The sequence below is a fragment of the Alkalibacillus filiformis genome, assembly GCF_030814115.1.
In the GTDB taxonomy this organism is placed as follows: Bacteria; Bacillota; Bacilli; order Bacillales; family Alkalibacillaceae; genus Alkalibacillus; species Alkalibacillus filiformis.
Genome location: NZ_JAUSUP010000013.1, coordinates 1 through 53,144 on the forward strand (window position 1 = coordinate 1; position 53,144 = coordinate 53,144).

Genomic DNA, 53,144 nt, shown 5'->3' on the forward strand with positions numbered 1-53,144 from the left:
CGTGGACACCCTTGCCTTTGACTATGTGCTTACCGCTACTAGGTCGCACTCGGGACTTTCACCCGTTAGAGCTCACCCATGCCGGGCAAACAGAATAGGCTTGTTCCAAAATGGAACAAGCCTATTTAATATTAAAATAACTCACTAAAGCTTCTGTAATTCTTCTTGAAGCCTCTCCATCACCGTATGGGTTTGATGCTTTAGCCATTTTCGCATGTGCCTCATCATCTGATAATAACTCATCTGCCAATTTGAAAATGTGATCTTCATTTGTACCTGCAAGCTTCAATGTACCAGCGGCAACTCCTTCTGGGCGCTCCGTCGTATCGCGTAGTACTAATACTGGCACACCCAATGAAGGTGCTTCTTCTTGAACCCCACCAGAATCCGTTAAAATTAAATGCGATCGTGCGGCGAAGTTATGGAAATCAATAACGCCCAGCGGCTCAATTAAATTAATGCGATCATCATCACCTAAAATTGAATTCGCTGTCTCTTGGACGACAGGGTTTAAATGTACAGGATAAACGACGTGGATGTCATCATGATTATCCACTAACCGCTTGATTGCACGGAACATTTGCTCCATGTTTTGGCCTAAATTTTCACGACGGTGGGCTGTCACTAAGACTAATCGCTTGTCACCAATCTCTTGCATAATAGGGCTTGTGTAATTGTCATCAACGGTCGTCTTAAGTGCATCAATTGCAGTATTACCCGTCACTTTGATCGTCGACTCATCTTTGTTTTCGTCTAATAAGTTTTGCTTTGCTTGATCAGTCGGAGAGAAGTGCAAGTCAGCCATCACACCTGTTAGTTGGCGGTTAAGCTCTTCAGGGAACGGTGAATGCTTATTCCACGTACGCAACCCTGCTTCAACGTGCCCTACCGCGACTTGGTTGTAAAACGCTGCGAGCGATGCGGCGAATGTCGTTGTTGTATCGCCGTGGACGAGGACGATGTCAGGCTTAGTCTCTTTAATGACTTCATCTAAGCCTTCTAATGCGCGGTTTGTCACTTGAGCTAATGTCTGCTTAGCCTTCATAATATTCAAGTCATAATCAGGTGTAATTTCAAATATATCTAACACTTGGTCCAGCATTTCACGGTGCTGTGCTGTAACCGTTACAATAGTTTCGAATTGTTCACTTTTTTTATTCAGTTCTAACACGAGAGGTGCCATTTTAATCGCTTCAGGCCTTGTCCCAAAGACGCTCATAACTTTGATTTTTTGCTTCATTGTAACACTCCATCAACTTCGTATTGTCACCTCTCATTTTACACCAATCATTTGTGAAAATATACTTCAGGCAAATTTAGATTCTCACGTTGATTCAACTGTTCATTATCTTGTATATAGTAATTCATAATTTTCTCTTTCATTTCTGGAGAAAGCTCGTATCTTTTGTAATGGATTTTATAGCTTAGCTCATTTTGCAATAACGATCTAGGCGAAAGCGTGATTTTTTTACGTTTTCTGTTAAAGAGTTTCTTCACGATCTTCTTCGAGTAATTTCTTTTTAACTTAATCTTCACTTCAGGAATGAAGCCTTTGGGACTTTTGTTCGTCTTAAACCATTTGTTTAAACGCCTTGCTAACTTAGCTTGTAGCCTACCATAGCTTCGATTTAATTGGACATGTTCATATTTAGGTATATGATTAAACCCTAGAAAGTTTAATAACTTTAATAAGTAATCTTCTTTCTGTTCCTTAAAGTTCTCATATACCCAAACAAAATATTGGTCTCCATACAATGACTCAATGTGATCAATGTATTGATTGTATAAATAGTTATCAAACACTTCATGATCGACTAATTCTTGTATATAAGTCTCTTCTTTCTTATCGCCTCCTTGGTGAAGAAATTCAATGTATAATGAGGTCATTAAGTCGACTTGATTCCTTAGACCGAGTATGACATGAACGTCGTACTCCTCTTTTGGAAATATGTTTCTAAGGTCACTTAAAATTTGATATGAACTTTTCATCTTCTTCTGAGAGAAAGGACTTCCACTGAAACCTTCATAAGAAATGAGTAAAGGTTGATCACCTTTACGTTTCTTTTCTAATGATTGTCGAATCTCTTCAAAATCTTCACCTTTAAGCTTTTTGTTTTTTATTCGGTACAGTAACTTCTTGGAGTTTGATTTTCGAACTAATGATATTCCTTTAAGTTTAGGGAAGACTTGCCATTGTAGAAAAGTTGTTGCTGTCTTATGAACCCCTATATGCAAATATACTTTCTTCTTCATATATTCCACCTCAAACTAGAATTAAATATAGCCTTTAGTTTCTAAATAACCGATAATTTTGTTTACACTTTCTTCTACTGTCATAACATAAGGCTTAATAATAGTCATTACAAAATCCTCCTGTTATTAAAACTGAATATTCAAACATTTACTTCGAAGATATAGAATATATGAAATAATGTCAAATAATAACTGGACAAACCTAAAAAAGCCCAAAGGCGAAAATACCTTTAGGCTTAAAACTATTAATCTTTAATTATCTTAAATAAGCTTCTTCAGCTAACATTAATCCTATAGAATCGTTTTGTTCCCAAATAGCGTCATAGTTACTTAACGGTACTGGACGATCTCCTATATAAGGTGAAAGTTCTGGTGTATAACCAGGGTAACCTAATGAATCTAGCACCCAATCTTTATACCCTCCTCCACTTGGATTAAACGGAGTATATAATGGATAACCAGTCTTATCACTAATCATATTAGCAATACGTAATGAATCATCTTGTAGTTGACCGCTTGTATAATAGTCCCAATACAGAATCTCACCAGAAGAGTGGTAAGCTACTGCTGTTTGAAAATCATGACTAATTGTGAAATCAAACATAGCTTGTGTTTCTGGTTCTGATAATGGACGTGGGCCTTTATATCGTTCTGGACCTGGCGTCGGTTCAACATATCTAATCGTATCCCAATCTGCAGGGTACTGCCTGTTTAAGTCAACCCCTCTTATATTGGCCTTCCAACCGTCAAAGTTAGTACTACCACCATTTAAAGCAATCACATAATCTGTGTTTTCTACTGCTTTTGGCCCTTCTTGAACAAGTACTACACCATCTGGATTAACCATTGGAACATAGTAAATTGAAGCTTGTTCTAATATCTCTCTAGCATCATACCCATCTACCGTTTCTTCTTTAACATACGCCTGACTGTAGGTATCGATCTGATGCATAACTAGATTAGTAGAAATCCACTCACGCGCATGGTGAGATGAGTTTATGGTAATCTTAGTATCTCCATTACCAACTTTAACTGCGTGGATATCTCGACCTTCAACAGATTGTCCAATGACTTCTACCTCTATTAAACCTGGGTATTGTCTAGCAAGTTGGTGTATATCTTTCACCATTTGATCATAAGTATAGGTTGTTTTTGCATTCACAATTGGTTCTGCATTAACGCCATCTAAACTTACGTCATCTTTATAAATATACCCTGTATGACGTTGACCTTCTACTACAACTTCTGCTTCATACCAATTTTCTGTAAATGACTTAAAGATTAAATCTGACCCGAAATTATAACCTTTCAATTGTCTTGAGTTTTTAGATGGATCACTATAAACATACGTTTTATCATAAATAGCAATCCCATCAAGGTTTTCTTGACTGGCGTCAACCGCTATTACATCATCCTTATGAATATAACCGGTTTGTGCATTACCACCTAAAATCACTGTTGCTTCATACCAGTCTTGAATGTATGTTCTATACTGTAACAGCCTACCTTCTGAATAACTCTTTAGTGTCCCAGAGTTTTTACTTGGCGTACCGTATACCTTTGTATTTGGACTGTATGCATAACCTTGCAAACTTTCTTGTTCTTCTACTGGTTCTTCTACATCATCTTTATGAATATAACCTGTATGCGCTTCTCCATTTAAAAAGACAGTCGCTTTATACCAATCATGAATGAAAGTTTCATATTTTAATATATGTCCCTGATTATAAGCTTTTAACGTGTCACTGCTTTTATTAGGACTATCATATACATGGGTGCGAACTTTTAGTGCTACACCTGATAGAGATTCAGGGTTGTCCACAGGCTCTTCAACATCTGAATGATTGATATAACCCGTATGACCTTCTCCATTCAAGAACACCGTTGCCTTATACCAACCATCTATAAATGACTCATAAAGTAAAGTTGCACCTGGTGAATAATCTTTTAAAACATTTGATGATACATTTGGACTAGAATAAACATTCGTTCGATCTTTCAAAGCTATACCAGAAAGATCAACAGGATTATCTACTGGTTCTTGAACATCACTTTTTGATAAGTAACCTGACTTTCGTTCACCATCTAAAATTACTTCTGCTCTATACCAGTCTTCTAGATAAGATTCATATTTTAAAACAGAGCCTACTGCATAGCTTTTTAAAACACCTGATTGGTTATTAGGACTATTGTATACGTTTGTTCGATCAGTTAAAGCAACCCCCGATAGATTCGTAGAGTCTTCAGTCGGTTCTTCAACATGACCTTTGTTTATATAACCTACATGTTGCTCACCATTTATATATACTACTGCCCTATACCAATCTGACAAATAAGTCTCATAGTAAAGTAAATGACCACGGTCATACGTCTTCAAGACACCAGCATTCAAAGTCGGACTAGCGTAAACGTGTGTTTCCTCATTTAAAGCATACCCAGATGAATTCTCTTGTTCATCAACTGGCTCTTCGACATCATTTACATGAATATAACCTGTTTGACGTTCACCATCAACGATAACCGATGCTTCATACCAATTTGCACTTAATGAAGTATAATATAATAATCTACCTTCTGAATAACTCTTCCATGTACCTGACTGTTTAGTGGGGCTCTTATACACACTGGTGTTGTCAATTGAATAACCTGATAGATTGGTTCTTTCTTCATTAATTAAATCTACATCATCCGTATGTATGAAACCTGCTTTTCTTTCTCCATCCACTATAACTTCTGCATCGTACCATTCTTCATCATCTGATTCTGTAAATATTAAGGTTGAACCTTCTGAGTATGTTTTTAATGCTGAAGATTCCTTAGTTTTTTCCTCATAAACTGCTGTATCCCCATTTATGACAATACCTTTTTCTGTTTGAGTACCTGCATATACTGTGCTTCCAACAAACAATAACAAGAAAGAAAATAATGCTAAAGATCCTACAAATGCTCCTATAGAACTTTTGACCCTAAAATTCAAAACATTATCCCCCCTAAATAACTTTTTACAGGACCATTATAACAGAAATATTGCGAAAATATTACAGAATATGGCTAAATACTTATAATTTTCCCAAAGGAATTACTGTTTAATTTTTTTAAGAGCATTAAATACCTCTTTTAATTCAGATCTACTTAACACCACAATGATTAAAGCAAAGACGGTATTTAATAACCATGATGACTCGAATAAGTTGATAAAGCTTACCCCTAACAATACTATTGTCACTAACATGAGGTTTCGAATCGGGAACTTAAACCACAACATTCTGGAGAACAATGACCTCACCCATAAATATAAAACAAAGCTTAATCCAGTAGCGATTGCTGCACCTAAGCTACCATAGATTGGGACTAACAAAACATTACCAATGACATTAAAAACTACTGCTATGGTAGAAGATATTAAGTTAAAAATTGTTCTCCGAGAGAAGGCAATTCCTTTTCCTGTTGTCTGCATAATGATCTCACTAATAGGAACGATGACCAGAAAGGGAATTATGATTGATGCCGCTAAGTAACTTTCATCAAAGATTAGTAAAATGACATCTTTAAACAACACGATTAGAGCAAAGACTAACAGAGACATCGAGATAACAATGCTGTTAATCCTGACAAATTTTTTATTGGCCACCCCTTCTTCATACCAACGATAAGCAGTCGGTGACCAGAATGATCCAAAGGACACATTAAAGATCCCCATAACTCCTGCAATTTTCATCGCAATCGCATAGATTCCTATTTCATCAAAGCTCGCCCAAGCTCTTAAAGAAAACTTATCAATTGTCGTTAATAAGAAAGTGAGTAAAACAGCTGGCATAATTGGTAAACCGAACTTCAGTAACTGTTTGTTTAAGTTAAAGTCAATACGAAAAGCACTAAACCAATACTTACAATTTATGATCGTTAAAATAACCGTTGTTAAAGTAAAAGAAATAAACTGTGCTATGACAATACTTTTAAAGCTTGTATCAATCCAATATAAAATGGAAACTAAGACGACTAGATTAATCAACTTTTCAGCTATTAACGCCACTGAATAATAAATTGGCTGTTCTAACTGTCTTAATAACAAAATGTTAAATTGATGACTAATAAAGACAGGAAGTAGTAAGGCAAGGATGACCATGACAAGTAACTCAATATCACCAAATAACAAAACAGACAATGGTGCGTAAAACAGTAAAATGATCGACCCTAATATTAATGAAAAAGATAGAGGAATAACAGAACTATTGAGTAGTAAATGTGTAACGTGACTTCGCCATAACGTAAACTCTCGCTCAAACGCCCCATCCATCCCTAACTTGCAAAATAATATAAGCATCGATAAGACGGTTGTAAACATCGTCGCTTTACCGAATTCATCCGGTGAAACGAACCATGTCGTGATAGGTACAATAAAGAAACTTATAACTGCTGATACAATTGGCCCTATTGAAAATAATGAAAACCGTTTTAGTAAACCACTCGCATGATCCGCCATGACAATGCTCCTTTTAATTTAATAGGCCATGCCACTAAACTTGTCGATAAAACGTTGATAAGCTTTTATAATATCTTCTATGTTACTTTCACCCAATGTAACTTCAGACTCTAACCTAACGATTGAGTAATTGTAGAAATAAACATCTCTGCACGTAGGATCAAACTTCAACCCACAAGATTGAAACAGCTTAATTAACGAAGAATCAAATTGCCCGTTTAAGTAACATTCAATCAGTCTAAAGTCATCTCGTATAAATGCCTCGACAAACATGATGTTTAACACATCATAGTAAAAGATTTTGTTGGAACAATCTTCCCAATCAATCAAGTATAGTTCGTCGCCTTTTAATAACATATTCTCGAAATGTAGATCAGAGTGCATAGGTACAACAGGGACTAACTCTTCTTGGTTAACGACAGTTTTTAAGCTTGATAACAGACCATTTATAGAAGAGTTATTCGAAAAACGATCAAAATAATAATCTAAATTAATATAGTAAAACTTCTCATGTTGACTCGATAAGTATTGATCATATTGTTCAATCACCTGTTCTACAACTTGAATTTGTTGGTCAAAAGATCTTTCAATTATTGGTTGTGTATTAATTAATTGCTCCATAACCGTTCTCTGTTTTTGATCAATGTTCAGAATCGTCGTATTAAAATAAGGACTGAAGAAGTTGATTGTCTCTTCAAAAGCTTCAAAACGGGAACAGTCTTTAAAGTAAGTTTTAGTCAACTGATTTTTAAAACTGAACACTTTAATATCTCCACTTCGGTTTAATAATAACAGTCCACCTTTATATTTGTGATTTGACCCGTTATTCGTCCAGTTCAAAACCCTCTCAATAGACCTTTTCACATTTACTTTTACCGTATTGCTGTAGTCACTTTTAATTAATTGACTTACAAACTGTTCAGCTTCTGAGTCTTCTTTATAAACAATTCTCTTGCTGTGTAAATGCGTTTTATATACTCCATTTTCTAAGTCAGGCTGCACCATGTTAAAGGCTTCTTTTAGCTTTCGATATTGTTTAACGTAATGTAACACTTTCACACACCCTATCTGTCTGTCACACATATTTATAAAAAAAGTGATGACACTACACAGTATCACCACTCTTGTTGTATGTTTAAACTTTTGCGTTCACTCTTTTTAACACTTCATCTTTAAGTGCTACAAGCCGTTCTTCTGCCTGCTCTTTCGTCTCACCCTTAACACCGAAGTAAAATTTAAGCTTCGGCTCAGTTCCAGACGGTCTTAAACAAGTCCAACAGTCATGGTCGAATTTGAACTTCACGCAATGTAATAACCAAGACGTTCATATAAAGAATCAAGAGCATCAAACAACGTTTTACCTTGAGACTTCCAGTATGCAGCCATTTCACTCGCTAACACCGTTGCTTGAACGGCATCTTTATCACGAGCAAAATCTTTCACTAAATAACCGTAGCTCTCTTCATACCCAAAAACAAATTCATACTCTCCAGACTGATTGAACTCTTCAATCTTCTCAGCAATAAACTTGAACCCTGTTAGTGTATCAAGTGTCGAAATGCCATGATGTTCTGCGACAGCTTGTCCTAATTGTGACGTTACAATCGTCTTAATCATCAAACCGTTTTCCGGTACTTCAGCTTTGTTAGCTAAAATATAATCCAATAACAGCGCCCCTAATTGATTCCCTGTTAACACTTGATATTGATCCTCTCGATTTAAGGCCGCTACCCCTAAACGGTCAGCATCAGGGTCAGTTGCGACTAATAGATCAGCCCCAACATCACGCCCTTTGTGAATCGCATATTCAAATGCTTGATGCTCTTCTGGATTTGGAGAAGAAACGGTTGAGAATTCAGGGTCTTCTACAACTTGTTCAGAAACCGCATGAACTTGGTTGAACCCTGCTTGTTTCAACCCTTCAGTCACAGGCATATTCGCTGTTCCATGTAACGGTGTAAATACAATACTTAAATCATCAGCATGACGCTTTAACAAGTCATGATTCATCGTCACAGATTTTAGCGCAGTTAAATACGCCTCATCGACTTCACAATCGACCCACTTCAACAAGCCCTTCTGATTAAGTTCTTCTTCACTTAGTACATCTATTTTCAACTCTTCTTCAACACAATTAACCTTCTCAATCATTTGATCGGCTTGTTTTGGTGGCAACTGTCCACCTACTTCATTGTAAACTTTATAAACATTGTATTCAGGTGGATTATGACTTGCTGTGATCATTACTCCAGCAGCCGTTTCTAATTGACGCACAGCAAAAGACAATTCAGGTGTTGGACGTAGTGAAGTGAACACATAAGTTGGAATACCATGGACACCTAACACTTTCGCCGTCTCAAGTGCGAACTCTTTTGATTGATAACGTGAATCATAGGCAACGACTACACCACGCTCAGCGTTCCCTTGCTCTTCTATGTATAACGCTAGCCCCTTTGCTGCTTTACGTACTGTATAGATATTCATTCGATTGGTTCCAGGTCCTAATTCTCCGCGCATCCCACCTGTTCCAAACTCTAACGTCTGATGAAAAGCATCTTCTAGTTCAGATTCATTCATTTGGAATAGCTTAATTTTTAATGATTCATCAAGTTGTTTAAACTCTCGCCACTTTTTGTACCGCTCTTGCCAACTCATACCATCACTCTCCTCTAGTTATTAAACGATAAAACACAAGATATATCAACATACCAAAACTAGCACCAACCGTATCTAAAACAACATCGCTCACTTCTCCGGATCTTCCTGGTATGTATAATTGATGCACTTCATCTGAAATGGCGTATAATAGACAAACTAAAATCGACACCCAAACACTTCTCTTTAACTTTACACCACTGATTCTTAAAGCATTTATCACAAGAACACCTAAAATAAAGTATACAAAAAAATGCGCCCCTTTTCGAATGACAATGTGTACCCATTCAGTATCAGCGTCAATAAAAGGCACAATCGAAAGCACGATTTCGACGACACTACCACTTAACTCACTTGATTCTTCTCCCGGCTGGTGAGAGAAATAAAAAATAAGCCCCATCCACATAAGGACAGCCAGCCAAGACACAATCTTCTTCATAACCCATCTCCTTAAGCCCTACGATCAATCAAAAAACATTATGTAAAACAAAAATAACCTATCATCATATAGTACAACAACTTCCATTATTTTGGAATCTATTAAACTAAAATCATAATGAAAATTAAGTGGAGAGATCAAATACCGCATTAAATTTTAAACTCCACCGCACAAAGGCGGTGGAGTTTCGTCTGAGTGTCTTTTTATTTTATTTTTTGGGGAAAGTGGGCTCCATTAATTCCCACTGTGTTTATTGAGAGTTATTTTCCGTTCAATTTTTAGTTACCTTGCCTTTTTTGGCGAAAATCTTCTTTAAGGACTTGTATAAACTTAAACATACTTAGAGGAATCTTGCCACCACTTAGCTTAAAGATCCTCCAATGAAGTCCGAGCATCTGTTCAAGATCTTCTTTCCGATTCTCCTTGGCGAATCTATAGTAAGCATGAATGAACTCAGATTTCATTTTTTCAATCTCTTCTGCTTTGTCTTTTACAGTTTCCAAAAAGCTACCTTCTCACCTCCACTATAATTTGTTGAAAAAAGCTGCGATTACAATTAGTTCCTAATAACCACCACCTTGTTCCTACAAAGTACATCTTTATTTTACAAAGTTTTCAGAATAAGTAAAGTACTTTTTTGAAAATAATTATGAACAATTTGTGAACAATCGCGCAAGAAAGTAACCATTGACCCATCATTATTTAATTTTTAGGTAAAAACGGCAGCCACAAGCTTGTTTATAGATATTATGAACAAGTTAAAGCTTGATCGTTGTAAACGCTAAACTAAAGTAGACAGTTTTTGCTTAATAAAAGTTTACACTTTTCAATCAAAAATAACTCTCTGTAGTATGATAGAATGATCAACTGTCAGCGTCAGCAGTAGGATAAAAGATGGAATAGTGAGACAAATGTTTATGGAAATCTATCAAATTAAGAAACAACGATTTAAAATTAGGAGGATTGTAAGGAAGTTAGGTGTTTCATGAACAAAAATTCAATAACAGTTTCAATTTGGCTATAATATATTTAATGCTCTTATTAAGTATTCTTTCGATGGATTAAAGTTAAAGGTGGCCTTTCGGCCACCTCTAATCTCTACTAAACACATCTCTTGTATAAACTTTGTCACGAACATCTTGTAGTTCTTCTGATAGTCTATTGGCTACAATTACATCAGATGAAGCTTTGAACTGATCAAAGTCGTTAATAACTTTCAAGCCTTCAAACTCATCGTCTGTTAGTGATGGTTCATAAACAACTATTTCAACACCATTCGAGCGTAAGCGTTCAATAACACCTTGGATGGCTGGTTGTCTGAAGTTATCAGAATCTGTTTTCATCGTTAAACGATAGATTCCAACTTTCTCAGGGTTTCTTGCTAAAATTCTATCTGCATTGTGAGTTTTTCTTGTTTCATTAGCGTCGACAATTGCTGTAATGATGTTATTAGGTACATCTTCAAAGTTCGCTAATAACTGCTTGGTATCCTTCGGTAAGCAGTAACCGCCATAGCCAAATGAAGGGTTGTTGTAATAATCTCCAATTCGTGGGTCTAGACTTACCCCTTCAATAATTTGTTGTGTATCTAAGCCATTAATCTCGGTATAGCTGTCTAGCTCATTAAAGAAAGATACGCGCATTGCTAGATAAGTATTAGCAAATAGTTTAATAGCTTCTGCTTCTGTTGAGTTTGTAAATAGCGTTGGGATATCTTCCTTGATGGCACCTTCAGCTAATAGATTAGCAAACGTCTCGGCACGTTCTGATTGCTCTCCAACGATAATACGAGAAGGGTGTAAATTATCGTATAACGCCTTGCCTTCTCTTAAAAACTCAGGTGAGAAGATAATATTCTCAGTATTATACTTCTTCCTTAACTCTTCTGTATAACCAACAGGGATTGTTGACTTGATCACCATGATAGCATCTGGATTAATATCTAAAACATTCTCAATCACCGTTTCAACTGAGCTTGTATCAAAATAATTCTGTTCTGGAACATAGTTTGTTGGTGTTGAGATAACAACATACTCAGCATCTTTAAATGCTTGTTCTTTATCTGTTGTTGCTGTTAGGTTTAAGTCTTTAGTCGCTAAGAACTCCTCAATCTCAGGATCAACAATTGGAGATTGTTTATTTTTAATTAGATCTACTTTCTCTTCCATTATATCTAATGCAATGACTTCATTATACTGGGCTAGTAGGACTGCGTTTGATAGACCTACATAGCCTGTGCCGGCGATTGTGATTTTCATATAAAAGTCTCCTTTATGAAAGTTTGCTATTTAACAACTTATCTTTTCACTAAAAACCATTCATTCAATAACTCTTTCTTATTATAAGTAAACCTCTCGCCATCTGACTCTCGTAACACTTGTCCACCTGCTGCTTCGACAATCGCTTGGCCTGCACCTGTGTCCCATTCCATAGTTGGGGCGTAGCGTGGGTAATAGTCTGCTTCACCTTCAGCGACTAAGCAAAACTTTAAGCTACTGCCGGATGATACAGTTTGAACATCACCTTTTAACCCTTCAATAAAAGCCTCAGTTTCTTCAGACATGTGCGAGCGACTTGCAACAACGTGAATCGTGTCGCGCTCTTGATCCATAGGCAATTCCACTGCTGCATCAAGCCAATAATCTGCAGTCACTTTTGATGCTTGTTCAACTTTATAAGCACCCTCACTTTCTGAACCAATATACATAATGTCTAAAGCTGGTGCGTAAATCACACCTAATGTTGAAACATTTCCTTCAACAAGAGCAATGTTAACGGTAAATTCACCATTTTTCTTAATAAATTCTTTCGTACCATCAACCGGGTCAACTAACCAAAACTCACTCCATTTCTTACGTTCTTCATAAGGAATATCGCGACCTTCTTCGCTTAAAATCGGGATGTCTGGAAAAGCTGATTTCAGTCCTTGAGAAATCACGTGATGTGCTCGTTCATCCGCAATTGTTAGTGGGGAATCGTCTTCTTTAAATGCCACGTCGAAATCTTGTTCATAAACAGACATGATTTCTTTCCCTGCTTCTAAACAAATGTCATATAATGTCTTAATTTGATCACTCATATATATTCTCCTTTCTTATTAAAACCAAACAAAGTTCACAATGGTTACTGTCGTAATCATTACAAGTAATGCGAGTGGTGTACCGACTTTAATGTAATCTTTAAAGTGATAGCCACCGGGGCCGTAAACAATCAAATTCGTTTGATAACCAATTGGGGTAATAAAACTGGCTGAAGCTGCGATGGCAATGATTACAGCAAACCCCATGTAATCCACTCCTAATGTTGATGCCATTTCAAGTCCAATTGGAAGCATTAACACAGCAGCGGCACTATTAGTAATCAACTCTGTAAAGATATTCGTTAATATATACACGGCAGCTAACAACACCAATATACCCAATGGTTCACCTATTACTAGTAATCCATTAGCTAACCACGATGCCAAGCCAGTCTGTGTCATCGCTTCTCCAACCCCAAATGCACTAGCTATTAAAAGTAACACATTAAATTGGATATAACCCTTTGCTTCTTCTGGTGTTACTAATTTAGTAATCACGTAAATAAAGACGGTTAATAACATGGCTTTAAACATGGTTAAGAACCCAAGTGTTACTGACATGATCATCAATAGTAAAACCGCAATCGACAACCATCCTTTACGTGGATTGCCATTTAAATCTTTCGGTGTCTCTAATGAAGACACAATATAAAAATTATTGGAGTTGCTGTAGCGCTTCACAAAATCTGAACCGGCGAGTAAGAGTAATACATCACCAGGCTTTAAAATGATATCACCGATTTTACTTTGAATCCGTTCATTGTTACGGTGCACGGCTAGCACGCCGGCATCAAACTGTGAACGAAACTGAGATTGTTTTATTGTTTTTGATAATAAAGAAGATTGGTGGGATACAACAGCTTCCACAAGTTGAACACCACCATCTTTTAAATCCTCTAAGTCGAGGTTGGAACCTGTTTGTAGTTCTAGTCCTTTTATTTGTTGTAATTCTGCAATGGTTGACATCAATCCAGTAAAAATTAATCGGTCGCCCTCTTCAATGATGGTTTGCGATTTAACAGGTGAAAGGCGGTCTTCGCCACGAATAATTTCAATCAAGTATAGCCCTTTTAATTCACGTAATCCTGCATCGGCAACCGTTTGGTTAACTCCATGAAATGATGATAACACGACCATTTCTGCTATGTATTCGCGTGTTTCTTCCTTAATACGTTCACTAAATCCTTTATGACCTGGTAACAACTTATTTCCGATCGTAAATAAATAGATAAAACCGATAATCATGATTGGAATACCAACGACAGCAAGCTGGAATATACTAAATCCAGTTAGTTCACGATCCAATAACATTCCATGAATGACAAGATTCGTCGACGTACCCATCAGTGTAATCGTGCCACCTAAGATCGTGACATAGGACAACGGAATTAAAAATTTCGATGGAGCGATTCCGCGCTCCTCACACCAGTTTTTAATCATTGGGGTGAATGTGACAACGATTGGTGTATTGTTTAGAAAGGCAGATGATAAAGATGCTGGAAAAAAGAAACGAAACATCGCGTGTTTAACACTTTGACTTTGATCGAGCCACCTTACCATTAGCTTCTCCAACACACCATATTTTTGAATCGTTCCAGCTACTACAAATAATAATGCAATAGTTAACATACCTTGGTTAGAAAAACCGTTGAAGGCTTCTTGAGGTGTTAACAGGCCAGTTAAAACAAAGACGATTAAGACAGAAAATACAATCATATAGGGGCGCGCCATTTCAAACAGTAAGGCACCAAACATAACTAAAATCATACATAGTACAAAAATCATCTCTATTGTCACTTCATCACCCCATTCCTATTAAAAAGGGCTACTACCATAACATTGATAGTAGCCTTTTTCGTTTATGCTAACTGTTGTTGAATTTGTTTTACGATATAATCTGTTGCTTCATCTAAACTCATTTGACTTGTGTCAACTTCGATATCTGGGTTCTGTGGTGCTTCATATGGGCTTGTGACACCCGTGAAGTTAGGGATTTCTCCATCTCGAGCTTTTTGATATAGCCCTTTAACATCACGTTCTTCACATACTTCAAGTGGTGTACTGACATAAATTTCGATAAATGATTCACCGATAATGTCACGTGCATTTTGGCGATCACCTTCGTATGGTGAAATAAATGACGACAACGTGATCAGACCTGCATCATTCATTAACTTACTTACCTCAGCAATACGACGGATATTTTCGACTCGATCGGCCTCTTTAAACCCTAAGTTTTGGTTCAAGCCATGACGAACATTATCACCGTCTAATAACATCGTATGGTGGCCATGTGCGACAAGACGTTTTTCCACTTCGTTAGCTAAGGTTGATTTACCTGAGCCAGATAAACCTGTAAACCATAGTGTAAGTGGTTGTTGGCCTTTCTGTTGTGAACGGATTGGACGTGTAATATCCGTATCTTGCCACACAACATTCGATGAGCGACGTAGAGCATGATTAACTACACCTGCAGCTGATGTCATGTTTGATACACGATCAATTAAGATAAAACCACCAAGCGCTTCGTTATTTTCGAATTTGTCAAAAACAGCTTTCTCAGATAAGGCAATATCACAGACAACAAGCTCATTTTTATAAACTTTGTCAGCTGGTACGTCATCACCTGTATTAATATCGATTTTATGTTTGATTTTCATGACTGTACCAGGAAGTGTTTTCGTTCCAAGTTTGACTAAATAGTTACGTCCTTCGACTAATTCGTCACCATCCATCCATAATAGTGTTGTCGTAAATTTATCGGCAACATTAAGCTCTTCATTTGTTGTTAAAACGTCACCACGTGATACATCGACTTCTCGATCTAATTGAACCGTGACAGCTTGGCCAATGCCCGCTTCACCAGACTCTTGATCTGAAACTAGTAAACTCTTAACATTTGCTTTCTCTTTACTTGGTAACGTTATAACTTCATCGCCAACATTAATTTGGCCTGATTCAACTTGACCTTGAAAACCACGGAATTGATGGCTTGGACGGCTAACGCGCTGAACAGGTAATGTGAACGCTGCTTCGTCCATTTGATCTGTCACATCAATATCCTCTAAATACTGTAGCAACGGCTTACCATCATACCAAGGTGTGTTTTCGGATAATTTCGTGACGTTATCGCCAGCAGTTGCTGATACTGGAATAACTTGAATGCTCTCTAAATTGAAATTATACGTAAACTGTTCAAATTCTTGTTTAATCTCGTTAAAACGTGCTTCATCATAGTCAACCAAGTCCATCTTGTTCACGGCTAAGACAATATGGTTAATCCCCATAAGTGAACAAATACGTGCGTGACGCTTTGTTTGCGCAATAACACCTTTAGTTGCGTCAACTAAAATTACCGCTAAATCCGCAAAAGACGCACCAACAGCCATATTACGTGTATATTCTTCGTGTCCGGGGGTGTCTGCTACGATAAATGAACGGTTATCTGATGTAAAATAACGATATGCAACATCAATTGTAATCCCTTGTTCACGCTCAGCCATAAGGCCATCTAGTAATAAAGAATAGTCTATTTCACCACCACGACTACCAACTTTACTATCGAGTTCTAATGCTTTTTCTTGGTCCGCAAATAATAGTTTAGCATCATATAGCATATGTCCAATTAATGTTGATTTACCATCATCGACACTACCACATGTGAGGAATTTTAATAGTCCCTTCATTTTAGAAATACCCCTCTCGTTTGCGACGTTCCATGCTGCCTGCAGCCTCTTGGTCAATCACGCGACTTGTACGCTCAGATGAGACAGCGCCAAGTGTTTCTTCAATGATTTCATCTAAGGTATCAGCTTCTGACTCCACACCACCAGTTAATGGATAACAACCCAATGTACGGAAGCGCACTTTCTTATGCTCAACTTTTTCATCTTCACCAATAGACATGCGGTCATCATCGACCATAACGATATTGCCATCGCGTTCAACCACTGGTCGTTCTTTCGCAAAATAAAGCGGGACAATCTCAATATTTTCACGGCGTATGTACTGCCAAATATCTTTTTCTGTCCAGTTAGAAAGCGGGAACACACGCATGCTTTCACCTTTATTAATGTGCGTATTGTATAACTTCCACATTTCAGGCTTTTGATTCTTCGGATCCCACGCATGGTTTTCGTTACGGAATGAAAATACACGTTCCTTTGCACGTGACTTCTCCTCATCACGACGTCCACCACCAAACACTGCATCAAATCCATGTTTATCAAGTGCTTGTTTTAAAGCTTGTGTCTTCATGACGTCTGTATAAGACGCCCCATGATCAAATGGATTGATCCCTTTTTCAACACCTTCTTGATTAATATGTTCAAACATTTCAATACCAAGTTCTTTTGCCTTTCGATCACGGAAATCTATCATTTCTTTAAACTTCCACGTCGTATTTACGTGTAGTAACGGAAATGGTGGTTTTTCCGGATAAAATGCCTTCATTGCTAAATGAAGCATAACTGAACTATCTTTACCGATCGAATAGAGCATGACCGGGTTTTCACATTCTGCTGCTACTTCTCTTATAATATATATTGCTTCAGCCTCAAGTTGATCGAGGTGTGTTAGTTCTTTCATTGATAAGTACCTCCTTTGAAATTTCAAAATTAGTATACATTCAAACTATTAAAAATTTGCGAAAATATTTAATTTTATAGAGTGTCATTAAAACCTGTGGCTAACTAAGTACACTTCTGACCCTCAATAACGAGCAGCAATAAAATTAAAAAACAAACCAAAGATTAGTGCAACAACCTTCCCAAGAAAAACAAAGCTTAGTTGTTTAGTTACATTGGATAACTCCTTTTTCATGTTCATCTTCTTAACTTTAGTAACTAACTTCATGTATCAGTTTTATTTAAAGTAATGATCCTGTCTAGAGCCTATATTTTGATCTTTTTCATATTTATTAATTACAGTTGATAGCCCCAATAAAATCCATAAATGTGTTACAATCCCATTCGTATTCATATTCATAAGAATTTCATCATACCTTCTAAATAGAACAAGCTCATAAGCAACGAAATTCATAAAGAATAAAACTGAGATTAATAAAACTAATGGTAGAACCTTTAATGTATCTTTCTTTATTATCGCCTTAAATTTTATATGCGAAATTATAATATAATGATATAATACTGAACCAATGACTCCTAGTGTTGTTGCTAAATTTAACAATGAGTTATGAGCAGAAGTCCAACCTGTTTGCCCAAAAGTATTATAATAGTAATTCCCTATCCCGGTTCCCCACAACATATAATTATTTTCATTAATATACTCTAATGTTAAATCCCATATCATCACCCTAGGTGTATTTAAACCTTGATCTAAAAAACGAGACATTGTTGTTGAAAACTCAGCTAGATATGAAGCGTTTAAAATAAAAGGAATAATTAGTAAAGCATACACACAAAACAGAATTAACCTTTTTAATGTAATTGGAATTGTAATTAGAAATAGGCACATCCCCACTAAAAGGCTAAGTAGCGCACCTCTAGAACCAGTAACAAGTAACAAGAATATAAACACACCTATTCCAACAACATATACTGTATTAAATTTTTGGTAGTTTAGGTATAATGCTATTAAAATAGCAATTACTAATAAAACAGCTAACTGATTTGAATTAGTAAATATTCCCGAGAACCTTTCATTTTCTAAGGCTATATATATTATGTTCTGCGTTTCTAAAATAATTGTTGTTAGGCTATGGATTAGCATAACAACAAAAATTGTATTTAATACTAAATGTATATCTCTTCTATTTTCAACAATATTACTAATAACTAGAAATATTGCATAAGGAATTATCCCCCCGTAAATAACACCATTAATAGCAACATCTATTCTCTCCGCGTTTATTACTGAGAAAATAGCAAAGATTAGAACTACCCAATTAATATAAATTATTTTTCTATCTACTTTTAATCTCTTATTTACAAGTATCCTAGATATTAATACTATCCAATAAATCAAACTATAGTTTATAATTAAACCCAATAAAGAAAAGTTTAAAAAAACAATATCTCTCATAATATACCACTGCAGTAATGGGTAGATCATAAGATAAAGGAAAATTAAATAAATATAGTTATTTTTTGTGATTGCCTCAACCAAAACCCATATACATACGAACATTGACAAATAATATATTACTGGAGGGCCACCCACATTTGATATATCTATTAACCCCAAGTAATAAAGAACTATATATATAGGTAGTGATAATATAAAATTAACCAATGTCTTTGATGTAAAAAAAGAATGATAGTAAATTTTTAACATAAAAAAAGACCCAATCCTTTTTCATTTTTTTATAATAGATCTTATCTCTAACTTCACAGCATAGCCCTATTGTAAGCGTCAAGTAAAAAAGAACACTTTTTGCTAATTAATTCTGAACACTTTCTTCCTCAAATATGGACGTTCGATTCTTCATCTGATGACTATTTTCATCGCGAAATTGAATGACTTCTACTCGATGTAGAGCCCATCCAAAATGGCTGTGCTGATCCCTTGATCACCTAATATCACTTGGACCCTTATTTAAATTTATATAATCGAGGCTTTGTCATGTAAGTCATTGATGAGATGGAAAAAGAGGTTAGCTTCTCTCTGATCCATCGCCATAAACATTAGATCATCAATAATGACCAGATTAACGTTTCTTAATCGTTTCATCCTAATTTGGGCTTTTCGTCTGAATTCTTCAGCTTTTAAATTCCTTATTAATTCTTCCAATGTTATAAACATGACCTGTTCCTCTTTCTTCTGGCCACTCGGTCTACTTTAGTTTAGCGTTTACAATGATTAGGGAATAAAACTTCTTGCATAAAATTTGTGCCAGTTTTGTGATATCCAATGTGAATAATTTTATCCATTTTTTCACCCACCCAATTAATTAACTTTAATTAGCATTGAAACAAACCTATTTATAACCTAGCATTTTTAAGTTTTTTTCTAAGTTTGAATTAACATACTCTTTTTCATTCAGAGACAATTCATGTTCCCATTTCCCTATTGAGTTTTTATTAACAGAATTATTTAAGTTCTTATGATGGCTTAAACTTGTATCTCCTAATCCACCAATATTTTCATAGAAAGACAGCATAGATTCTTCGAATTTAATATTTAAAAAGTTGCATATTTTTTTTAGTTCATCTTTAGGATTTCTAACAATATCTTCGTATTGAACTTCATAATATTGCTGCCTTTCTTTCTTCCTACCGAACTTCTTAGCTCGTGTAATACTTTCGTTCCACCTTTCACATGAATACTTTAAGTCATATAAACCCGCTTTTTGATAAGAATTTGCGACATCTCTACCATCCCTAATAATATGAATATACTTAGCATTAGGAAATAAACTATCTAACCAATTCAAACCTAACGTATTTAACGGAGTTTTATCTCCCCAAATTTGAGAACCAGGAAAATGAACTTCGGAATAATAAACATATAACTCATCTATAATATTTGCTAGAGTCCTTTTTTCCTTTGATAATAACTTGAGTCTTTGGTAGAGTTCATTTGTATTTATATCCCAAGTTGGAAATTGTTGATGAGATTCAAATTCACCTATAACAATCTTCACCAATTCATCCCACTCTAAAAAATTATATGTATGGAACTTTCTAATGACTCTATTTAAAACATAAGATTCTGGTGGAATTGATATTTCTGAGTGGCTTGTAAGCATAGCTCGTAACAAAGTGTTTCCAGACCTACCCGATCCTATAATGAAAAAGGGCGTACAACTCACATTTTCAGTCTTATAATTGAGTGGAGATCTGTTTAATAAAAACCTTTTTAGTAATTTCGCTGTATCATACATATTATAAACTTTTCTAGGATATCTATTTTTTTTAGATATTTTGTTTTCTTTTAATGTTTTCACCCTGAACACCCTTTCTCAAATATAATGTCAATTTAAGTTTAATTGTTCTTAGTTTTATTTCCTTTTATTTTATCCATAATTTTATATAAAATAAATTTGTCATCATTACTTAAACCAAATAAATACATAACTAACGAAAACAACAAAATGGTTATTGGTACATATATAATTAAATCTACTATATAAGATATAGTAAAAACCATTTTAATAAAGTACACTGACACAAAACTAATCAAAACAGCAAATATAGCATTGATATATTGGAAACTATATGGATGTATTCGATAAAGCTTATATACTAACAACAATCTTATAATGTTTGCCAGAGCGACTGAAACTAGAGAAGCGACCGCTGCTCCTGATATACCATGGTTAGGAATTAACATAAGGTTTAATACTATATTTATTACAACTATTAAAATATTAATATACATGCCATACATTGAGTAACCTGTCATAATTAATATATAACCTGATGAACCGACTCCTACGTTTACCAGCTGGCCACAAGCAATTATAACTAGCACAGTAGATCCTATTAAAAACTCTTCACCAAACAAATACATTATTTCATCATTTAGCAAAAGAATAATACTAAAAGCAAATAAATTAACTATAACAACCCATTTTGTAATGGTCTTAAACATGGATTCTAATTCTTTCATATCCCCTCTATGAAAAAGAGAAGATATGGTTGGAGCAAACATCATATTAAAAGCTACAAGTATAAAACCGCTTAAAGTTCCAATTTGTAACGCAATTCTATACACCCCTACCTCTTCGTCTGTTAAAAAGTAGCCTATCATTAAGATGTCAGTTTTTTGACTTATAAATCCTAAAAACCCTGTAAACATTAATGGCAAGGAATAAATTAATACTTTCTTATATTCCTTTAAAGCATCTATTTTTATTCTTGAAAAAAGCTTTTTGTTGTGAACTTTATATATTAAATAAAGAACACCAATAAAGATAGAAATATAAAATGAAAGAACTAATGTTTCTAAAGTTGTTCCTAATAATGTTAAAGCAAAAGTTAGTGATATAATTTTTAGAATTGGTATAATTATATCTTGATTAATAACAAATGGTTTAATGTCTTTAATACCTCTAAAGACACCTTGAGTTAATTTTGATAACACTAACAATATTATTAACGGTGACAATATTTTAATTATATAACTATAATCAGATTCAGAACCATTTAATAAAGATCCTATCCATTCACTATTAGTTATTAATAAAATAGTAAATAATAAACTTACAAGAAGTACAAAAATATAACTAATACTTATTATTTGATTCCTGTAGTTATAATTCTTTTCTTCAGTCATTTTTGGTAAATAATACACTAACCCCTGTTGCAAGCCTAATAATGCTAACATAGGAAAGAAGCTTATAAAAGTAAATATTAATGTGAATTGACCATATACTTCAGCTCCAAGAAAACGTGCTGCAATTAAGTTAAATAGAAGACCAAATACAAGCCCTAGGATTTTACCTATAAAAACAATACTTGATTGTTTAGTAACATTTTTTAATTCACTTCCCACAACATACACCTTTTCACATCATAGATTAATTTCGTTTTACAATCTTATTGTAATGGTATTCTTCCAATTCACAGACTACTTCCCAAGAAAAGTTTTCTTCTATCCTTTCCTTTAATTTCAAAGCATTGGATTCATAGTTAGAAGAGTTTAAAATCTCAACAACTCTTTTAGCTATATTTTTTTCAAAATTATCATCTAGTGAATAAACATTTTTGTTATAACCGATAGCTTCTGGGATTCCTCCAACTTCCGAACCGACTACAGGAATCCCCATTGCATTAGCTTCCAACACTACCATACCTAACCCTTCAGCACGACTTGGGACTACTAAAACACCAACATCTTCGAGGGTTTCGGGAACTTTTTCAGGTGGTATATTACCTAATAATTCAACCTTTTCTACAAGCTCATTCTTTATTAAATCCATTTCAACATTATTTTTCAACACTCCATCACCTATGAGTTTAAAGGAAATGTTACTTTCTAGTTTATTAATTTCTCTAAAAATTTCTGGAAGCAAATCGACCCCTTTTATTTCCTTGAATGCTCCCATATATGCAACTTTCTTTTGTTTAGCACTAGTAATTTTAATTTCACGATTGAACTCCATTAGATCAACGCCATTATAAGTGACCACCGCATTTTCTCCAGAATAACCTTTAGATTTAGCCTCTCTTAACAACGCCTCACTTACAAAAAAACACTTTTCAGCATTCTCCATGGACTTAATTAACTTAGTTTTGTTATTCTCTTGTACCCTATTCAGTTCACTCCCATGTATGGTAACAAAATAAGGAACTCTATACTTTTCATTTAATTGATATGCTATATATCCATGCGGAAAACCTTTATGTGCATGAATAATATCAGTCTTTTCCAAATCATCCTTGAAGCACTTGATATAATACTTAAACATATGTTCTGCTGGAGAGTTTGTTAAGAAGTTTTTTAAATAAAATAAGGCTGATAATGGAATATTCAAATTACGTACTTGAACACCTTTTATATCTTGAGTTGAAAACTCGGATTTATAATTAATACCCTTTCTTAATAATTTTTTAATATTAGCTACAAAAGTACTATGATAAGTATTATTATTAATCACGGTCACATCGTGTTTTTTAGAATGTTTTAAAACTCTTTTATATGTTGCATTGAATAAGCCACCTGTTTTTCTGATATCCAACTCGGTAATAAATAGAATTCTCATGGTTTCCATCCTTTAAAAATCTAATGTAGTGTGTCAATAACAATCTTCCTCAATAAATTAACTATTTCTTGAATTTTCGTTTAAATTTTATTAAATATTTCATAGGTCTTGTCTTGAATTTGGATTGCTTCAATATAAGCAGGTATACCTATAATTCTGTCTCGTTTGTGTTGTCTATATAGATAATGGTATAAGATTATAGACTATAGGGCTCAAAATCATAGTCAGTGACTGTGGCTAAAAATAAAATGAATATATATCAATAAAAGTAATATATAAAGTATACATTAATATTATAACAGTAAGTTTATTAACCTTTAGTTTATATAATGAAAAAAGAAGCAATATTAAATAAAGAACAATTATACCAATGTAGCCCCTGCCACTATATTTGGTGCAAGAAAATCAAGGTATAATAATAAAAAGAAGAAGATATACTACACACTATAATTTGGTTTATTTTTTTCATTACTAATAGAATTTGTCTTCATTATAGTAAAACCTTACCTTTTAATTCTTTTTAAAGTACGCAAATAGTCTTCAGAAATTTGATTTTGAGTCATCTTCTTGGCAGTGGAAACTGCATTTGTTAACATCTTATCTTTATTTGTATTATGAATGCTTTGTGCTAACTTCAATTTTAATTCATTGACATTTCTTGGGCTACATAAATAACCATTTTCACCATCAACTATTGTTCCGTCTATTCCTTCACCTTTTGCTCCTATTGTGATACAACCTTTTGCCATCGCTTCTAAATAAACTAAACCAAAAGTTTCAGGTGAACTAACCATTACAAATACATCAGATTCTTCCATATATTTCAACACTTCTTTTCTGCTTAAGAACCCTAAAAAACTCACTTTATGTTCTATGCCTAACTGACGAACCAATTTCAATAACTTATTTTTTTCAGGTCCACTTCCTGCAATTTTTAACACTATATCTTTATCATTTAGTTTTGAAAATGATCTTAAAAGGACATCTATATTTTTCAGCTTTATAAGTGAAGCGGCTATAAATACTTCTTTCGACTTACGATTCTTTTTATTTTTCAATTTATTTAAGTCTATGATTGCATCTTCATCAATCCCAGACGAAACAATGCTCGTTTGATCCACAATAAATCCTATCTTATTATATGTTTCTCGAATAGATTCACTTCTAAAACAAAGTTGATCTATATTTCGTAATACCTTATCATATCTAGAACGATGCTTTTTTTTACTATCCAAGTACAATAAATCCGTTTGGTGAAGTGTTACAACTAAGGGAACATCGATATACTTTTTTACTAATTCTGCTATATATAATGATGGGTTTATCATATGACATAAAATAACATCAGGTTTATCAATCTCATCCAGATAATTTTTAATAATTTTATAGCTTTTATTAATAGATGCTTCACCATAATTAATTTTAGGTATTTTAGTTATCGGAACCCTTGTAACATTCACATTATCTTTCTTGAAAGAACTGACTGTTTTAAAAGCATTTGCCATTTTACTCTTTTTCAACACATTAAAAACACTAGGATATGTTGGTTGTATTCTAACAACTTGAACTTTATGCCCTTGTTTGGCCCAATCATCAAAAAAATAATGTAATGCATGGGTGATTTCGTTCCTTTGTTGTTCTTTGTGCGTCGGGTATAGTGTAGTAATGACCATGATATTCATAATTATCAACTCACAGATCTTTTTAAATTTGACAAGCTCAAACGGTGTAAGAGTTTTTCTGTATTATTAAGATAATGGTTCAGCTATAATTAACCTATATGTGATGAATTTATAAAAACCTTTTTATTATATGTCCTATTTTATTTATTTCATCAATAGACAGGTGCGGATACATAGGTAAACTCAGAACTTCATCAGCTAACATTTCAGATATAGGAAGTTTTATACTTGAGTTGTATAAAGGAAGCTTATGAACAGGAGTAGGATAATACACCATTGTTCCAATACCTTGTTCTTTCAAATATGCTTGCAATTTATCACGTTTGCCGTTCAACACTCGAATCGTAAATTGATGATACACGTGTTTCGTACCACCCATCTCTGTGGGTAAAATTATCCCGTCTAAATCAGACAGCAATTCTTTGTATTGTTGATCTACTCGCCTTCTTCCTTCATTCCATTCCTCTATACTATTCAATTTAACTCGAAGAATGGCCGCTTGAATAGAATCAAGTCTGGAATTATAACCTACTAACTCATTGTGGTACTTTTTCTTTGAGCCGTGTGCACGCAACATGGATGCCATTTCATAAATTTCTTCATCATCTGTTACGATAAGACCACCATCACCATACGCCCCTAGGTTTTTAGTAGGGAAGAACGAGAAGCAACCTATGTGGCCGATTGACCCTGTTTTTTGCCCTTTATATTCTCCTCCAAATGCTTGTGCAACGTCCTCAATAACTATTAAGTTATAATTATTAGCAATTTCCATCAGTGGATCCATATTAACAGCATGTCCAAATAAATGAACCGGAATAATTGCTTTCGTCTTTTTTGTTATTAGATTCTCCATTAAGCTAATATCAATATTATACGTTGATTCATCAACATCAATAAAGACAGGTGTTGCTCCAACGTGTTCAACTGCTTCTGCAGTAGCAAAAAACGTGAACGATGGGACAATTACCTCATCACCTTCTTGAATATCTAATGCTCTTAAAGCAATTATTAGTGCATCTGTTCCTGAATTTAAGCCAATTGCATACTTAACATTTAGATACTCCGCCACTTCTTTTTCCAAATTTTTAACATCAGGACCCAAAATAAACTGTCCTGAATCAATAACACGTTCAATTTCTTGCATAATTTCTTTCTTTAATAATTTCGTTTCTTCAGCTGTAGTGAATGGAGGAATTTGATGCATTATACCTCATCCTTTGCTATTAAAATATTTTTAGTTAACTCATAAGTTCGTCCACATTGATAACATGCATAATAAGTATTTATTTTGTGACCGCATTTACACATCCAACCTATTTGTTTTGCTGGTACTCCAACCATGATCGCATAATCAGGAACATCATGGTTAACAACTGCTCCAGCTGCTATGAAAGACCATTTACCAAGAGTATTGCCGCACACTATTGTCGCATTCGCTCCAATACTAGCTCCATAACCAACTTTTGTTTTTAAATAGCCTTGATTAATATCTTTTGGAAATGCAGCACGAGGATTGATATCATTCGTAAAAACCATGCTAGGACCACAAAATACATAATCTTCTAATTCGACACCTTCATATACAGATACATTATTTTGTATTTTAACCCCGTTACCTATCTTTACATTCTTTCCAATGAAAACATTTTGACCCAGATTACAATTATTACCTATCTGAGCGTAAGGCATAACATGAGAAAAATGCCACACTTTACTATTAGTGCCTATTGTAGCACCTTCATCTATATAACTTGTTTTGTGTATATAATAAGACATATAAATCCTGCTTTCTTTATTTAGAAACGTTTTTCAAAAGTACCTTTTCTATTTTTTCTGTTAACATTTTGTAATCATATTTTTTTGCAACTTCTAATGAATTTTTACAATATTGCTGATAATTTTCATTTGTCAAATTCTCAAATTGTATAATTTCATTAGCGAAATCTTCAATTGAATCACTCTCTACCGTTGTTCCACAACGATGCCTTCCTATTAGGTCATACTGACATTTCAAATTTGATATTACTGGCTTAGCTGAGGCGAAATAATCAAATATCTTATTCAAACTAATTCCATAATTATATAGATAAGTTTGTTGACCTGTAATAATATTTAAATCACTCTTCGACAAGATATTTGGTATATATTTTTTTGGCACCTTCCCTTTAAATTTTACATTACAAAGTCCAAGTTCCTTAACGCGTTTTTGGTGACTTTCTCTTAAATAACCATCGCCAAATAATATGAATTTAATATTAGTATACCCTCTATGCTCTATTTCCTGAGCAACATCAATAATGTCATCCACTGCATTTGCAATTCCCATTGATCCAGTGTAAACAATTTTAAATGACGATTTATCATCTAAGTCATCGTCATTATATTCGTATGTGCGAACATTGTAATTATACTCATAAAGGTCTACACCATTATTGACATGATATACATTTTTTCTTTTAATTGAACGTTCTTCTAAATAACTTTGACCACCTTCCATTGTAAAAATTAATGAATCAGCTTTTTTATAAATAAATTTTTCAAGACTATACATCAATTTGGCAATTACACTTGTTTTATTTATTTTCCGCATAGCAACCAGTGTTTCAGGCCATAAATCACGGGTCTCAGCAATGAATTTTGCATTATAACGTTTTGCTAATAAATAACCTGATAACCAAGATAAAGGATGAACAGATGATGCATATATAATATCCGGTTTATCATGTCCAAATTGTTTTGAAACTTTTAATAACCGCCATGCATAATCTAACATATTTTTATACCGTTTTTTTTCATTTCCTAAGTAAGCGGTTGAATTAATGAAAACAAAAGGAACACTATCATAAACTTCTAATTTATAATTTTCATTTTGTGAAATTCGATTCTGCTGAGTACCATGGATTGTACTTGCAGAAAATACTTTAACTTTATGCCCCTTTTCAGTTAGATATTTCGATATTTTAAAATGTCTGCCCTCATGTGGTTTTGCGTAATGGTTTAGGATCCAAACTTTCATATTTAACTTTTCCTTTTTTAATTTTCTGTTAGATAATTACTTACAATCCAAATACTATCTAATTTCAGTTTATAGATCTATGTCTTTATAAGTCCCTATTAGCTTGATTGACTCTTGTTCCCAATTAAAATAATTTTCAACAGCCAACCTTCCATTTTCACCCATTTTTTTAGCTTCCTTAGGGTTATCGATAATCCACTGAATCGCTTCAGCTATTTCATCTTCATTTAATGGATTAACACAAATCCCACAATTGTTTTTTTCAATAATGTTTTTCCATAAGGGAAAATTGGAAGCTATCACAGGAATGCTAGCAGACATATACTCAAACATTTTAATAGGTAGGGAATCTAAGTAATTTTCTTTCGGTTCTAATATTACTAACCCTGCTAAAGATTCACTCAGTGTATTTTTGATTTCTTCACGATCTATAAACCCTAAATGTTTAATATTATTTGCAGTTATATGATTATAAAATTCATTTTCTTCTGTTTTTGTAAGAAAAGAACCTGCTAATACTAATTTAGCAGAAGTATTATTAATAGCTTTTGCCATCGTAATGCTACCTCTTGCTTTTGAAATCCCACCTATATAAGCTATTTGTCTTTTTTTAAAGGTTTCTGAATGATCGATATGCATTTCACTTAATATTGGGTAATTGTTTACATTTACAGAATTTTCATTAACATTATAAAACCTTTTCTTTATGAATGGTGTAGCAACAATTAAAGCATCAAACTTTTTTGCTGAATTGTTTTCATACCTTTCAAATACTGATGAAACACTTTTTCTTAATGGCTTAGGAATCCAACTCTTACTCATGATTTGCCTTGGCACATCTTCATGAATATCATAAATTACGTTTTTACCTTTGCGTTTCAACTTCAAACCCACCGGAATAAGCTCTGGATCATGGAAATGATAAACATCGGCATCAAGTTCTACAGCTTTTTGATAAATTTGTTTAGTAAATTTTTTAATTCTATTCAATCTACCATTATAGTTATTAAATAACCCATGAATAGTAACACCATTAAATTCCTTAACCCTTGTATTAGGTGCAATTAAATGTACATCATAACCAGCATTGACTAACGTTGTACATTCTTTAACTGTGATTCTTATGTCATTGTATTTATGAACTGATGTTAAGTGACATATTTTCATACAATCTTCACCATTTTCATTTCTCATTTATATTTTGTAATATTTATTCATTATAACTTCTTCAATTGAGTTTCTTGTATCTAGAATTACCGAAGAAATATATTGAATCTTCTTATAATCAAATGCTGAGTGGTTTGTAGTAATTAATGTTAAATCAGGTGAATTGTTTGTGAAATCATCAAGCGTGCCATCAGAAGTCGACCTCATCTTATTATTAAGCTTAAATTCGTTAATATATGGGTCAATAATAGTTAAATTAGCACCTCGATTTTCGAGTAATTGAATTATCGGTAACACTGGCGATTCTCTATAATCATCAATATCTTTTTTGTATGCAACGCCTAATATCAGAATACTTGATCCATTTAATGCTTTGCCTTCATCATTCAATAACTCCATCACTCTCTTAACTACATATTCAGGCATTTCATTATTAATTTCTCCAGCTGTTTCAATTAATCGAGTATGGTAATTGTATTCACGTGCTTTCCAAGTTAAATACCAAGGGTCAATTGGTATGCAATGACCACCTAAACCTGGTCCTGGATAAAATGGCATAAAGCCATATGGCTTTGTTGCGGCTGCATCAATTACTTCCCATACATCTAAGCCCATTTTATTACACAAAATGGCCATTTCATTTGCCAAGCCAATGTTTATATTACGAAATGTATTTTCTAGAATCTTCTCCATCTCTGCAACTGATGGACTAGATACTTGATGAATATTACTTTCTAGTACACTCTCATACATTGAAGCAGCTACTTTTGTGCATTCTTCAGTTATACCACCAACAACTTTCGGCGTGTTCTTCGTGTTAAATTGTTTATTACCAGGATCTACCCGCTCTGGTGAATACGCTAAGAAGAAGGTTTCTCCACAACTAAACCCGCTCTTTTCAATCAACGGTTTTACTATTTCTTCTGTTGTTCCTGGGTACGTAGTACTCTCTAAGACGACGAGAGTCCCCTCTTTAATATATTTCGATATTTCACTGGATGAGCTTTCCACATAAGAAGTATCCGGCTGTTTGTAGATATCTAAAGGTGTCGGCACACAAATAGCAACAGCATCAACTTCTTCTATCAATCTATAATCCGTTGTAGCTTTCAAAGAATCATCTTTAATGATTTGGTTCAATTCTTCGTCAACCACATCACCAATGTAGTTAATGCCATCATTAACTTGATTGACGCGTTCTTGCTGAACATCAAATCCAATCACTTTGTAACCTGCTTTAGCTTTTTCAACTGCTAACGGTAGGCCGACGTAACCTAATCCGACAACACCGATTGTTGCAGTTTTACTTTCTAATTTATCAATTAAAGTTTTAGCATTCGAGTTTTTTATTTGATCTGTTAATGTCATTAATTCAACATCCCTTCACGTAATTCACTTAAATAAATAGGCTTACCACCCTGCTTTGACGATTCATAAATAGCAAGAATGATTTCAAGAGCACTTTTGCCATCTTCTAAGGTAATATAAGGTTCACGGTCTTCTTTGATTGAATTAACCATATCTTGTACAATGCGTTGATGGCCGAACCCGTATACATCAGTTGGGTTTTCTTGTTCAACTACCATTGTTGCTTCTTCATCATGAAAATCCTCATTAAATCGCCATGATTCAATTTTATTTACTGCTATCCCACCAAGGATAACAGTCCCTTGTTCACCGAATAGATTCAAAGTTTCTTCCAAATTAGATGGGTATGTTGTCCCTGCTCCTTCTATTACTCCTATCGCACCACTTTCAAATTCAAGCGTTGCAGCAGCGACATCTTCCATTTCTATATCTCTAAAACGTGTTTTTATTATTCCCGTTACTTTTTTGACTGGTCCCATCATCCAAATTAAAAGGTCAATATTATGGATGCACTGATTCATTAAAATACCATCTTTATGGTCAGCTGATCCGCGCCAACTATTTAAATTATAATAATTCATGTTTCGATTCCATCTAATACTTGCAACTCCGTGGGAAAATTCCCCAAACCTCCCTTGCTCTAAGGCTTCACGTGTTTTTTGTACAACGTCATTAAAACGATTTTGGTGAACAACTGATGCTTTAACACCTGTTAATTTTTGAGTTTCAATAAGTCTATTAGTATCAGGCAAATTAACTGCAATCGGTTTTTCGATCATTACATGTTTTTCGGCATGCATAGCGTCAATTCCAATTTGGGTATGTGGGATATGTTCTGTACACACGTTCACAACATGTACATTCTTATCACCTAATAATTCTTGATAATTCGAGTATACTTTTACATCAGTTAATCCTTGAACTAAATCGTGAGCTTTAGATTCTTCTACATCACAAACAGCATAAAGCTTTGCTTCTTTTGTATTTAAAATTGCCTCTTTATGCTTTTTGGCAATACGGCCACAACCTATGATTGCGAAATTTATCATAAATAACACCTCTTCAATTATTAAGAATTTTTTAAAGTTACCATAAAGACTTAATACTTCTTATAACTCTGTTTATTTGTTGAACAGTCATCTTTGTATCACTTGGTAAACATACGCCTACATCAAACAACTTTTCTGCAACACCATGCCCGATATAATCATATTTTTCAAAGTATGGTTGCATATGTATTGGCTTCCAAATGGGTCTGGACTCGATGTTTTCTGCATCTAACGCATCCATAATATCAGCTGGTTTTACACTACCATTTAATGTTATACAGCTTAACCAGTAGTTAGGGTCATCAAAGTCGTTCTCTGGCATGAAACCAATTCCATCAAGGGCATTCAATTCTTGTTTATAAGTTTCATAGATAGATTTCTTTTTCTGAACTCGTTCATCTAACACCTTTAATTGACCTCTACCAATACCAGCGACAACATTACTCATTCGATAGTTATAACCTAGTTCACTATGTTGGTAATGTCGGGCTTGATCACGCGATTGAGTCGCCCAAAATCTTGCCTTTTCCACCATTTCTTCATTATTGGAAACTAGCATTCCTCCACCAGAAGTGGTAATGATCTTGTTACCATTAAATGAGAAAATACCGTAATCTCCAAATGTGCCCGTTTGTTTACCTTTGTAATAAGTGCCCAATGATTCTGCAGCATCTTCAATTAATGTAACGTTATATTGATTACATAGTTCTACAATACGGTCTAATTCTGCTGATAATCCGTAAAGGTGAACAACGATGACTGCTTTAACTTCTGGGTACTTTTCAAATGCTTCTTCTAATGCTTCTGGACACATATTCCATGTTTTATAATCGCTATCGATAAATACTGGTATTGCACCTTGATAAATGATAGGGTTGGCCGTTGCTGAAAAAGTTAACGTCGGACAAAAAACGATGTCTTCTCGTCCAACTCCAGCAGCTTTAAGCGCTAAATGAATAGCTGCTGTACCTGACGACAGTGCAGCAGCTGATTTAATTCCAACTTTATCGGCTAACTCTTGTTCAAAACCGTTCACATTACTCCCTAATGGTGCAATCCAGTTTGTATCAAATGCTTCTTGTACATATTGTTGTTCGTAACCCTCTTCACTCATGTGTGGTGACGATAAGTAAATTCTTCCCATAATAAGACCTCATTTATAAAAGTTTAAGCTGCTACTTGCCTTTTTTGTTATTTCTGGATCTAAAGGGATTCTATTTAATAAATATGGCTCCTTATTTAATACAATAGAATTACTTTTACCATTTAACTTGTTGTTAACTATGTAGAATAGATTAGCAATTTCAATACTTGAACTTTTCACCTCTATATAGTTCTCAACTGAATTTAAATGGTCTAAAATTATGCTAACTACTTCATTCACATGAACAAATTCCCTTTTAGATACCGTTACAGTTGACGGTTGATTGCTTTTGATATTATTTTTGAAAATTTGCATCACCGAATGTTGCGGAGCATATTTTCCTATCAAATTAGGTAACATAAAAATTGATATTTTTTCGTTATTAACCTTACTTAAGTATTTGAAGTATGTAAGGTAGAAATCTAGAATTATATTATATTGGTTTTGATAACTGTTACTGGGTTCTAAGTATTGATTCTTATTTAGTAGCAATAGCACATTCGCATTTTGCCTCTCAATTAGGTCTAAACAGAAATTTAGTGTTTGTAGTAATAAATTTTGACTTTGTTTACTTTCATGTATTGCACTTGGGTCCAGTAAATCATATAAATTTATAAAGATATAATCTACATCTTTTGAATAGTTCCCTAGTTTCACAAGGTCTCTCATATCTAAAAATTCTTCATCAGATGTTTTAAATAACAAATAATTTTCTCTCGGCAAATCTATGGATGTTATATGACTACTTAAATAAATTCTCTTAAACTGGCTTTTTAAGGAATGGCCAAGAAAGGTTGACCCACCGATAAACAAAGCGTTCATAACTATACACCAATACTTTTAACTTTCTTGCAAGGGCTACCTATCGCCACTACATTACTTTCAATATCTTTCGTGACGGTCGAACCAGCTCCTACAGTCGTACATTCACCGATGTTCACCTTTGGTAGAGTGTTCGCACCCAATCCAAGGAATACACTCTCTTTTAAATATGTGTATCCTCCTAAAGCACACCCTGGTGAGACTTGTGTATAATCTTCTAACACCGAGTCATGACCAATACTACTATTTTTGTTGATTATAACAAGGTTGTTTATCTTAACATCCGGGTCAATCGTAGAATTAGCCAGTATAATGTTCCCCACTCCGTAAGATGAATTCGCAGAGATCGTTGCATTTGGATGAATTACATTGATATATGGTAAAGTTAATTCATCTGCGATTTTCTTTCTAATCTTATTATTTGAGATAGCAATTATAAATTTATAGCCGTGACTTTTAAATTTGTTTGCTTCATCGAGCCCTCCGACTACTTTGGCACCTAAAAATTCAGTATCACGCTCTACCACATCATCGAGAAACACTATATTCTTCAACTCATATGTATTTGCTTGTAATACTGTATCTAACACAACTTTCCCTAAATCACCAGCGCCGATTATAACTAACTTATTCTTGTTCATATATTTTACTCTCCTCGAAACTTTTCAACAAATTGACCTTGGCTAGAGTTGATCCCTTCTCTTTTAAACACTTTTATAAAGGTTAACAATAATATTTTCATGTCTAATAAAAAAGACCGATTCTCTACGTACCAGACATCTAATTCGAACTTCTCTTCCCATGAAATCGAGTTGCGACCATTTACTTGTGCCCAACCTGTAATGCCAGGTTTCACATCATGCCTTTTCGCTTGTCTCTCTGAGTATAAAGATAAATACTCCATCAATAAAGGCCTTGGCCCAACTAGGCTTATATCGCCTTTAATCACATTAATTAGCTGTGGTAATTCATCCAAGCTTAATTTCCTAATTATAGACCCAGTTCTCGTTATTCGTTGTTCATTAGGCAACAAGTTACCTTCGGAGTCAGTTCCATTTGTCATTGAACGAAATTTATATAAATAGAAAGGTTTTTCACCTTCCCCAGGACGTTTCTGCATAAAAAGAATTGGACGTCCCATTGAAAGCAATATAGCTAGTGCAACCATTAATATTGGGATGAATAATAACACGGCTATAGTTATTGATACTATCAAATCAAACCATCTTTTCATTAAGTATTCCCCTTATATAACTTTGTGTTTCTCTAACACTTCACTCATAAATTGTAGAATTTCATCTCACATCATCACTCTCAAGAGACACCTCAATCGTTGTCTTTAAGAAAACTTTATTTTCGCCTACGTTCTAATACCTACGTCTCTAAGATAAGCTTTTCAAATAAGATAACGGCTCCACTTTGTCATACCGACCATTTGCTAAATTAACAAGGTAGTCCCGGACATCTTCTTGTTCAATATTTAACAAATCATTTGTAATTTGATTAATTGGTCGCTGTTCACTTAATACACTTTTACCGATATAAATCTTAGGAAACACTTGTCGTTCCATCTCTTCGGTTTTATTTAACAATTCTTCATACATCTTTTCCCCAGGGCGCTTACCTGAGTAAACGATGTCAATCTCATCTTCAGTGAATCCTGATAATTTAATTAAGTTCTTTGCTAAATCAACAATCTTTACTGGTTCACCCATATCTAGTACGAAAATTTCTCCACCACGAGCAAGAGCACCAGCTTGAATCACTAACCGACTAGCCTCTGGTATGGTCATAAAGTACCTTGTCATTTCTGGATGCGTAACTGTAACAGGACCACCTTTAGCAATTTGTTGCTTGAATAGTGGAATTACACTTCCTCTACTACCTAATACATTACCAAAACGAACTGCTACAAAATTTGTATCACTTTGTTGGTTTAGTTGTTGAATCACCATTTCAGCAACACGCTTAGTTGAACCCATCACATTCGTTGGATTAACAGCTTTATCAGATGAAACTAATACGAAAGTACCTATACCCGCTTCATGCGCTGCTTCAGCAATATTTTTAGTGCCGAACACATTATTTTTCACAGCTTCTAATGGGTTATATTCCATTAGAGGGACGTGTTTATGTGCCGCTGCATGGTACACAACATCTGGCTGGTAATGTTTCATTAACCCAAACATCCTCTCACGATCTTTTATATCAGCAATGACAGGTTCAATCGTGAAGTTGCCACTAAGTTCTCCTCTTAGCTCTCGTTCAATTTTATATATGCTATTCTCACCATGGCCTAGCAGGATTATTTTATCAGGTGAGAATTGACTCACTTGACGACAGATCTCAGAACCAATTGAACCACCCGCACCTGTAATTAATACTGTTTTATTTGTTAAGTATTTAGACACAGTTTCAATATCTAATTCAACCGGTTCCCGACCTAATAAATCTTCTACTTCAACATCTTTAAACTGGTTAACCGACACTTTACCAGTTAAGATATCTTCCATTTTAGGCATCGTTTGCGTTCTTATTTGAGTCTCTGAACATAAATCAAAGACTTCGTTCAGTTTAAATCGATCCATTGATGGTGCTGCTATAATGATATGTTCAATTTTTTCACGTTTTACCACTTCTATGACATCTTGCACTTTCCCCTTAACTGGAACACCTAAAAATTGAATCTTCTCTTTTTTAGGGTCATCGTCTAGAAATGCTACAGGATGAAGGTCACTTTCCTGACTGGATAGTAGTTGTCTTACGACCATCGTTCCACCTGCACCAGCTCCAATAATTAAAGTCCGCTTCTTACCTTTAATGTTCTGAAACCAGTTATCACGAAACATACGCCAAGCAAAGCGAGAACCACCGATCATTAACATGTGAAGCATCCACGTAACGAGGAGTGCACGTAACATAATATTCCCGTAGAACAAATATTGGGTTAAAGCCGCTAGTAAAATCGATACTGTAACAGTGTTAAAGATAATAAACAATTCACCAATACTCGCATATTCCCAAGCTTTTTGGTAAAGTCCATAAAATAGGGCTAAAGCATGATGTGATAAAAACAATACAATGGCTGAAATGATTAATACATCTTCACGTAAAGCAAATGTATTGTAAAGAATATATGAACTTAGGAATATAGCTGTTAGAACAATCGCTGAATCTAATGACATTAATATCGCGATCCGCTTCCGATAAGTCATGTTCGCCCTCCGATAAATATAGATTAATAGTCTTATGTACTACAAGTTTAGTTAAAATATATCACAGTTTTTAACAGTTTCCAACCCAATTCGACAGCTTTTGAAGATATGGAAAAAGGTGACAACAAGTGTCACCTTACTCCGATTCTTTCAAGTAACTTCTTAAGAAAACGACGAAAACACCAACCATTAGTCCTAAGACTAAAGCAATAGCTAAATTCAATGTTTTGTTCGGACTTACAGGGTTCCCTGTTGAAAATGGTTCAGATATAACATGTATAGATTCACCAACAACATCAACAGCTTGCGCTGACCTTACATCTTCTAAATATCCTACATATGTTTGGTGATTACTATATAGTCGACTTATTTCATCATTAATTTGCTCAAATTCAATTTGTGCTACTTTATCTAAATCGTGTAACTCTTCCATCATTTCTTCATCAGCTTCTAAAAGAAACTGCGAACTACTTGCAATATCTTCAAATAACACAAGTGTTGGTAACCCTTCACCTGCTCTTAAGTTATTATACTCATTGATTTGTTCTTGAAGTCTATTTTCTTCTGTTTGCATCTGCATTTCATATTGTTCTTCTAAATGGGCCAACCGATCAGTTACTGACTTAGACAACTCATCCGTTGTAGCATTAATCACTGTATAAAGAAGGTTAGTAATTTCATATGAATCTCCACCTGAGATATTCATATCAATTACTGATGGATCTTCACTTTCTTCTACTTCAAAAGACAGACTCCCTCTTAGACTACTGACAGAGCGTCCTTCTAGGTTTTCTTCTTCCAATACGTTAGATAGAACTTCTGGTGACTGAGCCGTTCTTACAAACATATCTGTATCTATGACTTCATCAACATAATCTGAAGCTGTCCCTAATTGGTAATTCGGCTGACTAATACGAACAGTTGTATCCGCTTCATAACTCGGTGACATAACAAGGAAACTAACCATTGCACTAATGATTAAAGCAACAGCAGTAATACTTGCTATAATCCACTTACCTGACCATAACGTATCAATAATCTCCCTAAGACTAATTTCTTCTTCCTTCATACTCTCCACCCTTTATTCTACTTTTCTATTACTAAATATTATGTAAATTCAATCGCAAATTAGTATACCATAGAAACATATAACTGATAAGAAGATTATTGGAATTTGTCATTATTTGTGAGTATATGAATAAAAAAAGTCGTTATAGTAAATTTACTATAACGACTTAGTAATCACAGCTATTTAAAGACTTGGTCAATGACCTTCTTCGATGCTTGACCATCTTCCCATGCACAAAACTTTGCATAAAATTGTTCATATCGCTCCTCATACTTCATAGCCACATCTTCTATATTTTCTATTGCTTCAATGACTTCTTCATTTGTTTTTAATAATGGACCAGGGACTCCTGTTTCCATATCAAAATAGAAACCACGTAAATCATCTTTATAATCTTCCAAATCATAAGTGTAGAATAAGATCGGCCTTCTCAAGTTCGCATAATCAAAAAATACAGATGAATAATCAGTAATAAGTATATCTGAGATTAAATACAACTCTGCTATATCATCATGTTTGGATAAATCAAAGGCAAAGCTTGGATACTCTGTTAGATCTAATTGATTTGCAATTAAATAATGTAGCTTAAGTACAATTACATAATCATCAGATAACTGCTCTTGCATTTCATCTAAATCTAACGGTAATTCAAAACTATATTGCCCTTTATCAATATATTGATTATCTCTCCACGTTGGAGCGTATAAGATCACTTTCTTCTCTTTCGGCATACCTAAACTTTCTTTAATTCGCTCTGCTCGTTCTTGACTATTTTGTTGCAACACATCATTTCTCGGATAACCCGTTTCCAACATCTCTTGCTCAAACATAAAAGCTCGCTTAAATATATCGGTTGAGTATTGGTTAGGTGATATTAAATAATCCCAGCGACTTACTTCGTCTGTGAAGTTCTTGCGATACTTTCCTGTGTCAGTACCTGGCATTTGGACATTTTCAATATCTAACCCTAATCGTTTTAATGGAGTTCCATGCCACGTCTGCAGAAGGATCGTATCTTCTCGTTTAGTAACATGTTTAGGGACTCTTGTATTAAACACCCAATATTTCGCTCTAGCCATATAGTAATAATAGGCAAGTGAGAAGCGTTTTATTTGTTTAGGCTTACCTGGAATGTCCAACTTATCATTAGCATGAATCCATATGAATTGATAGTCGTGATTGTTATTGTGCATATGTTCATGTATAGCCTTTGGATTACATCCATAACTTTTCCCCATGAAACTTTCGAACACAACGGTTTGTTCCTTTAAGTCCATTTTCTTGAAGACTCTTTTAAATAAATATTTCTTTAATGAACCGAAACCTTTAAATCCCCGCTTTAATAGTCGCATCTCATCATGTAGGTTAAACCATTTTAAAAACTTGGCTTGGTCACCTTGCTTTAAATAGTTAATTTCTTTTTTTAATATAAAGTTCAATTTATTATATGAACTTTTGGGTACTTGTTTAAATGCTTCTGACAGCACTGAAAATGTGTGATTAAAATCTTCTGGCTCTTTTAAGTGAAGTACCGCTGTCTTTCGGTAGAAGTTGAGAAAGTCTGAATCGATTAACTTTTGCATAGTTGGGTTGCCCTCATACTGTTCTTTAACGGAATGGAACATATATGCATAATGATCGATTTTCTCGTAACGTGGAGTTAGAACAAGATTCGGATTAGTCACACGATCAATACGATTCTTTCTAAAGTAGCGACTATCTCTTGTGTAGTTAATATATGGTTCTAACTCAATTAATTTGTACATAAATGTATAATCTGAGTATAACCTCGAGTCTTCATAAAACCTAATGTTATGTTCGCGAATGAATTCCAAGGAATAAAGACCCTTTAATACGGATCTAGATTTAAAGACTTTTGAAGTCTTCCTTCTCTTAATCTGTATTTCATCATTTTGTTCAAATTCTTCTATTTGGTATAAATCATTAATTGTTGATACGCTACCTGCTATAACATGCTCGTCCCCTACTTCTTCAACTAGCACTCTGATTGCTTCTTCATGAATCACATCATCACTATCGACAAAGTATACATAATCCCCTGTCGCTTGATCTAGTCCAATGTTTCTCGAATAACCTACACCCATATTCGTTTCATTTTCGATAACTTCTACCCTTGAATCTTCCTTTTGCAATTCCTTTGCGACAGATAGGCTTTGATCAGTCGATTGATCATTGATCAAGATAATCTCTAAATGACTATATGTTTGGTGTAAGATCGAATTTAGGCAATCCTGTAAGTGTTTCTCTGTATTATAAAATGGTACGATTACTGATACTTTTTTCATCTACGAACAACACCTCTCCCTTGTTACTTTGAACCGATTAACCGTTTTAATTGGTTAAGTAATGGTGTTTTTCCACCATAAACTAGCCCTGTCAACTCTGCCAATAAATGCAAAATAATAACAAGGATTGCCATAATAATTAGAGATAAAATCATAGTAGCATTAGTGAAAATGATCGCAAGTGCTCCGAATGCAGCACTAAAAGCATAAATGATCAACACTGTGTTGCGATGGCCGAATCCCATACCTAGTAGCACATAATGGATGTGCATACGGTCAGCCGTCATTATATGCTGCTTATTAATCGCTCTTCTTACAATCGCAAACAAAGTATCAAAGATTGGGATCATTAATACAATGATCGGTACAATGAAACTAAACACCGTTACGTTCTTAAATAGTCCCATCATAGAAATAACAGCTAATGAGTAACCAATAAATAAAGACCCTGTATCCCCTAAGAAGATCTTTGCAGGATAGAAATTGTAGACTAAAAACCCTAATAAACTCGCAAGGAATAGAATACTTAAATAGATCACAACTGTGACACCATCAGCAATTGCCATAATTAGAATACTACCAAATGCAATTGCTGCTACTCCGCCAGCTAAGCCATCCAATCCATCGATCAAGTTCAATGCATTGGTTACACCTACAATCCACAGGAGAGTAACAATAAAACTAAGAATGCCTAAATCAACACTACCTAAAAACGGTACTGTTAACGTTTCAATCATTAAACCTGAAGAAATTACGATAACCGCAGCCGTTAACTGGACTAAGAGTTTTGTTAATGGTTTTAATGAGTATACATCATCTGCTATTCCAGAGAGAATGATTAAGATTGCACCAAGTACGACTGCCCCTAAGTATGGATCTTCCAATTGTAAGAAAATCCCTACTACAAAGACTGGAATAATTATAGCTAAACCGCCCAATAGCGGGATTTCACCATCATGTTTTTTACGATCGTTTGGTCGATCAACAATACCTACTTTTTTAGACATACGTATAACAAGCGGTGTTGTAATAAGTGTCATTATTGCTGTTACTAAAAATATAACAACTAACTCTTGCATGTTAGTCACCTTCTCACAAAAATATCGAAACATATTGTATCATATATCTTATAAAAATTGACAGAGATAAATGATAAGTTTAATTTAGTCTAATTGATTTATATATTCTTTTCGTGTTTTCATAAAACTTCTCTAATGAGAAATGTTTGGAAGCGAAATCATAAAGTCGTTCGCCATTATTAGATAGTTTGTTACGGTTCTTTAATAAGTGTGCTTCATTAAATGTTTTAACAAATGCCTCATGTTGGTCTGATTCTACAATCCAGCCGTGGTCTTTCGTTGGAATTAAAGTTTTAACGTCTCCTACATTAGTTGTGACAACCGGAACTTTAGCTCTCGCCGCCTCTAATAACACAAGCGGGAAGCTTTCACTTTTAGACGTTAATAACACAATGTCTGATAAGCCGTACAAACGGTTAACATCATTCCTTCTGCCTAACATCCATACATGATTATCTAAGTTAAACTTCTCAATTAGAGAACTTATCTTCTCCTGCTCAGAACCATCGCCAACTAAAATTAATTTAGAAGAAGGGTTATCCATGTTAAATTGACGAAACGCTTCTATTGCCATCTTATGCTGTTTCACTGGCTCTAACCTTGCAACCATCATAATAATAAAATCACTTTCATTTAAGCCAAAGTCTTCTCGATTATATCCTTCGTATGAATCATCGAAATTCAGACCATTTAAGACGACTGAAATTTTTTCTTGTGGGACTTTATACTTCTTTTGCATTAAGTTAGAAAAATTGTTAGAGACAACTAGAAAATGATCGACATACTTAAACGACCACTTGTGCAATTGATGACATACCCAACCTTTAATACCTTTCCCCTTAAAATCGTCACAGGGACTACTATGAATCGTTGTAATTAAAGGTTGTGAAATCTGCTTTTTAATTAAAGCCATCAAAAAGGCAGCTCTAGGGCCATGAGTATGAATAAAGTTAAAGTTATGATCTCTAATATATCTTGTTAATTCACTAAGGATCGATAAATCACCTTGGTGCCTTTGTTTAAACATAATTGTATTAATACCTTTTTCCTTAGCTTTGTGGTAAAGCTCACCTTCTTCAAAAACTCCTAACACAACTTCCTCTTTTGGGAACTTTGATAGTAAAGACAGTATATGAAACATACCTCCACCTGTTTCATTCCCTGCATTCAAATGTAAAACACGCAATAAGGGTCATCCTTTACGGCTAAATTTTCCCCTTAATACATGAATAAGAAACAACGGCAGTTTTATTACTCTTTTAAACCGAGTTGGATCCGCCAATAAGCGATAGAACCATTCAAGGTATAGTTTCTGCCACAGTTTCGGTGCTCGTTTAACCTCTCCCGCTAACACATCAAAACTTCCTCCAACCCCAACCCATATACCTTTATTTAGTTTAGACTTATTTTCGTATATCCATTCTTCCTGTTTTGGAAAACCTAAGGCTACTAATATAAAGTCTGGCTGAGTTTCTTCTACTTCGTTAATGACTGTTGGGTCAAATGAGTCGATATAACCATGATGAAAGCCAGCTATCGTTAAATTTGGATAGCTGTTCTTAATATTGTCAACTGTTTTATATAAGACAGATTCTTTTGCACCAAATAAGTAGATTGACTTTTTTTGTTTGTCTGCGTAAGCAAGCATTTCTTCTACTAACTCAAAACCAGGAATTCGTTCTGGTAACGTTTTTTTTATAATTTTAGAGGCAATAATAATACCGATCCCATCAGCAACGACATAGTCAGCTTTTGAGACGATTTCTTTATAGTTCGAATCTTCTTGAGCATACATAACGATTTCCGGATTGGCTGTAACAATCATTTGTTTCTCTTGTTTCTCTACTGATCTGTATACAACTGTTTCTAAAAATTGTTTCTTTGTTATATAGACGAATGGTACCCCTAAGATAGTTACATGTTTTTTTAAATCCATACTAAAGTCCCTTTCTATTTAAACTGGAGTGTTTTGATGAGGTTTTCTTATATCTTATTATTTATATACATTGCGCTTATAGCATCTTGTTTAATCATTACGAACCCATTATGGGGTTACATAATTACAATTATTATATTGACTAATTTGCTTCAGCTAAAGACTAATATAGTATTTCTCTTTATTTATTTCCCAATAAGGCCGTTTATAACTGAATTCAACACAGGTCTATTATTTCTTGGTGACGCAATTATCGTTCTATCTTTCTTACAAGTCATCTTCATTGAGCGAGACAGGCTTAAAACGATATTTTTAAAGTCTCACTTTATGGTTTATTTTTATTTATTCTTAGCTTTTGGTGCAGCTACTGCAATAGTGTCAAATGTTCCCCTTGCATCTATTATATTTCAATTAAGAACGCTCGGCATTATGTCGTTACTAGTCTACATTTTATGTTCTAATTATTGGCAACCAAAAGACTTATCAAGAATTGTAAACACGTCCATGATCACTGCATTAATTTTAAGTTTACACGGAATTGTTGAGAAAGTATTTTCAAGAACATATTTATTCCCTGAAACTTGGAGTGAATGGGAACTAGCATCAGTAAATGCAGAGCGGGTATATGGAATGCTTGCTAATCCTAATGTTTTAGCTACATATTTATTAATTGTTTTTTGGCTCAGTTTCTTGCCAATTCAAAACGATTCAAAAATTACTCGACTCTATCCAATCATTCGTCCAATTATATTAGGGACCACCTTACTGACCGTTTCACGTGGTGCTTTTATTGCTTTTGCAGTCGGCTTTGCTATTTATCTAGTCTTAACAAGAGACTTAAAGACATTACAAAAACTAACACTATCAGCAATACTTGCTTTCACTTTTATATACTATCCAGCTACAAGCAACTGGACTTCCAATATACACCCTATTGAGAGTGATGAACATATTGAAGAATCTCCCGAGCAATCAAGTCAATATGATAGTTTCTTTCAAAGAATCACTACTATGCTATCAGACGATACGATTCAAGCAAGTACAGAGTGGGGGCGCATTTACATTGTCATTAAAGGTTTAGAACTATTTAAGAATAGTCCAGTTTTAGGCCATGGGTTTGGTACGTTTGGTGATGCCGCAACTTTAAGGTATGGCTCTCCAATTTACGAACAATATGAAATAGAAAGTAGAATCTATTCAGACAATCAGTACGTTAACATTCTAGCTTCAACTGGTATTACAGGTATTATCTTATTAATTGCTTTGATCGTGTCACTGCTCAAAAAACTATTTCCTATAATAGGACATAGAGAACGAGCTACTTTAATTATGCTCACCATTGTTTTATTAATATTGGCTAGTTTTTACAACATTTTAGAAGATCAAGTTTTTATGGTGTATTATTTTACCATTTTAGGTTATTTAATTAATTTTAACAACTTTAAGGATGTGTCTTAACGATGCGTATTTTAATTGCGACAATATTTAACTACCCACACGAAGGTGGACTATCCACCCATATGACAACTTTAAAAAAAGGTTTAGAAACAAGAGGTCATACAGTTGATATTATATCTGGTAGCGACTTTTCTAAACGAGACACCACAAGTATTCGCGGGAGAAGTTTTATTGTAAATAAGTTCAGGAAAGGAAAGGGGCAACTACTTGGTGATCAACTAAGGATGAATTTGCTAAAGAATTTAATTAACAATGAATCTAGTCAATATGATGTTATTAACACGCAGGATGTGTTTGCCACATTAGCTTGTAAAGAGATGGGTATAAAAATCGTTGAAACCGTTCATGGCTATTATACTTTTGAAGCCATTAGTAGAGGTGCTTATAAAGAAAATAGCAAGTCAGCCATTAAGGCTAAAGAAATAGAAAGAGATGCCTATCAATCTGCAGATGACATTATTTGTGTCGATCAACGTATAAAAGATTATATAAAGAAAGAAGTAAGCATTGAAGGAAATGTAATCAGGAATTTTATTGACCTAGAACTCTTTAACACTTCTCAAGAACAGATCGAAAATACATTTACAAAGTACAACATATCTAACAACAAAAAAATACTACTAGTTCCAAGAAGGCTAACTGAGAAGAATGGTGTGATCCTTCCATCACTCGCATTACCGACTATTTTAGAGGAGCACCCACATGTTCAGCTCGTTTATGCTGGTAGTGGTGAACTTTTAGAGCGTTTAAAAAATAAAGTGAAAGAACTTAACATTGAATCTAACGTTATGTTTCTTGGGTCAGTTCCCCATCATGATATGAGATCCCTATTTCAAGGTTGCGATGTCGTTATAGTACCTTCTATCCACTCAAAGGGTGTTGAAGAAGCCACATCTATCGCAGCATTAGAAGGGATGGCTGCCAAGAAACCTGTCATAGCAGGTGGAGTAGGAGGATTAAAAGAGATGATTAATCACTCTGACAATGGCATGTTGTTCGAAAATGAAAACTATAATGAATTAGCTGAACATATTAATATTTTGTTAAGAGATTCTAACCTGTATAACCAAATAGCATCCTCAAGCTATCGATACATTAAAAAAAACCATGCACTTGATACAGCAACAGCACATTTTGAGCAAATATATGTACAGGCCTCTGAAAAGAAATAGATGATCGACTGCTTTCAATATATTTCTTAGATATGAAAAACCACAGAACGAATTCTGTGGTTTTATTAAATGCTATTCTAGCTTGGCACTTTGTTTCGCAAGGGCTTGTTTTCGGAAATCTTTTTTCTCTTTTTTAGACATCTTTTTATAATGATTTAAAAACTCTTCATATTGCGGAAGAACTTCATTAACGTCACCGTACATCTTAACTTCACCAAATTCTAGCCAAAGAATCTTCTCACAAAACTCCTTCATTTGCCCAATCGAATGGCTGACAAAGAACATCGTTTTGCCAGATTCCTTAAATTCCTTCATCTTATCTAGACTCTTTTGCGCGAAGGTTTTATCCCCTACCGACAATGCTTCATCGATTAATAAGATATCAGGGTCAATATTAATCGAGATTGAGAAGCCGAGACGAGATTTCATTCCACTCGAGTATGATTTCACTGGTTGATCGATAAACTTGCCTAATTCTGAAAACTCAATGATGTCTTCTTCCATGCTCGCAATTTCCGTTTTATTAAATCCAAGCATTAACAATTTTAATTCAATGTTCTCTCGTCCAGTCAACTTCTTGTCTAACCCTGCATTTACAGCAATCAGTGACGCTTGGCCATCAAGTTTCACTTCCCCTTCGGTTTGAGGTATAACGCCAGCCACGATATTGGCCAATGTTGACTTTCCTGAACCATTAACGCCTACGAAGCCAACAATGTCACCATGTTCTACATCGAAAGAAACATTTTGTAAAGCATAAAAATCTTCACCGTAATCTTTGCCAGGGAGAAGCAGGTCTAGCATTCTCTCTGAGCGTTTACTATATAGTTTATATTTTTTATATACATTTTCAACAATGACAGACTTACTCATTTAAGCCACACACCCTAATCATAAGAAATCTACAAAATGTCTTCTAAATTTAACATGTAAGTAGGAACCGAATAAAAATAATACGATTACTAATGACCAGAAATATAATGAATATTCCCAGTTTGCAATAAAGAACCATTCTCCACCTAATAAAGATTGCCTATAACCCTCAACAATATAGTAAAAAGGATTAATCATCATGACCATCTGTAGCCATTCTGGTAAACGGGTTGGTGGCCATAGGATTGGAGATAAATATAACAACATCCTCATAATGGATTGCAAAAACATTTGAACATCTTGTGCAATAGTAGAGAGTGTTGAAGTGATTAATGAAATACTAAACAGTAATGCCATAACAGCAAACATATATATTGGTAACTGCAAATAATACACCGATATTGGATAGCCAGCAAACTGTAACACGACCATAACGATTAATAAGAGCACTAAGTGGGGATATAATTGCGAAAATATGACGTAATTAGGGATCACACTCATTGGAAAATTCATTTTAGAAAGCATTTTAATCTTTGAATAAATCGCTTTAGAACCTTTCAACACACCGTTGTTAATTAAAAACCAAACAACAATTCCTGCTAACATCCACTGAAAGAAAGGAACGTCTTCGATTGGTTCTCTTTGACGAATACCGTAACCAAAAACAAACCAAAAGATTGAGATCTGGATCATTGGGTTAATTAATTCCCAAGCCATCCCTAAATATGTATTCATCGTTGTACTTTTCAGTTCATAAACAGAAAGCCTTCTAACTAAGTAAAAATATTTAATCTGTTCCATTAGAACAGTTATACCTGCTCTCATTGTTATTCCTACTTTCTAATGAGCATACTAAAATGTTAAACAATCTGTATTATCTTATAGTTTCTATACATTTTCAAGAATTTATTTATCGTTATAAAAAGCTTCTACAACTCGTTTCGAAGCCTCTCCATCTTCTATACCGCAAAACGTACTGTAAAATTGTTGATATGAAACACTTAAATCATTATCTTTAGATACTGCTTGAATATGTGAAATTACTTGTTCAGTATTTTTCACTAAAGGACCTGGCGCTTCTTGCTCTAAATCGAAGTAGAACCCTCTTAAATGATCGCGATACTCATCTAAATCATAGACGTAAAAAATAATAGGGCGTTTCAAGTTCGCAAAGTCGAAAAACACAGAAGAATAATCAGTAATTAATATATCTGAAATTACATAAAGCTCTCTTATATCCAAGTAATTAGAAACGTCATACGCAAACCCTTCATACTCAGTTAAGTCAATATTTTCTGAGATTAAATAGTGCATTCTTAAGAGGATTACGTATTCATTGCCTAATTGCTCTTTCATTCGATTAAGGTCTAATTTAATATCAAACTTATATTGTCCTACACTGTAAAATTGGTTATCACGCCATGTTGGTGCGTATAATATTACTTTTTTATCCTTTGGTATATTTAATTGTTCTTTGACTACGCTTACATCGCGTTGAGTGTAATTATATAAGAAATCATTACGTGGATAACCTGTTTCTAACACTTGACCGTTGAAACTAAAAGCTCTTGTAAAGATTTCTGTTGAGTATGCATTTGGTGATACTAAGTAATCCCAATTGCTTGATTCCGTTATAAAGTTTCGTTTATATCGTCCTGTATCTGTCCCTGGCATATGAATTTCTTTGATGTCTACTCCTAACCTTTTTAATGGTGTTCCGTGCCAAGTCTGAACATACTCCGTCTTCTTCGGTTTCGGCAACCAATTAGGTAGTCGGACGTTGTTCACCCAATATTTCGCTCTAGGCATCGTTAGAAACCACTTGATTGTAAATCGTTTAATATATGGAATATTTAGACCTTCAAATAATTTAGTATGGCGACGATCAACACTCCAAACGAGTTGTGCGTTAGGTGTATTTTCACTCATGTATTCGAAAATTGCCCTAGGACTATCACTATATTGTTTACCATGAAAACTTTCGAATACGACTAAACTGCTTTTTTTTGGTAATTCACCAACTATTTTAAAAATGATTTTGTATATTTTCTGCATTTTACTACCTGATAAGATCCTTTTTATAACCTTACTAACCAACATTTCTCACCTCTTCTATTAATTCATCCCTTTTGAACATTGCGTTAACAGTATATAATAACTTAAGAGATTTATATTGGATGAAACAAAAGGAGCCTTTTAAATGAACATTCATGAGCATTTAAGCCAATTATTCAAATTACTCTTAATCATATTACTTTCCCTTCTACCTATAAATATAATTGTTTCAACCAATTTCGCTAGTGACATTAGAGAAGTCGGCCTTACAACAACCGATTACACATTATATTTAAGTGCTATTCTAATAGTTTTATATCTTATTATTAACAAGAACTATTGGAAAGGTATATTGGATAAATTTATATACTTATACATTGCATCAGGTTTATTTATTATTATTAATTTAGTAAGCCATATTTATAACTCTAATTTTAATGAAAATTCAACTTTCATTGAATTAATATTTTCTCTCTTAATTATAATTGCTTTCGCTAAAGTTACTTGGTCTCCAAAACTGATTATAAATATCGGTTTTGTTGCTAGTTTTATTGTAATTTTAATCTTTATACATTGGCAAGTACTTGATAACCCTACTAACAGATTTCAGAGCATATTTAGAAATCCAAACGGCCTGGGAATAGTTGCATTTTGTTTAATCTTCTTTCAGATTATAGCAATTAGATTCATGCCTTTAATTTACAAATCTTATTTCTATATAACAATCTGCCTTAACGTTGTTTTGGTATACGTTACTACATCAAGAGCTGTATGGCTAGCATTACTAGTTTCATTAATTTCATTTATTGTTATTAAATTTTACAGAGAGAAGAGCAAGCACTTATTTGGGATTACTATTGGTACGTCATTTACACTTGTATTTCTATACATTCAGTTAGAAGGCACTCGATTAGGTGATTGGCTTAATGATCAATCCCGTGAACATTTTTCTAAAAACTTTTTCTCAGGAAGAAGTGGTTTGTGGGCAGAGTTATGGGAAGCAATAATGGCTTCTCCAGTGATTGGGCACGGTGTCGGTGTCCATGCTAGAGATATTACATCTTATCAACTAACATCACATAACCAATTTTTACAGACTATGTTAGAGTCAGGATTTATTGGCTTCGTCATATTAATTGGCCTTTTATTAAGTCTATGGCTTTTACTATTAAAGAATTTGAATCATGGTGTTACAGTTTGGTCTATGAGTTTCTTTGTCGGCATTCTAGTATATCAATCACTTGAAATGAGCTTGTTTATTAACAATACATGGTTTGGACTATTTCAATGGCTAATTATTTGTATCGGTATAAGCTTCAAAGATAATTATACAAAAACTGACAAAAATCTATAAAATTATTAAATTCAATGTAGGATATTCGACTAAATATGTTATAATTCTTACAAGATTGTTACTCTATTTGATAGAAAGGAGTGTACTTACAGTCTAGCAATCTATTTCTACTAAATTACTAAGTTCCTATCCAAAATTAATAATTTTTGGAGGGAAGCTAATTGAAAATTGAATTTAATCGCATCTTACAGTTATCTGTGATGGCATTAATTATAACTATTCTTAGTTTGAGTGGTGCACATCAGTCTCAAGCTAGTGGCGATACTTTAGAAGGTGTAGCTTTGAAGGATCGCACCCATGTATATGAATCAACTAACCGTAATTCTGACGTTTTACGAAGCTACTCAGAAGGTAGTATCCTTCTTTACAAATCGTATTCTGAAAATTGGTATGAAGCCGTTGTCTTTGTAGATGGTGAGAGGAAGATAGGTTACATTAATGCATCAGATGTAGAAACTTCTACCAGTAATCCATCAAGTCTACAAGGGATCGCATTAAAAGACCGCACCCCTGTTTATAGTAAAGCTTCAACAGACTCTAGCTCTCCACGCTCATATGCGGAAGGAAGACTTCTTTACTATCAAACTTATACATCTGAATGGTATAAGGCAATCATTATTCGAAATGGTGAACGCGAGACAGTCTACATAAACGCAAGTGATGTAGAAAGTAAGGTTGACAGTCAAGAGTCACTTCAAGGCGTAGCATTAGCTGATCGTACACATGTGTACAGTAGAGCAAGTCGTGATGCAAGTACTCTACGTTCGTACGCTCAAGGTCGAGTACTGTACTACAAGACTTTCTCTTCTGAGTGGTATGAGGCTATCGTCATTATTAACGGTGAACGACAAACTGGTTATATCCACCGTGATGATGTTGACAATCTAGTTGACAACCAAACAACTCTTGAAGGCATTGCAAAGGATACAACTAATGTTTATAGCCGTGCTTCCCGTAATTCAAGCACATTTCGTTCATATAGCACTGGTACATCGCTAATCTATAAAACGTACTCTTCTGAGTGGTACGAGGCAATAGTTTTCATTAACGGTGAGCGACAAACTGGTTATATCCACCGTGATGATGTTGACTCGAAGTTAGATAGTCAAGTTAGCTTAAGAGGTATCGCTACAGAGAGTAATACTAATGTGTACTCTTACCTATCAAGAAATGCTGATGTGTTAAGATCCTACAATGAAGGCTCTGTATTAATGTATCGTTCATTATCAGATAACTGGCATGAAGCTGTTGTATTTGTTGATGGTCAAAAACAAATTGGTTACATTAATGTGGATGATGTAGAGAATGCCTATAATACCCAAGAGAGTTTACAAGGTGCAGCAGTTAAAGATCCGACAAATGTTTATAGTGGTGCTTCGAGAGATTCAAGCGTCCTAAGGTCTTATGATGAAAACCGAACATTACTTTTTAGAACATTTTCTGATTCTTGGTATGAAGCGACTGTTATTATTGATGGTGAGCCACAAACCGGTTATATCCATCGTGACGATGTAAATACAGACGCTAGAGTCGAAGATACAACACAGTATGATCGAGACTTTAATGATGCTGTTGATAAATGGATGGCTCGCAGTCCACAAATTTGGGATAATGGTGGCTTCAAAGACGCTACTAGAGAAGACGTCATTTATTATGCAAATCCCGACAACTTCTCCGACAACAATGCCAATAGTTTTTTCCAGTATTTAGTCTTATCACAACCTGCAGGCCTTGATGCTAATGAGTTAGACCAAAACTTGCTACATGATAAGGGTACATTACGAGGTACTGGTAGTGATTTTGTACGAGCAGGCCGTGACTATGATGTAAATGAGGTTTATTTAATTGCTCATGCATTACACGAAACTGGTAACGGTACTTCTGAATTAGCTCAAGGTGTAGAGTACAACGGAACAACTGTTTATAACATGTATGGTATTGCTGCATATGACAGATGTCCTGTAGAGTGTGGAGCAGAACATGCGTACGAACAAGGTTGGGATACACCTGGTAAAGCTGTCATTGGCGGAGCTGAGTTTATCAGACAAAGGTACTTAGACTCTGGACAGGATACACTATATAAGATGAGGTGGAATCCTGAAAGCCCAGGTGATGACCAATATGCTACTGATGTCAACTGGGCTATTGGCCAAACACATCGTATAGCTAACCTGTATAGTTCAATAGATAACTATACTTTATTCTTTGATATCCCTGAATACAGTGGTGAAACTGATCAACCTAGTGAAGTAGCATCTTACCCAAGTGAAACAACAGGAACTACTACTGCTAGCTCCTTGGACTTCCGTAGTGGTCCTTCTACATCCGATTCAGTACTTGGGTCAATTTCTAACGGTACAGAAATCGATGTATTAGGATATGCTGTCGGTCAGGAAGTAAGCGGTAATGACATTTGGTATCAAGTTAAGCATAATAACCAAACTGGATGGGTTCATAGTAATCATGTAGATTTAGATAACTTGCTACAAGTTAATACATCTTCGACTTCACTGAACGTTCGTTCTGAACCTGAAGTAGCTGACGGAAACATTATTGGTTCATTAGCTAAAAGTTCTTATGCTAATGCAGTAATGGAAAGTGGCTCAATGGTTAAAGAAGATGGATGGTATAAAGTTCATCTAACTGACAGTTCAGAAACTGGATGGGTGAGCGGAGATTACATTCGTGAAATTAGATAAATAATCAAGTAGGAGGAGGTGATTAACCTCCGACCTCTCACACCACCGTACGTACGGTTCCGTATACGGCGGTTCAATTTTATATTAAGCACGTACTTTCTT

The 53,144-nt window shown here is 34.5% G+C and carries 40 protein-coding genes and 2 pseudogenes; 4 read left to right on the forward strand and 38 right to left on the reverse strand.

Features of this window, described 5'->3' with window-relative positions; translation table 11 throughout:
* Positions 1 to 121 precede the first annotated feature (121 nt).
* The 35 genes and pseudogenes from wecB to J2R98_RS12870 form a co-directional block, all read right to left on the reverse strand.
* Complete coding sequence (wecB, locus tag J2R98_RS12700) at positions 122 to 1,240, reverse strand: non-hydrolyzing UDP-N-acetylglucosamine 2-epimerase (RefSeq protein ID WP_307069569.1); 1,119 nt, start codon at positions 1,238 to 1,240, stop codon at positions 122 to 124.
* 47 nt (positions 1,241 to 1,287) lie between these two features.
* Entirely contained in the window at positions 1,288 to 2,253 is a 966-nt protein-coding gene (locus tag J2R98_RS12705; RefSeq protein WP_307069571.1) for a hypothetical protein, read from the reverse strand.
* Between the two features lie 256 nt (positions 2,254 to 2,509).
* Entirely contained in the window at positions 2,510 to 5,230 is a 2,721-nt protein-coding gene (locus J2R98_RS12710) for a M14 family metallocarboxypeptidase (RefSeq protein ID WP_307069573.1), read from the reverse strand.
* 102 nt (positions 5,231 to 5,332) lie between these two features.
* A complete protein-coding gene (locus J2R98_RS12715; protein WP_307069575.1) occupies positions 5,333 to 6,736 on the reverse strand; it encodes an oligosaccharide flippase family protein in 1,404 nt (467 codons plus the stop codon).
* An 18-nt stretch (positions 6,737 to 6,754) separates the two neighbouring features.
* A complete protein-coding gene (locus J2R98_RS12720; protein ID WP_307069576.1) occupies positions 6,755 to 7,789 on the reverse strand; it encodes a phosphotransferase in 1,035 nt (344 codons plus the stop codon).
* Positions 7,790 to 7,871: 82 nt separating this feature from the next.
* Positions 7,872 to 9,391: pseudogene (locus tag J2R98_RS12725) on the reverse strand (phospho-sugar mutase).
* Positions 9,392 to 9,395: 4 nt separating this feature from the next.
* Positions 9,396 to 9,830: a VanZ family protein gene (locus tag J2R98_RS12730; RefSeq protein WP_307069578.1), complete on the reverse strand. Its 435-nt coding sequence runs from the start codon at positions 9,828 to 9,830 to the stop codon at positions 9,396 to 9,398.
* Between the two features lie 278 nt (positions 9,831 to 10,108).
* Positions 10,109 to 10,333, reverse strand: coding sequence for a hypothetical protein (locus J2R98_RS12735; protein ID WP_307069579.1), 225 nt, complete (start codon positions 10,331 to 10,333; stop codon positions 10,109 to 10,111).
* Positions 10,334 to 10,921: 588 nt separating this feature from the next.
* Positions 10,922 to 12,088, reverse strand: coding sequence for a nucleotide sugar dehydrogenase (locus tag J2R98_RS12740; RefSeq protein WP_307069581.1), 1,167 nt, complete (start codon positions 12,086 to 12,088; stop codon positions 10,922 to 10,924).
* 38 nt (positions 12,089 to 12,126) lie between these two features.
* Positions 12,127 to 12,909, reverse strand: a complete 783-nt coding sequence (gene cysQ / locus J2R98_RS12745; protein WP_307069583.1) for a 3'(2'),5'-bisphosphate nucleotidase CysQ — start codon at positions 12,907 to 12,909, stop codon at positions 12,127 to 12,129.
* A gap of 18 nt (positions 12,910 to 12,927) precedes the next feature.
* Complete coding sequence (locus tag J2R98_RS12750; RefSeq protein ID WP_307069585.1) at positions 12,928 to 14,706, reverse strand: SLC13 family permease; 1,779 nt, start codon at positions 14,704 to 14,706, stop codon at positions 12,928 to 12,930.
* A gap of 62 nt (positions 14,707 to 14,768) precedes the next feature.
* A complete protein-coding gene (gene cysC, locus J2R98_RS12755) occupies positions 14,769 to 16,595 on the reverse strand; it encodes an adenylyl-sulfate kinase (protein WP_307069587.1) in 1,827 nt (608 codons plus the stop codon).
* 1 nt (position 16,596) lies between these two features.
* Complete coding sequence (cysD, locus tag J2R98_RS12760) at positions 16,597 to 17,496, reverse strand: sulfate adenylyltransferase subunit CysD (RefSeq protein WP_307069589.1); 900 nt, start codon at positions 17,494 to 17,496, stop codon at positions 16,597 to 16,599.
* A gap of 276 nt (positions 17,497 to 17,772) precedes the next feature.
* Complete coding sequence (locus tag J2R98_RS12765) at positions 17,773 to 18,951, reverse strand: O-antigen ligase family protein (protein ID WP_307069591.1); 1,179 nt, start codon at positions 18,949 to 18,951, stop codon at positions 17,773 to 17,775.
* A gap of 358 nt (positions 18,952 to 19,309) precedes the next feature.
* A pseudogene (locus J2R98_RS14565) lies at positions 19,310 to 19,677 on the reverse strand (ATP-binding protein); the annotation flags it as partial.
* Positions 19,678 to 19,846: 169 nt separating this feature from the next.
* On the reverse strand, positions 19,847 to 20,815 hold the full coding sequence (locus J2R98_RS12775; protein ID WP_307069594.1) for a sulfotransferase family protein: 969 nt from the start codon (positions 20,813 to 20,815) through the stop codon (positions 19,847 to 19,849).
* Positions 20,816 to 20,853: 38 nt separating this feature from the next.
* Complete coding sequence (locus J2R98_RS12780) at positions 20,854 to 22,365, reverse strand: flippase (RefSeq protein ID WP_307069596.1); 1,512 nt, start codon at positions 22,363 to 22,365, stop codon at positions 20,854 to 20,856.
* 25 nt (positions 22,366 to 22,390) lie between these two features.
* The gene (locus J2R98_RS12785; protein WP_307069598.1) at positions 22,391 to 23,575 is read right to left on the reverse strand and encodes a glycosyltransferase; all 1,185 of its coding nucleotides are present in this window, start codon (positions 23,573 to 23,575) and stop codon (positions 22,391 to 22,393) included.
* Positions 23,576 to 24,078: 503 nt separating this feature from the next.
* The gene (locus tag J2R98_RS12790) at positions 24,079 to 25,257 is read right to left on the reverse strand and encodes a glycosyltransferase family 4 protein (protein WP_307069601.1); all 1,179 of its coding nucleotides are present in this window, start codon (positions 25,255 to 25,257) and stop codon (positions 24,079 to 24,081) included.
* 109 nt (positions 25,258 to 25,366) lie between these two features.
* Complete coding sequence (locus J2R98_RS12795; RefSeq protein WP_307069603.1) at positions 25,367 to 26,464, reverse strand: DegT/DnrJ/EryC1/StrS family aminotransferase; 1,098 nt, start codon at positions 26,462 to 26,464, stop codon at positions 25,367 to 25,369.
* A complete protein-coding gene (locus J2R98_RS12800) occupies positions 26,464 to 27,036 on the reverse strand; it encodes an acyltransferase (RefSeq protein WP_307069605.1) in 573 nt (190 codons plus the stop codon). The genes J2R98_RS12795 and J2R98_RS12800 overlap by 1 nt, the downstream gene beginning before the upstream one ends.
* 16 nt (positions 27,037 to 27,052) lie before the next feature.
* Positions 27,053 to 28,276, reverse strand: a complete 1,224-nt coding sequence (locus tag J2R98_RS12805) for a glycosyltransferase family 4 protein (RefSeq protein WP_307069607.1) — start codon at positions 28,274 to 28,276, stop codon at positions 27,053 to 27,055.
* A gap of 69 nt (positions 28,277 to 28,345) precedes the next feature.
* Positions 28,346 to 29,443 carry a glycosyltransferase family 4 protein gene (locus J2R98_RS12810; RefSeq protein ID WP_307069609.1) on the reverse strand — a complete coding sequence of 366 codons (1,098 nt, stop codon included), beginning with the start codon at positions 29,441 to 29,443 and terminating at the stop codon, positions 28,346 to 28,348.
* 27 nt (positions 29,444 to 29,470) lie between these two features.
* Positions 29,471 to 30,811 (reverse strand): nucleotide sugar dehydrogenase, encoded by a 1,341-nt coding sequence (locus J2R98_RS12815; RefSeq protein WP_307069610.1) that lies wholly within the window; start codon positions 30,809 to 30,811, stop codon positions 29,471 to 29,473.
* Positions 30,811 to 31,860 carry a Gfo/Idh/MocA family protein gene (locus tag J2R98_RS12820; RefSeq protein WP_307069612.1) on the reverse strand — a complete coding sequence of 350 codons (1,050 nt, stop codon included), beginning with the start codon at positions 31,858 to 31,860 and terminating at the stop codon, positions 30,811 to 30,813. Before J2R98_RS12820 ends, J2R98_RS12815 begins: the two co-directional genes overlap by 1 nt.
* 37 nt (positions 31,861 to 31,897) lie before the next feature.
* Positions 31,898 to 33,004, reverse strand: a complete 1,107-nt coding sequence (locus J2R98_RS12825) for a DegT/DnrJ/EryC1/StrS family aminotransferase (RefSeq protein ID WP_307069614.1) — start codon at positions 33,002 to 33,004, stop codon at positions 31,898 to 31,900.
* Positions 33,005 to 33,013: 9 nt separating this feature from the next.
* Positions 33,014 to 33,826, reverse strand: coding sequence for a hypothetical protein (locus J2R98_RS12830; protein ID WP_307069616.1), 813 nt, complete (start codon positions 33,824 to 33,826; stop codon positions 33,014 to 33,016).
* A gap of 2 nt (positions 33,827 to 33,828) precedes the next feature.
* Entirely contained in the window at positions 33,829 to 34,467 is a 639-nt protein-coding gene (locus J2R98_RS12835) for an acetyltransferase (RefSeq protein WP_307069618.1), read from the reverse strand.
* Positions 34,468 to 34,472: 5 nt separating this feature from the next.
* The gene (locus tag J2R98_RS12840) at positions 34,473 to 35,060 is read right to left on the reverse strand and encodes a sugar transferase (protein WP_307069620.1); all 588 of its coding nucleotides are present in this window, start codon (positions 35,058 to 35,060) and stop codon (positions 34,473 to 34,475) included.
* A gap of 148 nt (positions 35,061 to 35,208) precedes the next feature.
* Positions 35,209 to 37,041, reverse strand: a complete 1,833-nt coding sequence (locus J2R98_RS12845) for a polysaccharide biosynthesis protein (RefSeq protein WP_307069622.1) — start codon at positions 37,039 to 37,041, stop codon at positions 35,209 to 35,211.
* A 136-nt stretch (positions 37,042 to 37,177) separates the two neighbouring features.
* Positions 37,178 to 38,110 carry a Wzz/FepE/Etk N-terminal domain-containing protein gene (locus tag J2R98_RS12850; RefSeq protein WP_307069623.1) on the reverse strand — a complete coding sequence of 311 codons (933 nt, stop codon included), beginning with the start codon at positions 38,108 to 38,110 and terminating at the stop codon, positions 37,178 to 37,180.
* Positions 38,111 to 38,289: 179 nt separating this feature from the next.
* The gene (locus J2R98_RS12855; protein WP_307069625.1) at positions 38,290 to 40,416 is read right to left on the reverse strand and encodes a bifunctional glycosyltransferase/CDP-glycerol:glycerophosphate glycerophosphotransferase; all 2,127 of its coding nucleotides are present in this window, start codon (positions 40,414 to 40,416) and stop codon (positions 38,290 to 38,292) included.
* Between the two features lie 23 nt (positions 40,417 to 40,439).
* The gene (locus tag J2R98_RS12860; RefSeq protein ID WP_307069627.1) at positions 40,440 to 41,495 is read right to left on the reverse strand and encodes a glycosyltransferase family 4 protein; all 1,056 of its coding nucleotides are present in this window, start codon (positions 41,493 to 41,495) and stop codon (positions 40,440 to 40,442) included.
* A 79-nt stretch (positions 41,496 to 41,574) separates the two neighbouring features.
* Positions 41,575 to 42,681: a glycosyltransferase family 4 protein gene (locus tag J2R98_RS12865; RefSeq protein ID WP_307069629.1), complete on the reverse strand. Its 1,107-nt coding sequence runs from the start codon at positions 42,679 to 42,681 to the stop codon at positions 41,575 to 41,577.
* Positions 42,682 to 42,687: 6 nt separating this feature from the next.
* Positions 42,688 to 43,431 carry a WecB/TagA/CpsF family glycosyltransferase gene (locus J2R98_RS12870; protein WP_307069631.1) on the reverse strand — a complete coding sequence of 248 codons (744 nt, stop codon included), beginning with the start codon at positions 43,429 to 43,431 and terminating at the stop codon, positions 42,688 to 42,690.
* A gap of 36 nt (positions 43,432 to 43,467) precedes the next feature.
* Between J2R98_RS12870 and J2R98_RS12875 the strand changes: the two genes are divergently transcribed.
* Both J2R98_RS12875 and J2R98_RS12880 read left to right on the forward strand, forming a co-directional pair.
* Entirely contained in the window at positions 43,468 to 44,889 is a 1,422-nt protein-coding gene (locus J2R98_RS12875) for an O-antigen ligase family protein (RefSeq protein ID WP_307069633.1), read from the forward strand.
* 2 nt (positions 44,890 to 44,891) lie between these two features.
* Entirely contained in the window at positions 44,892 to 46,061 is a 1,170-nt protein-coding gene (locus J2R98_RS12880; RefSeq protein WP_307069635.1) for a glycosyltransferase family 4 protein, read from the forward strand.
* A 72-nt stretch (positions 46,062 to 46,133) separates the two neighbouring features.
* Here J2R98_RS12880 and tagH read toward each other — a convergent pair whose 3' ends face one another.
* From tagH to J2R98_RS12895, 3 genes are all read right to left on the reverse strand, one after another.
* Positions 46,134 to 46,934 carry a teichoic acids export ABC transporter ATP-binding subunit TagH gene (gene tagH / locus J2R98_RS12885; RefSeq protein ID WP_307069637.1) on the reverse strand — a complete coding sequence of 267 codons (801 nt, stop codon included), beginning with the start codon at positions 46,932 to 46,934 and terminating at the stop codon, positions 46,134 to 46,136.
* An 18-nt stretch (positions 46,935 to 46,952) separates the two neighbouring features.
* Positions 46,953 to 47,759, reverse strand: coding sequence for an ABC transporter permease (locus J2R98_RS12890; protein ID WP_307069639.1), 807 nt, complete (start codon positions 47,757 to 47,759; stop codon positions 46,953 to 46,955).
* 81 nt (positions 47,760 to 47,840) lie between these two features.
* Positions 47,841 to 49,034: a CDP-glycerol glycerophosphotransferase family protein gene (locus tag J2R98_RS12895; RefSeq protein ID WP_307069640.1), complete on the reverse strand. Its 1,194-nt coding sequence runs from the start codon at positions 49,032 to 49,034 to the stop codon at positions 47,841 to 47,843.
* Between the two features lie 643 nt (positions 49,035 to 49,677).
* On the opposite strand from J2R98_RS12895, the gene J2R98_RS12900 reads away from it, so the two are divergent.
* Entirely contained in the window at positions 49,678 to 50,343 is a 666-nt protein-coding gene (locus J2R98_RS12900) for an O-antigen ligase family protein (protein ID WP_307069642.1), read from the forward strand.
* Positions 50,344 to 50,504: 161 nt separating this feature from the next.
* Positions 50,505 to 53,042, forward strand: coding sequence for an SH3 domain-containing protein (locus J2R98_RS12905; protein ID WP_307069644.1), 2,538 nt, complete (start codon positions 50,505 to 50,507; stop codon positions 53,040 to 53,042).
* The last annotated feature ends 102 nt before the right edge of the window (positions 53,043 to 53,144 follow it).

Excerpts from the sequence above, each read along its gene's own strand:
- wecB (WP_307069569.1), bottom strand. The coding sequence starts at position 1,240 with ATGAAGCAAAAAATCAAAGTTATGAGCGTCTTTGGGACAAGGCCTGAA.
- J2R98_RS12705 (WP_307069571.1), bottom strand. The coding sequence starts at position 2,253 with ATGAAGAAGAAAGTATATTTGCATATAGGGGTTCATAAGACAGCAACA.
- J2R98_RS12715 (WP_307069575.1), bottom strand. The coding sequence starts at position 6,736 with ATGGCGGATCATGCGAGTGGTTTACTAAAACGGTTTTCATTATTTTCA.
- J2R98_RS12730 (WP_307069578.1), bottom strand. The coding sequence starts at position 9,830 with ATGAAGAAGATTGTGTCTTGGCTGGCTGTCCTTATGTGGATGGGGCTT.
- J2R98_RS12740 (WP_307069581.1), bottom strand. The coding sequence starts at position 12,088 with ATGAAAATCACAATCGCCGGCACAGGCTATGTAGGTCTATCAAACGCA.
- cysQ (WP_307069583.1), bottom strand. The coding sequence starts at position 12,909 with ATGAGTGATCAAATTAAGACATTATATGACATTTGTTTAGAAGCAGGG.
- cysC (WP_307069587.1), bottom strand. The coding sequence starts at position 16,595 with ATGAAGGGACTATTAAAATTCCTCACATGTGGTAGTGTCGATGATGGT.
- cysD (WP_307069589.1), bottom strand. The coding sequence starts at position 17,496 with ATGAAAGAACTAACACACCTCGATCAACTTGAGGCTGAAGCAATATAT.
- J2R98_RS12765 (WP_307069591.1), bottom strand. The coding sequence starts at position 18,951 with ATGAGAGATATTGTTTTTTTAAACTTTTCTTTATTGGGTTTAATTATA.
- J2R98_RS12785 (WP_307069598.1), bottom strand. The coding sequence starts at position 23,575 with ATGAGAATTCTATTTATTACCGAGTTGGATATCAGAAAAACAGGTGGC.
- J2R98_RS12790 (WP_307069601.1), bottom strand. The coding sequence starts at position 25,257 with ATGAATATCATGGTCATTACTACACTATACCCGACGCACAAAGAACAA.
- J2R98_RS12795 (WP_307069603.1), bottom strand. The coding sequence starts at position 26,464 with ATGCATCAAATTCCTCCATTCACTACAGCTGAAGAAACGAAATTATTA.
- J2R98_RS12800 (WP_307069605.1), bottom strand. The coding sequence starts at position 27,036 with ATGTCTTATTATATACACAAAACAAGTTATATAGATGAAGGTGCTACA.
- J2R98_RS12805 (WP_307069607.1), bottom strand. The coding sequence starts at position 28,276 with ATGAAAGTTTGGATCCTAAACCATTACGCAAAACCACATGAGGGCAGA.
- J2R98_RS12810 (WP_307069609.1), bottom strand. The coding sequence starts at position 29,443 with ATGAAAATATGTCACTTAACATCAGTTCATAAATACAATGACATAAGA.
- J2R98_RS12815 (WP_307069610.1), bottom strand. The coding sequence starts at position 30,811 with ATGACATTAACAGATCAAATAAAAAACTCGAATGCTAAAACTTTAATT.
- J2R98_RS12820 (WP_307069612.1), bottom strand. The coding sequence starts at position 31,860 with ATGATAAATTTCGCAATCATAGGTTGTGGCCGTATTGCCAAAAAGCAT.
- J2R98_RS12825 (WP_307069614.1), bottom strand. The coding sequence starts at position 33,004 with ATGGGAAGAATTTACTTATCGTCACCACACATGAGTGAAGAGGGTTAC.
- J2R98_RS12830 (WP_307069616.1), bottom strand. The coding sequence starts at position 33,826 with ATGAACGCTTTGTTTATCGGTGGGTCAACCTTTCTTGGCCATTCCTTA.
- J2R98_RS12835 (WP_307069618.1), bottom strand. The coding sequence starts at position 34,467 with ATGAACAAGAATAAGTTAGTTATAATCGGCGCTGGTGATTTAGGGAAA.
- J2R98_RS12840 (WP_307069620.1), bottom strand. The coding sequence starts at position 35,060 with ATGAAAAGATGGTTTGATTTGATAGTATCAATAACTATAGCCGTGTTA.
- J2R98_RS12845 (WP_307069622.1), bottom strand. The coding sequence starts at position 37,041 with ATGACTTATCGGAAGCGGATCGCGATATTAATGTCATTAGATTCAGCG.
- J2R98_RS12850 (WP_307069623.1), bottom strand. The coding sequence starts at position 38,110 with ATGAAGGAAGAAGAAATTAGTCTTAGGGAGATTATTGATACGTTATGG.
- J2R98_RS12855 (WP_307069625.1), bottom strand. The coding sequence starts at position 40,416 with ATGAAAAAAGTATCAGTAATCGTACCATTTTATAATACAGAGAAACAC.
- J2R98_RS12860 (WP_307069627.1), bottom strand. The coding sequence starts at position 41,495 with ATGCAAGAGTTAGTTGTTATATTTTTAGTAACAGCAATAATGACACTT.
- J2R98_RS12870 (WP_307069631.1), bottom strand. The coding sequence starts at position 43,431 with ATGGATTTAAAAAAACATGTAACTATCTTAGGGGTACCATTCGTCTAT.
- J2R98_RS12875 (WP_307069633.1), top strand. The coding sequence starts at position 43,468 with ATGAGGTTTTCTTATATCTTATTATTTATATACATTGCGCTTATAGCA.
- J2R98_RS12880 (WP_307069635.1), top strand. The coding sequence starts at position 44,892 with ATGCGTATTTTAATTGCGACAATATTTAACTACCCACACGAAGGTGGA.
- tagH (WP_307069637.1), bottom strand. The coding sequence starts at position 46,934 with ATGAGTAAGTCTGTCATTGTTGAAAATGTATATAAAAAATATAAACTA.
- J2R98_RS12890 (WP_307069639.1), bottom strand. The coding sequence starts at position 47,759 with ATGAGAGCAGGTATAACTGTTCTAATGGAACAGATTAAATATTTTTAC.
- J2R98_RS12895 (WP_307069640.1), bottom strand. The coding sequence starts at position 49,034 with ATGTTGGTTAGTAAGGTTATAAAAAGGATCTTATCAGGTAGTAAAATG.
- J2R98_RS12900 (WP_307069642.1), top strand. The coding sequence starts at position 49,678 with ATGCCTTTAATTTACAAATCTTATTTCTATATAACAATCTGCCTTAAC.